49 protein-coding genes (2 of these 49 only partly in view) are annotated in these 57,403 nt (G+C 66.6%); 30 read left to right on the forward strand and 19 right to left on the reverse strand.

Features of this window, described 5'->3' with window-relative positions:
- The 6 genes from AC1RM6_RS27305 to AC1RM6_RS27330 all read left to right on the forward strand — a co-directional run.
- Nucleotides 1–2,291: the 3' portion of an efflux RND transporter permease subunit gene (locus AC1RM6_RS27305; RefSeq protein ID WP_493107226.1), read on the forward strand. 901 nt of this gene lie to the left of the window's left edge; only the last 2,291 of its 3,192 coding nucleotides appear in the window; its start codon lies off the left edge, out of view; it ends in the stop codon at nt 2,289–2,291.
- Complete coding sequence (locus AC1RM6_RS27310; protein WP_493107228.1) at nt 2,284–3,429, forward strand: efflux RND transporter periplasmic adaptor subunit; 1,146 nt, start codon at nt 2,284–2,286, stop codon at nt 3,427–3,429. The genes AC1RM6_RS27305 and AC1RM6_RS27310 overlap by 8 nt, the downstream gene beginning before the upstream one ends.
- A 5-nt stretch (nt 3,430–3,434) precedes the next feature.
- Entirely contained in the window at nt 3,435–4,898 is a 1,464-nt protein-coding gene (locus AC1RM6_RS27315; RefSeq protein ID WP_493107230.1) for an efflux transporter outer membrane subunit, read from the forward strand.
- 113 nt (nt 4,899–5,011) lie between these two features.
- Complete coding sequence (locus AC1RM6_RS27320) at nt 5,012–5,644, forward strand: FHA domain-containing protein (protein ID WP_493107232.1); 633 nt, start codon at nt 5,012–5,014, stop codon at nt 5,642–5,644.
- On the forward strand, nt 5,641–6,543 hold the full coding sequence (locus tag AC1RM6_RS27325) for an ROK family protein (RefSeq protein ID WP_493107235.1): 903 nt from the start codon (nt 5,641–5,643) through the stop codon (nt 6,541–6,543). The genes AC1RM6_RS27320 and AC1RM6_RS27325 overlap by 4 nt, the downstream gene beginning before the upstream one ends.
- 26 nt (nt 6,544–6,569) lie before the next feature.
- Nucleotides 6,570–6,959 carry a nuclear transport factor 2 family protein gene (locus AC1RM6_RS27330; protein ID WP_493107236.1) on the forward strand — a complete coding sequence of 130 codons (390 nt, stop codon included), beginning with the start codon at nt 6,570–6,572 and terminating at the stop codon, nt 6,957–6,959.
- A 107-nt stretch (nt 6,960–7,066) separates the two neighbouring features.
- Here the strand turns inward: AC1RM6_RS27330 and AC1RM6_RS27335 are convergent, their stop codons facing one another.
- Both AC1RM6_RS27335 and AC1RM6_RS27340 read right to left on the reverse strand, forming a co-directional pair.
- On the reverse strand, nt 7,067–7,861 hold the full coding sequence (locus AC1RM6_RS27335) for an SDR family NAD(P)-dependent oxidoreductase (protein WP_493107238.1): 795 nt from the start codon (nt 7,859–7,861) through the stop codon (nt 7,067–7,069).
- A gap of 22 nt (nt 7,862–7,883) precedes the next feature.
- Nucleotides 7,884–8,642 (reverse strand): SDR family oxidoreductase, encoded by a 759-nt coding sequence (locus tag AC1RM6_RS27340; RefSeq protein ID WP_493107240.1) that lies wholly within the window; start codon nt 8,640–8,642, stop codon nt 7,884–7,886.
- 327 nt (nt 8,643–8,969) lie between these two features.
- Between AC1RM6_RS27340 and kdgD the strand changes: the two genes are divergently transcribed.
- From kdgD to AC1RM6_RS27355, 3 genes are read left to right on the forward strand one after another with little or no spacing between them, the layout of a single operon-like run.
- Nucleotides 8,970–9,908, forward strand: a complete 939-nt coding sequence (gene kdgD, locus AC1RM6_RS27345) for a 5-dehydro-4-deoxyglucarate dehydratase (protein ID WP_493107241.1) — start codon at nt 8,970–8,972, stop codon at nt 9,906–9,908.
- 28 nt (nt 9,909–9,936) lie between these two features.
- Nucleotides 9,937–10,827 carry a LysR family transcriptional regulator gene (locus AC1RM6_RS27350; protein WP_493107243.1) on the forward strand — a complete coding sequence of 297 codons (891 nt, stop codon included), beginning with the start codon at nt 9,937–9,939 and terminating at the stop codon, nt 10,825–10,827.
- Entirely contained in the window at nt 10,827–12,386 is a 1,560-nt protein-coding gene (locus AC1RM6_RS27355; RefSeq protein WP_493107245.1) for a carboxylesterase/lipase family protein, read from the forward strand. Before AC1RM6_RS27350 ends, AC1RM6_RS27355 begins: the two co-directional genes overlap by 1 nt.
- A 217-nt stretch (nt 12,387–12,603) precedes the next feature.
- Here AC1RM6_RS27355 and AC1RM6_RS27360 read toward each other — a convergent pair whose 3' ends face one another.
- Nucleotides 12,604–12,906 carry a hypothetical protein gene (locus AC1RM6_RS27360; protein WP_493107247.1) on the reverse strand — a complete coding sequence of 101 codons (303 nt, stop codon included), beginning with the start codon at nt 12,904–12,906 and terminating at the stop codon, nt 12,604–12,606.
- A gap of 247 nt (nt 12,907–13,153) precedes the next feature.
- Here AC1RM6_RS27360 and AC1RM6_RS27365 point away from each other — a divergent pair, with 247 nt between their 5' ends.
- From AC1RM6_RS27365 to AC1RM6_RS27390, 6 genes are all read left to right on the forward strand, one after another.
- Nucleotides 13,154–13,780: a hypothetical protein gene (locus AC1RM6_RS27365; RefSeq protein ID WP_493107249.1), complete on the forward strand. Its 627-nt coding sequence runs from the start codon at nt 13,154–13,156 to the stop codon at nt 13,778–13,780.
- Complete coding sequence (locus tag AC1RM6_RS27370; protein WP_493107251.1) at nt 13,777–14,625, forward strand: hypothetical protein; 849 nt, start codon at nt 13,777–13,779, stop codon at nt 14,623–14,625. The genes AC1RM6_RS27365 and AC1RM6_RS27370 overlap by 4 nt, the downstream gene beginning before the upstream one ends.
- A gap of 7 nt (nt 14,626–14,632) precedes the next feature.
- Entirely contained in the window at nt 14,633–15,607 is a 975-nt protein-coding gene (locus AC1RM6_RS27375; RefSeq protein WP_493107253.1) for a GIY-YIG nuclease family protein, read from the forward strand.
- A 345-nt stretch (nt 15,608–15,952) separates the two neighbouring features.
- Entirely contained in the window at nt 15,953–16,762 is an 810-nt protein-coding gene (locus tag AC1RM6_RS27380; RefSeq protein ID WP_493107255.1) for a hypothetical protein, read from the forward strand.
- A 67-nt stretch (nt 16,763–16,829) separates the two neighbouring features.
- Nucleotides 16,830–17,801, forward strand: coding sequence for a DUF4238 domain-containing protein (locus AC1RM6_RS27385; RefSeq protein ID WP_493107257.1), 972 nt, complete (start codon nt 16,830–16,832; stop codon nt 17,799–17,801).
- A 10-nt stretch (nt 17,802–17,811) separates the two neighbouring features.
- A complete protein-coding gene (locus AC1RM6_RS27390) occupies nt 17,812–18,621 on the forward strand; it encodes a hypothetical protein (RefSeq protein ID WP_493107259.1) in 810 nt (269 codons plus the stop codon).
- Nucleotides 18,622–19,195: 574 nt separating this feature from the next.
- Here AC1RM6_RS27390 and AC1RM6_RS27395 read toward each other — a convergent pair.
- The 3 genes from AC1RM6_RS27395 to AC1RM6_RS27405 all read right to left on the reverse strand — a co-directional run bounded on the left by AC1RM6_RS27395 (nt 19,196) and on the right by AC1RM6_RS27405 (nt 22,669).
- Nucleotides 19,196–21,025: a DUF8034 domain-containing protein gene (locus tag AC1RM6_RS27395; protein WP_493107261.1), complete on the reverse strand. Its 1,830-nt coding sequence runs from the start codon at nt 21,023–21,025 to the stop codon at nt 19,196–19,198.
- Nucleotides 21,025–22,356 carry an MFS transporter gene (locus AC1RM6_RS27400; protein WP_493107263.1) on the reverse strand — a complete coding sequence of 444 codons (1,332 nt, stop codon included), beginning with the start codon at nt 22,354–22,356 and terminating at the stop codon, nt 21,025–21,027. Before AC1RM6_RS27400 ends, AC1RM6_RS27395 begins: the two co-directional genes overlap by 1 nt.
- A gap of 64 nt (nt 22,357–22,420) precedes the next feature.
- Nucleotides 22,421–22,669 (reverse strand): hypothetical protein, encoded by a 249-nt coding sequence (locus AC1RM6_RS27405; protein ID WP_493107265.1) that lies wholly within the window; start codon nt 22,667–22,669, stop codon nt 22,421–22,423.
- Between AC1RM6_RS27405 and AC1RM6_RS27410 the strand changes: the two genes are divergently transcribed.
- Nucleotides 22,659–25,511, forward strand: coding sequence for a TonB-dependent receptor (locus AC1RM6_RS27410; protein WP_493107267.1), 2,853 nt, complete (start codon nt 22,659–22,661; stop codon nt 25,509–25,511). The two genes, AC1RM6_RS27405 and AC1RM6_RS27410, sit on opposite strands and share 11 nt — an antisense overlap.
- 59 nt (nt 25,512–25,570) lie before the next feature.
- On the opposite strand, the gene AC1RM6_RS27415 is transcribed toward AC1RM6_RS27410, so the two are convergent.
- On the reverse strand, nt 25,571–27,889 hold the full coding sequence (locus AC1RM6_RS27415) for an arylsulfatase (protein WP_493107269.1): 2,319 nt from the start codon (nt 27,887–27,889) through the stop codon (nt 25,571–25,573).
- Nucleotides 27,890–28,030: 141 nt separating this feature from the next.
- Between AC1RM6_RS27415 and AC1RM6_RS27420 the strand changes: the two genes are divergently transcribed.
- Nucleotides 28,031–28,594, forward strand: coding sequence for a TetR/AcrR family transcriptional regulator (locus tag AC1RM6_RS27420; protein ID WP_493107271.1), 564 nt, complete (start codon nt 28,031–28,033; stop codon nt 28,592–28,594).
- 5 nt (nt 28,595–28,599) lie between these two features.
- On the opposite strand, the gene AC1RM6_RS27425 is transcribed toward AC1RM6_RS27420, so the two are convergent.
- From AC1RM6_RS27425 to AC1RM6_RS27435, 3 genes are all read right to left on the reverse strand, one after another.
- Nucleotides 28,600–29,127 (reverse strand): nuclear transport factor 2 family protein, encoded by a 528-nt coding sequence (locus AC1RM6_RS27425; RefSeq protein ID WP_493107273.1) that lies wholly within the window; start codon nt 29,125–29,127, stop codon nt 28,600–28,602.
- Between the two features lie 159 nt (nt 29,128–29,286).
- Nucleotides 29,287–29,745 (reverse strand): SRPBCC domain-containing protein, encoded by a 459-nt coding sequence (locus tag AC1RM6_RS27430; protein ID WP_493107275.1) that lies wholly within the window; start codon nt 29,743–29,745, stop codon nt 29,287–29,289.
- 20 nt (nt 29,746–29,765) lie between these two features.
- Nucleotides 29,766–31,406, reverse strand: a complete 1,641-nt coding sequence (locus tag AC1RM6_RS27435; protein WP_493107322.1) for a M28 family metallopeptidase — start codon at nt 31,404–31,406, stop codon at nt 29,766–29,768.
- A 155-nt stretch (nt 31,407–31,561) separates the two neighbouring features.
- Here AC1RM6_RS27435 and AC1RM6_RS27440 point away from each other — a divergent pair, with 155 nt between their 5' ends.
- The 4 genes from AC1RM6_RS27440 (at nt 31,562) to AC1RM6_RS27455 (ending at nt 36,636) form a co-directional block, all read left to right on the forward strand.
- Nucleotides 31,562–32,257 (forward strand): TFIIB-type zinc ribbon-containing protein, encoded by a 696-nt coding sequence (locus AC1RM6_RS27440; RefSeq protein WP_493107277.1) that lies wholly within the window; start codon nt 31,562–31,564, stop codon nt 32,255–32,257.
- Between the two features lie 108 nt (nt 32,258–32,365).
- Nucleotides 32,366–33,325, forward strand: coding sequence for a serine O-acetyltransferase EpsC (gene epsC / locus AC1RM6_RS27445; RefSeq protein ID WP_493107279.1), 960 nt, complete (start codon nt 32,366–32,368; stop codon nt 33,323–33,325).
- Nucleotides 33,326–33,518: 193 nt separating this feature from the next.
- Nucleotides 33,519–35,813, forward strand: a complete 2,295-nt coding sequence (locus AC1RM6_RS27450) for a TonB-dependent receptor (protein ID WP_493107281.1) — start codon at nt 33,519–33,521, stop codon at nt 35,811–35,813.
- Nucleotides 35,814–35,835: 22 nt separating this feature from the next.
- Complete coding sequence (locus tag AC1RM6_RS27455) at nt 35,836–36,636, forward strand: SDR family NAD(P)-dependent oxidoreductase (protein WP_493107283.1); 801 nt, start codon at nt 35,836–35,838, stop codon at nt 36,634–36,636.
- Nucleotides 36,637–36,696: 60 nt separating this feature from the next.
- Here the strand turns inward: AC1RM6_RS27455 and AC1RM6_RS27460 are convergent, their stop codons facing one another.
- From AC1RM6_RS27460 to AC1RM6_RS27490, 7 genes are all read right to left on the reverse strand, one after another.
- Nucleotides 36,697–37,554 carry a diacylglycerol/lipid kinase family protein gene (locus tag AC1RM6_RS27460; protein WP_493107284.1) on the reverse strand — a complete coding sequence of 286 codons (858 nt, stop codon included), beginning with the start codon at nt 37,552–37,554 and terminating at the stop codon, nt 36,697–36,699.
- Nucleotides 37,551–38,561, reverse strand: coding sequence for a phosphatase PAP2 family protein (locus tag AC1RM6_RS27465; protein WP_493107286.1), 1,011 nt, complete (start codon nt 38,559–38,561; stop codon nt 37,551–37,553). Before AC1RM6_RS27465 ends, AC1RM6_RS27460 begins: the two co-directional genes overlap by 4 nt.
- A 127-nt stretch (nt 38,562–38,688) precedes the next feature.
- Complete coding sequence (locus tag AC1RM6_RS27470) at nt 38,689–40,032, reverse strand: LLM class flavin-dependent oxidoreductase (RefSeq protein ID WP_493107324.1); 1,344 nt, start codon at nt 40,030–40,032, stop codon at nt 38,689–38,691.
- A 22-nt stretch (nt 40,033–40,054) separates the two neighbouring features.
- Nucleotides 40,055–40,837 carry a class II aldolase/adducin family protein gene (locus AC1RM6_RS27475; RefSeq protein ID WP_493107288.1) on the reverse strand — a complete coding sequence of 261 codons (783 nt, stop codon included), beginning with the start codon at nt 40,835–40,837 and terminating at the stop codon, nt 40,055–40,057.
- Between the two features lie 22 nt (nt 40,838–40,859).
- The gene (locus tag AC1RM6_RS27480; protein ID WP_493107290.1) at nt 40,860–41,807 is read right to left on the reverse strand and encodes an NAD(P)-dependent oxidoreductase; all 948 of its coding nucleotides are present in this window, start codon (nt 41,805–41,807) and stop codon (nt 40,860–40,862) included.
- 4 nt (nt 41,808–41,811) lie between these two features.
- Nucleotides 41,812–42,993 carry an acyl-CoA dehydrogenase family protein gene (locus tag AC1RM6_RS27485; RefSeq protein WP_493107292.1) on the reverse strand — a complete coding sequence of 394 codons (1,182 nt, stop codon included), beginning with the start codon at nt 42,991–42,993 and terminating at the stop codon, nt 41,812–41,814.
- Between the two features lie 5 nt (nt 42,994–42,998).
- Nucleotides 42,999–44,000, reverse strand: a complete 1,002-nt coding sequence (locus AC1RM6_RS27490) for an ABC transporter substrate-binding protein (protein WP_493107294.1) — start codon at nt 43,998–44,000, stop codon at nt 42,999–43,001.
- Between the two features lie 441 nt (nt 44,001–44,441).
- Between AC1RM6_RS27490 and AC1RM6_RS27495 the strand changes: the two genes are divergently transcribed.
- On the forward strand, nt 44,442–44,735 hold the full coding sequence (locus tag AC1RM6_RS27495; RefSeq protein ID WP_493107295.1) for a hypothetical protein: 294 nt from the start codon (nt 44,442–44,444) through the stop codon (nt 44,733–44,735).
- The gene (locus AC1RM6_RS27500) at nt 44,732–47,233 is read left to right on the forward strand and encodes a glycoside hydrolase family 2 TIM barrel-domain containing protein (RefSeq protein ID WP_493107298.1); all 2,502 of its coding nucleotides are present in this window, start codon (nt 44,732–44,734) and stop codon (nt 47,231–47,233) included. Before AC1RM6_RS27495 ends, AC1RM6_RS27500 begins: the two co-directional genes overlap by 4 nt.
- Before the next feature lie 77 nt (nt 47,234–47,310).
- Here the strand turns inward: AC1RM6_RS27500 and AC1RM6_RS27505 are convergent, their stop codons facing one another.
- Entirely contained in the window at nt 47,311–48,642 is a 1,332-nt protein-coding gene (locus AC1RM6_RS27505; RefSeq protein WP_493107299.1) for an MFS transporter, read from the reverse strand.
- A gap of 169 nt (nt 48,643–48,811) precedes the next feature.
- On the opposite strand from AC1RM6_RS27505, the gene cyoA reads away from it, so the two are divergent.
- From cyoA to AC1RM6_RS27540, 7 genes are read left to right on the forward strand one after another with little or no spacing between them, the layout of a single operon-like run.
- Nucleotides 48,812–49,963 carry a ubiquinol oxidase subunit II gene (gene cyoA / locus AC1RM6_RS27510; RefSeq protein WP_493107301.1) on the forward strand — a complete coding sequence of 384 codons (1,152 nt, stop codon included), beginning with the start codon at nt 48,812–48,814 and terminating at the stop codon, nt 49,961–49,963.
- A gap of 4 nt (nt 49,964–49,967) precedes the next feature.
- Nucleotides 49,968–51,971 (forward strand): cytochrome o ubiquinol oxidase subunit I, encoded by a 2,004-nt coding sequence (gene cyoB / locus AC1RM6_RS27515; RefSeq protein WP_493107303.1) that lies wholly within the window; start codon nt 49,968–49,970, stop codon nt 51,969–51,971.
- Between the two features lie 23 nt (nt 51,972–51,994).
- Nucleotides 51,995–52,606, forward strand: a complete 612-nt coding sequence (gene cyoC, locus AC1RM6_RS27520) for a cytochrome o ubiquinol oxidase subunit III (RefSeq protein ID WP_493107326.1) — start codon at nt 51,995–51,997, stop codon at nt 52,604–52,606.
- The gene (gene cyoD, locus AC1RM6_RS27525) at nt 52,603–53,007 is read left to right on the forward strand and encodes a cytochrome o ubiquinol oxidase subunit IV (protein WP_493107305.1); all 405 of its coding nucleotides are present in this window, start codon (nt 52,603–52,605) and stop codon (nt 53,005–53,007) included. Before cyoC ends, cyoD begins: the two co-directional genes overlap by 4 nt.
- Entirely contained in the window at nt 53,004–53,753 is a 750-nt protein-coding gene (locus AC1RM6_RS27530; RefSeq protein WP_493107307.1) for an SURF1 family protein, read from the forward strand. Before cyoD ends, AC1RM6_RS27530 begins: the two co-directional genes overlap by 4 nt.
- Nucleotide 53,754: 1 nt before the next feature.
- On the forward strand, nt 53,755–55,086 hold the full coding sequence (locus AC1RM6_RS27535; protein WP_493107309.1) for an ATP-binding protein: 1,332 nt from the start codon (nt 53,755–53,757) through the stop codon (nt 55,084–55,086).
- Nucleotides 55,076–55,609 carry a response regulator transcription factor gene (locus AC1RM6_RS27540; RefSeq protein ID WP_493107312.1) on the forward strand — a complete coding sequence of 178 codons (534 nt, stop codon included), beginning with the start codon at nt 55,076–55,078 and terminating at the stop codon, nt 55,607–55,609. The genes AC1RM6_RS27535 and AC1RM6_RS27540 overlap by 11 nt, the downstream gene beginning before the upstream one ends.
- A 3-nt stretch (nt 55,610–55,612) precedes the next feature.
- On the opposite strand, the gene AC1RM6_RS27545 is transcribed toward AC1RM6_RS27540, so the two are convergent.
- Nucleotides 55,613–57,403: the 3' portion of a TonB-dependent receptor gene (locus tag AC1RM6_RS27545; protein WP_493107314.1), read on the reverse strand. It continues 378 nt past the right edge of the window; the window shows 1,791 of its 2,169 coding nt (coding positions 379–2,169); the start codon falls outside the window, past its right edge — the gene reads right to left on this strand; it ends in the stop codon at nt 55,613–55,615.

Consider the following 57,403-nt stretch of genomic DNA (forward strand, 5'->3'; position numbering starts at 1 on the left):
TCAAGGACCGGTTGCCCAAAATCCAGGAGGCGCTGCCCGACACGCTGAAGATCGTGCCGCTCGGCGACCAGTCGGTCTTCGTCAAGGCCGCGGTCGAAGGCGTGGTCAAGGAAGGCGCGATCGCGGCGATGCTGACCTCGCTGATGATCCTGCTGTTCCTCGGGTCGTGGCGGTCGACGGTGATCATCGCGATCTCGATCCCGCTGGCGGTGCTGGCGGCGGTCGGGGCGCTCGCCGCCTTCGGCCAGACGCTCAACGTGATGACGCTGGGCGGGCTCGCGCTCGCGGTCGGCATCCTCGTCGACGACGCGACGGTGACGATCGAGAATATCAACTGGCACCTCGAACAGGGCAAGGGCGTGACCCAGTCGATCCTCGACGGCGCCGCGCAGATCGTCACCCCGGCCTTCGTGTCGCTGCTGTGCATCTGTATCGTGTTCGTGCCGATGTTCTTCCTCCCCGGCGTCGCCGGCTTCCTGTTCGTGCCGATGGCGCTGTCGGTGGTGTTCGCGATGATCGCGTCGTTCATCCTGTCGCGCACGCTGGTGCCGACGATGGCGATGTATCTGCTGAAGCCGCATGCCGCAGGCCATGGTCATGAGGCCGGTACGCCGGAGTCGACCAATCCGCTGGTCCGGTTCCAGCGTGGTTTCGAGCATCGCTTCGAACGGATCCGCGCAGGCTATGGCGAGTTGCTCAGCCGGGCGCTCGGCGCGCGCAAGCCTTTCCTGTTCGGCTTCATCGCGATCGTGCTGCTGTCGTTCCTGCTGGCGCCGTTCCTCGGGCGCAATTTCTTCCCGTCGGTCGATGCCGGGCAGATCGCGATCCATGTTCGGGCGCCGATCGGGTCGCGGATCGAGAACAGCTCGATCGAATTCCAGCGGATCGCGACGAAGATCCACGAATTGCTGCCCGCGGGCGAGATCGACTCGCTGGCCGACAATATCGGCCTGCCGGTGTCGGGCATCAACACGATCTACAACAATTCGGGCACGGTCGGCCCGCAGGACGGCGACATATTGATCAAGCTGCGCGAGGGGCACGCCCCAACCGAAGGCCATGTCGCACTGCTGCGCCGCGAGCTGCCGCGCGCCTTCCCGCAGGCGACCTTCGCGTTCCTGCCCGCCGACATCACCAGCCAGATCCTGAACTTCGGCGCCCCCGCCCCGATCGACGTCCAGATCACCGGCCGCAAGGACAGCGACAACCGGGCGATGGCGAACAAGCTGCTGCGCGAGATCCGGACGATCCCCGGGGTCGCCGATGCGCGCATTCAGCAGTCCAAGGCCTATCCGCAGATCAATGTCGACGTCGACCGGTCGCGGATCGGCCAATATGGGCTGACCGAACGCGACGTCACCAACAGCCTGGCGACGACGCTGGCGGGCACCGTGCAGACCGCGCCGGTCTTCTTCCTGAATCCCGAAAACAACGTGTCCTACAATATCGTCGGCCAGACCCCCGAATATAAGATCGGGTCGTTCGACGAGCTCGCCAACGTCCCGGTATCGAACGGCGCCAACGCCCCGACCCAGATATTGGGCGGGATCAGCACGATCGGGCGATCGACCACCACTTCGGTGGTCAGCCATTACAACATCACCCCGTCGATCGATATTTTCGCGACCCCGCAGGGCCGCGACCTCGGTGCGGTGTCGGCCGATATCGCCAGGGTCATCGCCAAATATGAAAAGGATGCGCCGAAGGGCGTGAGCGTCACCCAGCGCGGCCAGTTCCAGACGATGAACGCCGCTTTCTCGGGGCTCGGTTTCGGCCTGCTCGCGGCGATCGTGCTGATCTATCTGCTGATCGTCGTGAACTTCCAGAGCTGGATCGACCCGTTCGTGATCATCACCGCACTGCCCGCGGCATTGGCCGGGATCGTCTGGATGCTGTTCGCGACCGGCACCACATTGTCGGTGCCGGCGCTGACCGGCGCGATCATGTGCATGGGCGTCGCCACCGCCAACTCGATCCTGGTGGTCAGCTTCGCGCGCGAGCGGCTCGCCGAACTCGGCGATCCGGTGAAGGCTGCGATGGAAGCCGGCTTCGTCCGCTTCCGCCCGGTGCTGATGACCGCGCTGGCGATGATCATCGGCATGCTGCCGATGGCGCTGGGCCTCGGCGAAGGCGGCGAGCAGAATGCGCCGCTGGGCCGTGCGGTGATCGGCGGCTTGATCTTCGCGACGATCGCGACCCTGATGTTCGTTCCCGTGGTATTCGCGCTTGCCCATCGCAAGGGCAGCGATCACGCCACCCCGTCCGCTGAGCTGGAACCCGCCTATGTCTGAAGACTCGATCCGTCCCGAAACCCTGAAGCGGGTCGGCATCGGCGCCGGCATCGCCGCGCTGGCGATCGTCGCGATCGGGATCGGCGCGCGGGTCAGCGCCGACCGCAAGCTCGACGATGTCGCCGCCGACAATGGCGTGCCCTCGGTCGCGGTGATCAAGCTCGCATCGGGCGGCGCGGGCAGCGACCTGACCCTGCCCGGCAATGTCCAGGCGTTCAACAGCGCCGCGCTCTATGCCCGCACCAACGGCTATGTCCGTCGCTGGCTGGTCGATATCGGCGACGATGTCCGCAGCGGCCAGACGCTGGCGGTGATCGATGCCCCCGAGGTCGACCAGCAGCTTGCCCAGGCCCAGGCCGATTATCAGACCGCCGCCGCCAACCAGAATCTGGCGCGCACCACCTCGGTCCGCTGGGACGCGATGCTGCAGAAGGATGCGGTGTCGAAACAGGAAGCCGACGAGAAGCGCGGCCTCTACGCTGCCAACAGCGCGCTCGCCAACGCCCAGGCGGCGAACGTCAAGCGCCTGCGCGCCTTGCTGGGCTTCACCCGGATCGAGGCGCCGTTCAGCGGCGTCGTCACCGCGCGGACCACCCAGATCGGCGCCTTGGTCAGCGTCGGCGGCGGCCAGCCGCTGTTCACGATCTCCGACGTCCACCGGATGCGCACCTATGTGCGCGTGCCCCAGGGCTATTCGGGCCAGATCCATCCCGGCATGCACGCCAAGCTGACCGTCCCCGAATATCCGGGCCGCAGCTTCGACGCGGTGCTGACCCGCACCGCGGGCGCGGTCGATCCGGGTTCGGGCACGGTGCTGATGGAATTGCAGACCGACAATCCCGATCGCGCACTCAAGCCCGGCGGCTATGCCCAGGTGGCCTTCCCGCTCAAGGCGACCGGCGCCTATACGATACCGGCCAGCGCGCTGATCGTGCGCGAGACCGGCACCAGCGTCGCCGCGGTCGATGCCGGCAACCGCATCCGCATCCGCCCGGTCACGATCGCCCGCGACGACGGATCGACGATCGAGATCGGCACCGGCCTGACCGGCCATGAGCGGATCGTCGATGCCCCGCCCGAGGCGATCGCCGAGGGCGATCTGGTCCGGATCAGCAGCGTGGCGGCCGTCAAGCAGTGACCCGGATGACCAAAGCGCGATCGCGGACATTGACGCTGACGGCATCGGCCGCGCTGTCGGTCCTGGCCGGCTGTTCGATGGCGCCGGCCTATCATCCCCCGGCGATGGCACCGGCCGCCACCTATAAGGAGAGCGGTGCCGTCGCGGGATGGGCCGCGGCCGCGCCCGCCGATGCCGCCCCGCGCGGCGCCTGGTGGAAGGATTTCGGCGACCCGGTGCTCGACGATCTCGAAGCGCGCGGCGACGCCGCGAGCCCGACCGTCGCGGCTGCGCTGGCGCGCTACGACCAGGCCGCCGCGGTGGCGCGCCGGGCCGGGGCCGAACGTCTGCCGGTGGTCACCGCCGGCGGCGACATCTCGCGCGAGCGGCTGTCCGCCGGCCGGCCGCTCGCGAGCAGCAGCGCCAAATATAGCGACAAGAGCGTCGGCGGCGCGCTCGACTGGGAGATCGACCTGTGGGGCCGGCTGCGCGACGCGGCCCGCGCCGGCCGCGCCGACGCACAGGCGAGCGGCGCCGATCTCGCCAATGCCCGCCTCAGCCTGCACGCGACGATCGCCGACAGCTATTTCACGCTGCGCGGCCTCGACGCGACGATCGCGCTGCTGCGCGAGACGATCACCGCCTATGCCCGCGCCGAGTCCCTGACCGACACCCGCCATGAAGGCGGCATCGCCTCGGGCCTCGACATCGGCCGTGCCCGCTCGCAACTGTCGAGCGCCAAGGCCGACCTGTCCGAAGCGCTGCTCGATCGCGCCGCCGCCGAACATGCGCTGGCGGTGCTGGTCGGCGAGAATCCGTCGAGCTTCGCGGTCGCCGCGGCCATGCCGAAGCTGACGCCGATCGCGGTGCCGGCCGGCGCTCCGGCGACCCTGCTCGAACGCCGCCCCGACATCGCCGCCGCCGAGCGGCGGATGGCCGCCGCCAATGCCCGTATCGGCGTCGCCAAGGCAGCCTGGTTCCCGACGCTGACGCTGGGCCTGACCGGCGGCTATCAAAGCACCGCCGGCAACCTGCTGAGCGCCTCGAACAGCTTCTGGGCGCTGGGGCCCCTGTCCGCGGTTGCGACGATCTTCGACGGCGGCCGGCGCAGCGCCGACATCGCCCGCTCGCGCGCCGAATATGACGAGACCGCCGCCGATTATCGCGACACGGTGCTGTCGGCGTTCCGCGAGGTCGAGGACAATCTCGCGGCGGCGCGGCTGCTCGACGCCGCCGAGCGCGACCAGCGCGCGGCGGCCTCGGCGGCGGCGCGGATCGGCGATCTGGCGCTGACCCGCTATCATGACGGCGCCTCGGACTATCTCGAGGTCGTGGTCGCGCAGACCGCCGCGCTCGAAGCGCAGCGCGCCGCGATCGGCGTCCAGACCCGGCGGCTCCAGGCATCGGTGCGGCTGGTCCGCGCGCTGGGCGGCGGTTTCGACCGCGCGGCGGCCCCGCTCGACCGGGCGCAGCTCCACGCGACCGACTGATTCAAAATTTTCTAGGGCCCGTGCCACTTTAGGGCATAATATGAGTTGAGGGCTTGTTGCCGCACCGAAACGGAAAGGGCCGTTTCGGCGATCGGCGGAAGGGACCCGCAACGATGTTCGTGCTCGTCGACGACCGTCAAGGCCGCCACCAGCTGACCGGCAACGGGCCCTGGCTCGTCGGCCGCCACAGCAGCGCGCATATCCAGTGCGCCGACGATCCCTATTGCTCGCGCCGTCAGCTCGAACTCCATCGCGAGGGCGCGGGCCTGTTGCTGGTGCCGCTGTCGGCGAGTTCGCACGCCTTCATCGACGGCACCGTCGTCACCGGCCCGACCCGGATCACCGCCGGCAGTGTCATCAAGTTCGGCCGCTCGGCGTTCCGGCTCGAGGGCTTTCGCGAGACCACGGTGCGCGACGACCATCAGATCGGCGGCGGCTGGGAGACGGTGATCGGCCGCGATCCCGGCCCGCGCGGGATCCGCGTCGATCAGCCGACCGTCTCGCGTCGCCATGCGGCGTTCGTGTCGCGCGCCGGCGGCGGCGAGATACGCGACCTGCGGAGCACCAACGGCACCTATGTCAACGGTGAGCGGATCAGCGGCACGGTGCGGCTGGGCGAAGGCGACCAGGTGCGGATCGGCCGCACCCATTTCGTCTGCCACAATGCCCGGCTGATGCAGGTGCGCGACATGAGGCCGCGTCCGACCCTGTTGCGCACGGTGGAGCGGCAGATCACCGCCCGATGACGATCGGCGGGGGGCGCGACGGCAGGCTGGTCGCGGGGGTCGAGCTGGGCGGAACAAAATGCGTCTGCACGCTCGCCGACGGCCCCGATGCCATCGTCGAGCAGGTGCGGATCGAGACGCAGGACCCGGCAACGACGCTCGGCGCGATCCGGGCGGTGCTCGCAGGCTGGCAGGGGATCGCGGCGGTCGGGCTGGCGAGCTTCGGCCCGGTCGATCTCGATCCGGCCTCCCCGCTCTATGGCCATATCGTCAACACCCCGAAGCCGGGATGGAGCGGCGCCGGCGTGATCGGCGTCGCCACCGGTCTGGGCGTCCCGGTGGCGATCGACACCGACGTCAACGCCGCGGCGATCGCCGAAGGCCGCTGGGGCGCAGCGCAGGGGCTGCACAGCTTCGCCTATGTGACCGTCGGCACCGGGGTCGGGGTCGGTCCGATCGTGCGCGGCCGGGCGGTGCGCGGGCTCGGCCATGCCGAGGCCGGCCATCTGCGGATCGCGCGTGCGCCGGGCGATAGCTGGCCGGGCATCTGTCCCTATCATGGCGACTGCGTCGAGGGCCTCGCCGCCGGCCCGGCGATCGAGGCACGGGCGGGCCAGCGCGGCGAGTTGCTCGCCGACGACGATCCCGCGCTGCTGCTCGCCGCGCACGCGCTCGGCGGGCTGTGCCACAATCTGGTGTTCAGCCTCGCGCCCGAACGGATATTGATCGGCGGCGGGGTGTTCGTGCAGCGCCCGCAACTGCTGGCGCGGGTCCGCACCGCGCTGGTCGCCAGCCTGAACGGCTATGGGGTGGCGCCGGCGATCGCCGCGGGGATCGAGACCTTCCTGTCGGCGCCGGCGCTGGGCGGCCAGGCGGGGCCGCTGGGATCGATCGCAATCGCCCAGGATGCTATCGCCTGACCATCCTTCCCGCCGAAAGCCCTGCCATGTCCGACCAGCCCGATCTCGCCATCCGCCTGCGCCGCGCCGCCTTCAACCGCGCGCTGGCCGAGGCCGACCTCGCCGCGATCGGCCCGCTGCTCGCGCCGAACGCGATCCTCGTCACCGGCACCGACAGCGCGATCCTGTCGGGCCGCAAGGCGCAGTTGCTGGCCTGGAAGCGCGAATTCGCCGCGCCGGCGCGGACGACCTATGTCCGCACCCCCGAGACGATCATCGCCTCGCCGGTCGAACCGATCGCCCTCGAACATGGCCATTGGCAGGGCATCGTCGCCGCGACCGGCGTACCGGTGGCAGCGGGCAGCTACACCGCCAAATGGCGAAGGACCGGAGCGGATTGGACGATCGAGGCCGAGATCTACCTCACCCTCGCCTGACTCTTATACGCGATCTCGAAGATGCTGACGCATCCTCGATCGAAATGCTCAAGCGCCGCACGGGCTGATACCGGACCGCGATGAGTCAAGCTCATCGGGATCCGGTATCAGGCCTTGCTGCCCGGCTTGCCCGAATTCTCGGCGCCCATCCCCGAAAAGCCGATGCAATAGCCGCCGTCGACCGGCAGGATATGGCCGGTGACATAGGAGGCTTCGTCGCTCGCCAGGAACAGCGCCGCCGACGCGATCTCGCGGGCGAGGCCCCAGCGATCGAGCGGGATGCCGGGGAGGCGGAAGCCGTCGGCCTCGGGCTCGGGCTGGGTCTTCGAACGCTCGACGAGCCCGGTCCAGATCGTGCCGGGCGCGACCGCGTTGATGCGGATATTGTCGTCGGCATAGTCGAGCGCGGCGGTCTTGGTGAGCTGGTTCACCCCCGCCTTGGCGGCGCCATAGATGCTGTGCCCCTTCCAGCCGACCACGCCCGACGCCGAGGTGGTGTTCACGATCGCGCCACCGCCGGTCTTGAGCATCGAGATGATGCCATATTTCATCCCGAAGAAGACGCCGCGGATATTGACCGAATGAACCCGGTCCCAGGATTCGGTGGTCTGCTCGTGGAGCGGCGCCATGCCGCCGCCAAAACCGGCATTGTTGCACAGGATGTCGATCCGGCCGAACTTCGCCTCGGCGGCGGCGATCAGCGCCTGGACGTCCGCTTCCTTTGCGACGTCGCAATGGACCGCGATCGCGGTATCGCCGATCGCCGCGGCGACCGCATCCTGGTTGCCGCTGATATCGGCGAGCACCAGCTTCGCCCCCTCGGCGGCGAACAGTTCGGCCATCGCCTTGCCCATGCCCGAACCGGCGCCGGTGATGACGGCGATCTTGTCCTTCAGACGCATCCTATCTCTCCTGCTGTGTTTCTTATGGCATCGGCGCGACGTCGGTCGTCGGCTGTATGAGGATTCTCGTAACGTTGGCGCGGCGCGGCAGCGACACGATCAGCATGATCGCATCGACGATGTCCGACGATTCCATCGCATCCTCCTTATGGGTGTGATGGTGGATCGCCTCGCGCCATTTCGGATCGCTGATGCTGTCGGCGATCTCGGTCGCGGTCGCCCCGGGCTCGACGATCGCGACACGGATGCCGACCTTGCCGCCTTCCTGGCGCAGCGCTTCGGTGAAGCCGGTGACCCCGAACTTGCTGGTCGCATAGGAGGCGAACTGCCAGCCCGAGCGCCGGCCCGCGGTCGACGAGATGTTGATGACATCGCCGGCACCCTGCCCCTTCATATGCGGGAAGGCCGCGCGCGAGGTGTAGATCGTCCCCATCAGGTTGATGTCGATCACCCGGCGCCATTGTTCGAGCGGCAGGCTCTCGATGCCGCCGGCCTCGTTGACCCCGGCCGAGTTGATCAGGATGTCGATCCGGCCGAACGCGGCGACGGTGTCCTCGACCGCCTTGGTCGCGTCGCCCTCGATCGAGACGTCGCCGGGCAGCGCCAGCGCCTTGCCGCCGGCCGCCTCGATCTTCGCGACCAGCGCGTCGAGACGCTCCCTGCGGCGGCCCGAGACCGCGACCAGGACGCCCGCTTCGGCCAGCGCGATCGCCGATGCCTCGCCGATCCCCGACGAGGCGCCGGTCACGAGCGCGACCTTCCCCGAAAGCTGCTGCGCCATGTCGTCATCCCTCCCAAGCGATTGTCCGTCCCCATGGCGATGGGTCATCGGCACGCACACTGTCAACACATGCTAAGACAGCGTTCAGCAAATCGCGGCGGCGATGAAAGCCTTCGCCTTCGACAGCGGCGCGGCCATGCGGATCGTGCATCGATCAATGCCATTCTTCCGGCCATCCGATAAGCACGGCCATCAGATCAGGATCGAGCCAAGTCCTGCATCGATCATGCGTACCTTTGGCTTGGACCGGTTCAGGCCCAGCCTCTATCCCGGCGATCGAACATGCCGCCCGGCGAAGGCGCGGCATCGCTAGCGAGAGGTCCCGAGATGACGAACTACAGCCCGGTCGATATGGCACGCCATCTGGGCGAGGGGCTGCTGTCGTTCCCGGTGACCCATTTCGACGCCGACGGCGCCTTCCTCGAGGCGCCCTATCGCGACCATTGCGCCTGGATGCTCGACCATGAACTGACCGGCCTGTTCGCCGCCGGCGGCACCGGCGAATTCTTCTCGCTGTCCCCCGCCGAAGTCGCGACGGTGGTCGCCGCCGCGGTCGCCGAAGCCAAGGGCCGGCTGCCGGTGATCTCGGGCTGCGGCTATGGCACCGCGATCGCGACCGGCATCGCCCGCGACGCCGAGAAGGCCGGCGCCGACGGCCTGCTGCTGCTGCCGCCCTATCTGATCCAGGGCAAGGCCGAGGGGCTCGCCGCGCATATCGAGGCGGTGTGCCGCGCGACCGGCCTCGGCGTGATCGTCTATAATCGCGACAATTCGATCGTCGACGACGAGACCCTGGCCCGGCTGTGCGAGCGCAACCCCAATCTGGTCGGCTTCAAGGACGGGGTCGGCGATATCGAGCTGATGACCCGCATCCATGCGCGGATGGGCGACCGGCTGACCTATATCGGTGGTCTGCCGACCGCCGAGACCTTCGCCACCCCCTATCTGACGATGGGGGTCACCACCTACAGCTCGGCGATCTTCAACTTCATGCCCGAATGGGCGCTGGCCTTCTACAAGGCGGTGCGCGCGGGCGACCAGGCGCATGTCCTCAAGGCCCTGCAGGGCTTCGTGCTGCCCTACATCACCCTGCGCAACAAGGGCCGCGGCTATGCGGTGTCGATCGTCAAGTCGGGTATGCGGATCATCGGTCGCGACGCCGGACCGGTGCGATCGCCGCTGACCGATCTGTCGGCGGCCGAGGAAGCCGAGCTGCGCGCGCTGATCGAGCGGGCCTCGCCGCAATCGCTGTCGGCGGCCGCGTGACTTGATCCGGGCCGGCGGATAGTCTGGCATGATGTTCGAACTCAGCCAGCTCCGCTGCTTCGTCGCCGCCGCCGAAGAACTGCATTTCGGCCGCGCCGCCCAACGCCTCAACATGACCCAGTCGCCGCTCAGCCGGCAGATCCAGCTGCTCGAACGCATCCTCGACGTGATGTTGCTCGAACGGACCAGCCGCCAGGTCAGCCTGACCCCGGCGGGGCGGGTGTTCCTGATCGAGGCGCGGCGGATCGTCCGGCTCGCGGACAGCGCCGCGCTCTCCGCGCGCCGGGTGGCCAAGGGCGATGCCGGCCGGGTCGCGATCGGCTTCACCGCGGTGTCGGGCTATGCGGTGGTCCCGCGGATCGTCGCCCAGGCGCGCGCGTCGCTGCCCAATATCGACCTCGAGCTGCGCGAGATGGTGTCGGGCGACCAGGTCGACGCGCTGCTCACCGGGCTGATCGACATCGGCTTCGTCCGCCCGCCGATCGACCGCCACGAGTTCGAGACCAGCTGCGTGCTGACCGAGCCTCTGTTCGTCGCCTTGCCGCCCGGCGACCCGCGCCAGTCGAAGGCCGCGCTCGAACCGGCCGACTTCGACGGCCAGCCGCTGATCATGTATTCGCGCCAGGGCGCCGGCTATTTCCACCAGATGCTGGTGCGGCTGTTCGACGAGGCCGGGGTCGCGCCGCTCTACGTCCAGCACGTCACGCAGATCCATTCGATGCTCGGCCTCGTCCATGCCGGCCTCGCCGCGGCGATCGTGCCCGAATCGGCGACCGGGCTGCACATGATGGACGTCCAGTTCCGCCGGCTGGTGACCCCGCAGGAACGGCCGGTCGAATTGCACATGGCTTGGCGGCGCGACAATGCCAATCCGGCGCTGCCGGCGATGCGACAGCTCTGCGCGGAAACCACCGGATGATGTCCGACGGCCCGGATCGCCGCACGGTGATGGCGGGCCTCGCCGCGACATCGATCGCCGCGCCGGCGCTGGGCGCCCCGAAGGTCAGCCCGGTCGCGACCACCCACCATGGCCGGGTGCGCGGCACGGTCGAACGCGACATCCTCGTCTTTCGCGGCATCCGCTATGGCGCCGACACCGCGCTCCGCCGCTTCCGCCGCGCGGTGCCGCCGACGCCGTGGAGCGGGATCGCCGACGCGACCCGCTATGGCGCCGCCGCACCGCAGACCAGAGCCGAGGAGCCCACCGCCGAGGACTGTCTGTTCCTCAACGTCTGGACGCCCGCGCTCGACGCCGCAAAGCGCCCGGTGATGGTCTATCTGCACGGCGGCGCGCACGCACATGGATCGGGCAGCGACCCGCTCTACGACGGGACCAATCTCGCGAAGCGCGGCGATGTCGTGGTGGTGACGCTCAACCACCGCCTCTCCGGGCTCGGCTATGCCTATCTGGCGCAGCTCGGCGGGCCGGCCGAATCGGGCAATGTCGGCAATCTCGACATCGTGCTGGCGCTGATATGGGTGCGCGACAATATCGCCGGCTTCGGCGGCGATCCCGGCCGGGTGATGCTGTTCGGCCAGTCGGGCGGCGGCGCCAAGGTGGTGACCTTGATGGCGATGGCCGAGGCGCGGCCGCTGTTCCACACCGCCGCGACGATGAGCGGCCAGCACGTCACCGCCGCCGGCCCGATGCACGCGACCCAGCGCGCCCAGGCATGGATGGCGAAGGCCGGCGCCGCCGACGCCGAGGCGCTCGCGCGGTTACCGGTCGAGCGGCTGGTCGAGGCGATGGCGATGACCGATCCGCTCGAGGGCAAAGGCGAGATCAGCTTCGTCTCGACCCTCGATCATGGCGTGCTCGACCGCCACCCCTTCTTCCCCGACGCGCCGCGCGAGGCGGCGCATATTCCGCTGATCGTCGGCAACACCCATGACGAAACCGGGCTGTGGATCGAGAAGCTGCTGCGCGCCGGCGACACGAACTGGGACAATCTCCCTGCCCGGCTGGCGCGCGAGACCACCAAGGACCTCGCCCCCGATCATGTGATCCGCCGCTATCGCGAACTCTATCCCGATCGCACGCCCGGCCAGATCCTGCTCGCCGCCACCACCGCCGGCCGCTCCTGGCCCGGCCATCTGATCCAGGCCGAGGAACGCGCGAAGATCGGCGCGCCGACCTGGATGTACCAGCTAGACTTCCCCTGCCCCGAGGCCGGCGGAATCCTCGGCGCCTTCCACACCCTCGACATCCCTCTGGTGTTCGACAATGTCGACGCGCCGGGATCGCGCACCGGCGGCAGCGTCGAGGCGCGGCGGCTCGCGGGCCGGATGGCCGATGCGTTCATCGCATTGGCCCGGACCGGCGATCCGAATTGCGCATCGATCCCGGCCTGGCCGCATTTCGATCTGGCCGCGCGCCCGACGATGATCTTCGACGGCGAAACGCGGATCGAGAACGACCCGCGGCGCGAGGAGCGACTGCTGTTCGCGGTAGCGCCCTACATCAAGCCGGGCGGCTGATGGCGAGGCGCCGGCAATAGATCCGGACTGGGCTATATGCCCATAAACGAGCGCTCTCCACTGACGGCGCAACGTCCGAGATGGGTGCAATCTTGCTGCATTTACGGCGCCGCCGAAGGCGGGGTGTGGCGACTATGGGGACTTAGCTGCCATTCCCAGTCTGGCCCAGGTACGACCGCAACCAGCATAATCGGTCATTCTAGCAATCGCTAGGCGCTTACTCGGGCGAAGCGCTAAATCGCTGCGGCGAGGGGCGGCCAGCCGGCACGCGCGCAATGGCGAAAGGAGACCTCGGCACCTTAAAAATCGACTTCCACGGCTCTTTGGCAGGCGGGGGACTGCGGATGGTGGTCGACGACTCGCGCGCGGTTTGCCCGATGTCGACGTGGACGCGAACGCTTGCGACGGCGTCCGGCATGATCTCCTCGACTGTGCCCTGGTGCCGATGGCCGAGCAGCGCTCGGTGGTGGCGAGAATGCCGGCGCTCGGTCCAGGCGATGCGGATGACGACTGTCGCCATGGGGAATTCTCCGCGACGGGCGCCGAGAGCCTCTCTCTCGACCCTGACCCGGCACGGCCGCCCTCTTCCTCTCTTCGTCGGGGGCGTTGCGGGGTGGCCGCCCCCGCAGAAGGGGTAGGGCCAGACCCGCTGGGGCTGGCCGTCAGGGGAAGGCCTTTCCCTCCCAGCTTTCGCCCAAAGCGGATAGTATCCCACCTTGTCGGTGATACCACTCTGATGCCAGACGTGGCGCCCGGGGAGGGACACTGTGCTGATCAATTGGTGCTACAAGGGGATCGCGGAGTCCGCGGACTTCGACGATGCCATGGCCGAGCGCGTCGTCATGGAAACCGGCCTGATGAGCAAATGGGTCACAGCGCATAGCGGCCGGTCGCTCGCGTCCGTGCAGGGCCCGCAACAATCTGCCTTGTCGGCTTTCGCGCTCGATGACCACGTCAACGATTACGACGCGGTGAAAGACATCACTCCCTATATCTCGCTCGGCGCGGGGTGCATGGAATATCAGGGCCCGGGCGTTCCGCCGGTGCCGTTCCCAGCGCTCGCGACCGCGACGGAGTTCGCCACGGCCTGGGGCACGACGTCGGGCTACGTTTTCAGCCTCTGGGTGGTGACATCGCCACAGGATGCCTCCGATCTTCCCGGTCTGGCCGAGGAAGTGCGCAACCTCCGGCTGTTCTCGCACTTTCACTATTACCATAACGAGGGCGAGATCGCTGCAAAGCTGTATGTGCCGCGTCGTCAGGTCGAATGCGTGTTTAAGGTGGACGCGCTCGGCAATCCGATCGCCGCCAGCTGGTCCGGCGGCGGGTCAGTGCTCGACAACCCCGAGTTTGTCGGACCCAATGCCATCTCGAACGTGATCGCAGCGCTATGAGGCTCGCCGGCACCGAAGAATGGAGTGAGGATCGTGTCGACGCAGCGCTGGCGTTCAGCGCCAATCTTGCATCGTCTGGTGCTGCGATCCGTAGGCTGCTTGCCGAGCGGCCGCGTCGTGCTCGTCGGGATGTCGAGGGGCCGCCAGACCCGACGGACATACCCTATAAGCGCGGCGACGCGGCAGCGCTCGCCTTCGCGACGGGCCGCATTTCTTCCGGACTGGCAATCGCCGGCGCACTGTTCGAGCCTCAGGCGAGGCAGACAATGATGCAGCGCATCTTCACGGCCACATTGGGTGCGATCGCTGGCACCGTTGCCGTCCAGCTGAGCGGCGACGGACTGGTCATTGCCGCCTATGAAGGTCAGGGGCACCTGCTCTTGTCGCTTGGCCAGCACACCTTGGTCGAGCGACGTCGGCTGGCCGATCTCGCGATCCCGGCCGCTTATGCCTCGCTCGAACTCCGCACGAAGATCGGGCGGCTTCCAGAGGACGGGTTCGCGCAGGCCTTCCGCTTCGGCGTTCGCGACCCCTTCACTCGCTATTCGCTGTTCGCTCAGGCGGCCCAGGGGGCGGAGCAGACCCCAAATCTGGTTCCGATCGTGCTGATCGGCCGGTTTCTCGAATATGAGACCTATATCGGCATGCTGCAGTCCAATCAGAACAGCTGGGCGAGGCTGGAGTTCCGGGGGCCGCTGATCGACTGGCCGCTTCTGGCGATGCTCGTCGGGGTTCACCGCGTGCAGAAGATGCCGGAGGATAGTGATTTTGCGCTCGGACCCGGAACCCAGTTCCTCCAGAGCCTCGCCCGGGCGATCGCCGGCGCGGCGCGCGCCGAGGTATGAGGGGCAGATGAGCGAACTGTTCCAGGCGGTGGAGTTGCCACCCCTCAAGGTGATCGGCGAGCGTCGCACGCCGAAGCGATGCTATGTCTATGCGCATCTCGGGCCCGGGCGGGTGCCCTTCTACATCGGCAAGGGGACGGGCACGCGTGCCTGGTCGACCGACCGTGATGCGCAATGGCACCGGTTCGTGCGCACGCGCTGCGACAGTGCCTATGAGATCGTGATCCTGGCCGAGGATCTGCATGAGGAGGACGCGCTCGACCTGGAAGAGGCGCTGATCGCCAGGCACGGCAAGACCCTCACCAACTGGATCAATCCTGGCCGCCAGTTCGACTACGCGGCGCTCGATCGCTTTCATAAGCTGCGCGACGCGAACACCAGCTTCATTTCCGCCACGCGCCCGCTCGAGACGAGCGACCCCGAAGCCGCGGTCGCGCGCTACCGTCAGGCAATCGAGCAGATGCACGAATATTGCGCGATCACCTATGAAACCGGGCTGGTCGCGGAGCTGCGTAGCGAGATCGGCCATCCGGCGCATGGCGACATCGCCGCGCTTGACCGGCTGACGCTGGTGCTCCGAAAGCTCGGGAGGTACTCCGAGATCGCTGAAGCGGTCGACGCCTATTTCGAGCGTTATCCCTCCTGGGTATCCGCTAATCATACCTTCGTGAAACGCCGGGCCGAGGCGGGCGCGATCCTCGCCGGCGAGCGCAAGACCCCGCGTCTTTCCGTGCCCAAGACGCGCACCCGCAAGACCGGGACGGTGCCCGAGGAGGAACTCGCGCCGATCCTGGCGAAGGCGCGCCGCGACCGTGCGCCGTGGGACTGGATGGTCGCGGTCAAGCTCTGCCGTGCTCACCATGATCATGATCGCGAGATCGCCTTGCTCGAAGAGTTCCTTAGCGGCCCGCGCGTCCCGGGGCGCTCCTGGCTGGATGTGGAGGAGCGGCTGTTCAAGCTCAGGGCGATGCTGCCCGCCTGATCGACCGCGGCGCGGTAGCGCCGCGACACAGGAAGCGCACTTTGCCGGCGACGGCCGGGTGGGCGGCGCGCGCGCGGGCCATGGGGGCCAGCCGTCGCCCGCCCCCCCCCCCCGTTGCCGGTAAGTGCGCCCATGCGGACAAGCCTCCGTCTATGGCTGAACGAAGGCACGCGTAGGCGGGGGGCGAACGGCTTCAGGGGGTTGCGGTCAGCCCTTCGGTTGTCCGCGACGAGCGCGGACATTTGCGCCAAGTACCTGAGCGCAGTCGAAGTAAATGCGTTTCAGGTTCCGACAGAACGTTCCTGTCGGCTGTAGGGTGCGTCATCAACCACCATAGGACAAAAGATGCCGACACTTCCGATGCCCAACCCGATCCAAGTTTGTGAGGATGCCCTGCGCGCCGACAAGGCGTACAATGTAGAGAATGCAATCCTGCCCAGCGAAAACAGGATCATCGACCGCTTGCTTGCCCGGCGTGCCGAGCTGGTTTCGGCCTATGCCGAGATCTACGAGAAGCTGCACGACCGGGCGTATGGGATCGCGACTATCCTGGGCGTCGTCACTAACGTGGCGGCGTTCTGGAATCCGCAGAAGGTTGCGGATGCGCGTGACGCGCGCGTCAGGCTCCAGGAGGTCAATCGCGAGATTGCGGAGCTGGCAATGGACCTTGCCGGTCTGCTTGAGGAGCGCTCGGAGATCGGCAACAGCTCGGGCTTTTCCAGCGACACCCATTATCACATCGCGGAAGTGATCGATGCGGCTTCGAGCGACAACGGCTTCTACCGTTTCCACCTGCGGGACGAGTTGAAGCCATTGAAGTCGCAATATGATCTCAAATATTGGCCGAGCCTTGCTGAAGTCGTTCGGGTGATAGGCCTGGACGCGGGTGACGCGGACACGAAGGCGACGGACACGCTGACCCGGGCAGCAACGACAGGGTCGCGCGGTTCGCGCGCCGACTTTTTCAAGGCGTTGTTCCAGCTGATCCGGGAGAATGGAGACGCCAATCCCGGTCATCTTCCGAGGAATTTCCGGCTCAGCGATGAGACCCTTGCCTCGCTGGCGAATTGCGCGCTCGATCTTGAGCCTGATGATCTGGTCGATGGAGCCTATGTGAAACGGCTGCGCCAACGGGCACGCGAGCGCCGCCGGTGATGTGAACTGAGGCAGATGCAAAGGCAGGGGCCCTTGTCAACGGGGTGTCCGAGCTTACCTCTTCATCATGACCACCTTGTCGAAGCGACATCATTGGCTGCCGATGTGCCATTCCGAATTATGGGTGGACGGCGATGGGTGCGTCACGACCATCACCGGCAAGGGGGAAGTCCGGCGGACCCAGCCGATCAACACGGCTGTGATTGGCCATTATAATTCGATCCGTCTGCCCGATGGCACGAAGGACCCGTCGCTCGAGCGCTTCTTCGCCAATGAAATCGAAGGACCGGTCGCCCCTGTCCTGGCGCGGGTGGGGGGCGAGAAGCGGCGAGACCTGATCCTGGAAAGCCGGTTCAATCAGACGCTCCTGGTCCGGGACAAGCGCCTGATCGAGCGTGACGGCTTCTTCGCCGATCGAAAGGCGTATTCTGTCGCCTTTTCGGCGGCGGATCGACGGGCGCTCACCCGCTATATGGCGTCACTGATCGTGCGCGTGCCCAGCTATAAGGATGAGCTCAATTCGAGCCGGATGCTGGAGAATGTGGCAGCGGTGCTGGGGCTCGCGCCGGAGGCGGCCCGCTTCCAGACCGACTTGCTGCATGTCGATATCATTCACCGGCATCTGGGAGACTATGCCGAGCGGCTCGAGCATTGCGGGTTCGCGTTCTTCGATGCACCTGAGGGGACCGAATTCATCATCGGCGATACACCTGTGATCCCGGCGGCGCTTGGCTTTGGCGAGGCTGAGGTGATGTGCCCGATCACGCCCGAACGGGCGTTGATCATCGTGAGCAACTATCGGGCGCCCTTCGACGATCGCATCGGCGTCTTTCGCGCGCGCCCCCCCTCGGTCCGGGCATTCAACAAGACCATGATCCAGAATGCCGAGCGCGAGATCTTCTGCCGGTCGCCATTCCCGATCGACGTGGTGACCAAGCATCTCGGTTCGCGCCAGATCCGGCTCGCCCCCAATATCGAGACCGCGGCGGGTGAGCATTCCGCCAGGGGACCGATGCTCGGTCGCCCCGCCGCCGCCTGAGAGGTCGACCATGGCTCAACTGATTGATGTCTGGGACGTCTCGACCTTCGACGATGCGCTTCTTTCGATGCTTGAGGACCATGCGCAGCTGATCCGGAACTACCGGGCGGAGTCGGTTCGGTTGGACAGGGAGCGCGAGGCGCAATCGCCTCGTGGCCCGCACAAGGAGAACCGCTTCGGGCCGGCGCTGTCGGCCTTCCGCGAGGCGATAACCGAATTGATGGCCGAGCGGACCATCCGCGCGTGGCATTTCACCCGCCTGACCGCGGGCGAGAGAGCAATCATTCGGGACGCCGGGATGCAGCCAATGACGCTTGCGCTGATCGCGCGGCGGCTCGATGCTGCGGTTGCCGCTGGCGATCTCGACCGCGATCTCGCCGATCATCTCTATGCCGAGAGTCCGTTTCATCACCAGATCGAGGGAAATCGCGAGAACAAGATCTGGCTGACCGCGCAACCCTATCCGCTCGATGATAGCGGCGTTGAGGAATTCCTCGATCGCTGGGGCGGCGAATCGATCAGCTTTGTTCACCGCGACGGAGCAGTGCTCGATCGACTGCAGCAGGTGGGCAGCGGGTGCGTGCTCGAAATTGCCCTGCCGCTGCGCGTTACCACGCGCGTGGGTGAGGCGGCGCAGAACGTCATCGACGCGTTTGCTGCGTCAATCGGTGTCGACGGCGGTTGGGGTGGCGGGGCCGACATGGTCGCGGTTCGGCCCATCGAGCCTGAATGGATAATCGCAATCCACCGCAAGGGAGACCCCACGTTCGACGCGATCGGCCGCGGGTATCCGACCAGCTTCGTCGCAGATCCGGGCTAATCCGAGCCGGGCTGCACGCCTGGTCAGTGAAAATCGTGGCTGCGGACCTTGATCAGGTCTTCGGGATCGGTGCGGGTCGCAATGGGCGGTGAATAGAGATCGCGTGGACCCGGGCGCTATCCGGCGTCGCCGCGATCAAGGCGGCTGGGATGGGTCGCGCCATCGCCGCGTCCAAAGGTCAGCGGCATATCCATCCGGCCGACCGAGCACAGAATGTCGTCGCACGGGGCGACACGGTCGACGATGACGGGATGACTTGATGTTCTTCGCCGTGGCTTGGACCTCACCCGAGAGCTGGTCATAGGCCTTCTGTGCCTCGCCGTCCGACATCGGGCCTGCAGCCGGCCGACCGGGATGCGTGATCTGAACGGCTGGTTAGGCAAAAGCTGACGCTTGCATCAACGATGCTGAACGTCTTGAGCTGGTCGGAGTCGGCCGATCGCTCCGATCTGGCGGAAACGGCCGATCGGGGACGATTCTCGTCATTCAAGGTCGTGGTCGAATGGCGACAATGGGCTGGAGTCGGTCGGAGGGTCCGACCTGGCCGAACGGCCGGCCGCCAGCCGGTCTCGCATCACCCGCGATTCCACGGAAAATCGAGCGTCGGCCGGTTGGCATAGCGGGTCATCGCCAGCACCAGCCGCGCACCGCAACCGGGGTCGAGCCGGATCGTGACATCGCTTTTCCCGACCGCGACGCTGCGGCCGTCGATCGTCACGCTGTCGATGCGATGTTCGGCAAAGGCGCCGCCCTGGACGGTGACGCTACGCGCCTCGCCGGGGTGGAGGTTGACCAGGGTCACCTCGGTCGAACGGTCGCCCAGGCTATGGACCAGCGCGCCGACGTCGGCAGGCACCCCCGCGCGCTTCGCCACCGGATCGAAATAGCGCAGCCGGCTGTGCAGGGGAACGCCGCCCTGCGCGGGCGACGTCTTCGACCAGGGCGGGCGGGCGATGTGGAGGCCACCGGTCATCGTCTGGACGAGGCTGGTCACGCTCGCCGGATTGATGTCGATCGGCCAGTCGGCGAGCCGCGTCTCGGGCGTGGTCGGATCCTTGTCGCGCGCGGCGATCCGGGTCGCGATATTCTGCAGGTCGGCGGCGATGACATCGACCGGATAGTCGGGATCATGGCCTTCGAGGAAGCGCAGCCAGGGATGATCGCCGGCGGCCGCACGATCGTCGGCGCGCTGCGACATATACCAGATCTCGAAGCCGTTGGCGCGGTAGGGGCCCGGCTTCCAGCCATACCAGCCCTGCGCGCCATGCATCGTCGGCGACGACAGCACGCCGTCGATCGTCTTGGCCTGCGCATCGATCTTCGCGGTCTGGCGCCGCCACAGATCGATATAGGCAAGATCGCCGGTCAGCAGCGTCGCGCCCATGAAGGCGGTGATCGACCGCGGCACCCGGTTGCGATCCTCGCGCCGGCCGGTCTGCGGGACGACCGGCGAGAAACCCCAGCCATAGACGCCCTTCCACCAGTCGTCGCCGACGCTGCCGTCGGGGCGGACATGGCTGGGCAAGATGTCGCCGTTGCGCGCGGCGCGATCGGCCCAGGCATCGAGATAGTCGAGCGCCCAGCGCCGATAGGACTCGCCACCACCCAGCGCATAGGCGTTGAGCCCCAGGGTCGTCGCCTGCAGGTTGAGCGGATTGTCGCCGACCACATCGCCATATTCGAGATAATGGTCGAGCGTCTGGCGGTAGGTCGTCTCGCCATGCTCCATATGGAAGCGCGCGCCCGCCGCGAACGGATCGCCGGCCCAGTCGAGCGGGGTCGCCTGACGCAGCATCGGCCCGCGGCTGCCGTTCAGCAGGCTGCGCATCATCCGCAGCTTCGGATCATAGTTGCGCACCGTCGGATCACGGCCGGTGTAGAAATCGGCGTAGCGGCGGGTGCGCTCAAGCAGCTTGGCGTCGCGCGGGGTCGACAGCCCCATCAGGTTGAAGCTGGTGAGCCCCTCGGCATTGTGCTGCCAGTCCATCTGGACCGGAAATTCCCGGTAATACATGCCCTTGCGCGCGATCGGCACATCGACGGTGCGTGCGGCGGTATATTGCTTCAGATGGCCTTCCCAGAAGCGCCGCGCGAGATCGAGGATGCGGTCGCTGCCGCCGAGCGCGTGGATCAGCAGCCAGTCGTTGGTCGCCTCGGCGGCGTCGTCGGGCCCGTCATTGGCGCCCCAGCGCTCGAACACCCGCAGCCGGTCCCGGCCGTCGACATATTTGGCGTAGAAGGCTTCGCACGCCTCTTCATTGGCGCGCAACAACTCGCGCTGCATCACCGCCCAGCGCGGCGCCGGCATCGGCGTGGCGACCGCCAGCGCGGGGGACGCGCGCAGCTGCGCAGGCAGGGTCAGCGCCGCGGTGGCGCCGAGGAAGGTCCGGCGATCGATCCGCATCAGTTCAGCTCCAGCCGCCGGATCGGCCCCACCACGACGAGGAAGGCGAAGATCGTCAGCAGGCAATGCGCACCGACGAACACCAGCGCCAGATCGAACGACCCGGTGGCGCCGACGATATAGCCGACCACGATCGGGGTGACGATGCCGGCCATGTTGCCGAACATGTTGAACACCCCGCCCGACAGGCCGGCGAGCTGCTTGGGCGCGACATCGGCCATCACCGCCCAGCCGAGCGAGGCGACGCCCTTGCCGAAAAAGGCGAGCGACATCACCGTCACCACCAGCCATTCGGCATCGATCCACACGCAGGCGATGATCATCGTCGCGAGCAGCATGCCGGCGACCAGCGGCCCCTTGCGCGCAAGGTCGATCGACCCGGTCGTCTTGAGGATGCGGTCGGAGGCGAAACCGCCGACCAGCCCGCCCGCGAAACCGAACAGCGCTGGCGCCGCGGCTGCGAAACCGGCTTCCATGATGTTCAGCCCGCGCTCCTTGACGAGGTAGATCGGGAACCAGGTCACGAAGAAATAGGTGAGCACATTGATGCAATATTGGCCGAGATAGATGCCGATCATCATCCGGTTGGCGAGGAGCTGGCGGATGTTCGGCCAGGTGAAGGTCGATGCCTTGGCGGGACCGACACCGTCGTCCTCCATATGGATCAGCCCGCCGCCGGCCTCGATATGCGCCAGCTCGGCGGCGTTGACCCCGGGGTGGCGGGCCGGGCTGCGGATGAAGCGCACGAAGACCGCGGTCGCGACGAGGCCGAGCGCGCCCATCACCCAGAAGATCGCGCGCCAGCCGAAACTGTGCACCAGCCAGCCCATCAGCGGCGCGAACGCGACCAGCGAGAAATATTGGGCGCTGTTGAAGATCGCCGACGCGGTGCCGCGTTCGGCGCCCGGAAACCAGGCGGCGACCAGGCGGGCATTGCCGGGAAAGGACGGCGCCTCGGCGAGGCCGACGAGGAAGCGCAGCGCGAACAGCATCGCCACCGCCGACACCCCGGCGATCAGGCCGACCAGCCCCTGGGTCGCGGTGAAGATCGACCAGATCGCGATCGCGCCCGCATAGATGCGCTTGGTGCCGAACCGGTCGAGCAGCGCTCCGCCCGGAATCTGCCCGATCACATAGGCCCAGGCGAAGGCCGAGAGGATGAATCCGGTTTGGACCGGCGACAGGCCGAGTTCGCCGGCGGCGGACTCGCCGGCGATCGAGAAGGTCGCACGGTCGGCATAGTTGATCGTCGTGATCAGGAAGATCAGCGCGATGATCCCGTAACGTGCGCGGCTGGGCCGGTCTGCGGGAAGGTGGGCCGCCTGGGTCACTGATGGGCTCTCCTGCTGGCCGCCGCCCGTCTGTGGGGGGTGCGACGATCGATAGCCCCCGACGCTAGTCGCCGCATCGGCCGGGGTCCAAGTCGAAAACGGCCATGATCAAGCCAGTTCTTGACATGATCGGGCGCGCAAACGGCATGCGGGTGCCGATCGGTGCATGACCTGCATCGATCCATGCGGGATTGAGGTTGGCGTCGCGGCGCGGTCCGGGGCTAACCAGCATGTCACCGATCCGGCAGCCAATGCCGGACATGAGCGGCGCCAGGCGCCCGGCATCAGGGGAGTGAAAGGCCATGATCGGCATCCATCAGTTCAAGACCATGTTGAGCCTGTCGACCGCGATGGTCGGGCTCGGTCTCGCCGTACCCGCCTTCGCCCAGCCGGCCCAGCCCGAAGCGGCGACGCCCGAAACCACGGCCCCCGACAGCGCCCCCGAAAGCACCGACGCCGGCCAGTCCGCCGGCGTGACCGGCGCCGTCGCCGAGGAGATCGTCGTCACCGGCTTCCGCGCCAGCCTGAGCAGCGCGCTCAACCTCAAGCGCCGCGAGACCGCGACGATCGACGCGATCAAGGCCGAGGACATCGCCGAATTCCCCGACCTCAACCTCGCGGAATCGCTCCAGCGCATCCCCGGCGTCGCGATCAGCCGGGTGAACGGCGAAGGCCGCAACATCTCGGTCCGCGGCCTCGGCCCCGAATATACCCGCGTCCGCATCAACGGCATGGAGGCGATCGGCACCACCGGCGGCACCGACAATTCGGGCGGCGTCAACCGCGGCCGCGGCTTCGACTTCAACATCTTCTCGTCGGACCTGTTCAACAATCTGTCGGTGCGCAAGACCGCCACCGCCGATGTCGAGGAAGGCTCGCTCGGCGGCACCGTCGACCTGCAGACCTCGCGGCCGTTCGACTATCGCAAGCCCACCGCGGTGCTGTCGGCGGCGGCGAGCTATAACGACCTCAAGAAGAAGACCACGCCGCGCCTGTCGGGCCTGCTCACCACCACCACCTCGGACGGTCGCTTCGGCGTGCTGCTGTCGATGGCCTATGAGGAGCGCAAGCTGAAGGAGGAAGGCGCCAACATTACCCGCTGGACCTATGGCGGCTTCAACGGCGGTTTCAACGCGGCCTCGACGCTGCCCGGCTACACGATCGCCCAGATCAACAATGCCGACCCCGCCACCGCGCTCTACCATCCGCGCATCCCCGGGCTGGTCAGCTACGACATCGCCCAGAAGCGCCTCGGCGCGGCCGGATCGGTCCAGTTCAAGCCGACCGACCGGACGCTGCTGTCGATCGACGGCCTCTATTCGCGGCTCGACGGCACCCGCACCGAGCGCCAGCTCCAGGCGATCAGCTTCAGCCGGTCGGGCACCGGCAAGCCGCAGACGATCATTCGCAACGGCACCGTCGACAGCGACAACAACATCATCAGCGGCACCTTCGACAATGTCGACCTGCGCTCGCAGTCGCGCTTCGACGAGCTGAAGACCGATTTCTACCAGGTGACGGCGTCGCTCGACCACCAGTTCAGCGACCGGCTGAAGATCGGCGGCATGGGCGGCTATTCGAGTTCGGAGTTCACCAACCCCGTGCAGACCACGGTGACGATCGACGCGATCAACACCGGCAATTTCAAATATGACTTCTCGACCCGCTTCCCGACGATCGCGCCGGGCGTCGATGTCTCCAATCCGGCCACCTTCGGCTTCATCAACGGCACCTCGGAAGTGCGCGTGCGCCCGCAGACGGTGAGCAACAGCTTCACCACCGCCAAGGGCTTCGTCGAGTGGGAAGCCAGTCCGGCGGTGACGCTCAAGGCCGGCGCCGACTGGCGCAAGTTCGAATATGGCTCGACCGAGCAGCGCCGCCTCGCCGGTGAATCGGTGGTGGTGCCGCTGACCGCCGCGCAGCTCGCGGGCGCCACCACCCTGTTCTCTGGCTTCGGCAAGGGGCTGAACATCCCCGCCGGCACCCCGACCGCCTGGGTGGTCCCCAATCTCGATGTGTTCATCAAGCAATATGGCATCTACACCAACCCGGCCTATGCGACCGGCGGGGTCGAGAATGCCAGCGCGCGCGGATCGTTCATCACCGTGCGCGAGAAGGATCTGGGCGCCTGGGGCATGGCGCAGTTCAACCTCGAGGACGATCTCGGCGTGCCGATCCGCGGCGACATCGGCGTGCGCTATGTCGACACCAAGCAGCTCTCGACCGGCTATGCGAGCCAGGGCGCCGCGATCAACCTGGTCAGCGCCAACCGCAGCTATCATCGCTGGCTGCCGTCGCTGAACCTGGTCGGCAACGTCACCGAGAAACTGCAGCTGCGCTTCGCCGCCGCCAAGACGCTGGCGCGCGCCGGCATCTCGGCGATCGCGCCGGGCGGCAATCTGAGCATCTCGGGCGGCAACCGCACCTTCACCACCGGCAATCCCGATCTCCAGCCGACATCGTCGAAGAATCTCGATGTCTCGATCGAATGGTATCCGTCGCGCGGCGCGATCTACGCGCTGTCGGGTTTCCGCAAGGATATCGGCACCTTCGTCCAGACGCTGAGCGTCGGCGTGCCGTTCAGCAGCCTCGGCCTGCCCGACTCGCTGCTCGCCGGCACCTCGGCCTCGGCCAGCGACATCTTCATCGTCAGCCAGCCGGTCAATTCGAGCGGCGGCATCCTGAAGGGTTTCGAGGTCAACGTGCAGCAGCCCTTCAGCTTCCTGCCCGGCTTCCTCGAGCATTTCGGCGTGCTCGCCAACTACACCTATGTGAAGTCGGACATCGAATATCTGACCGCCGCCAACGGCAGCAGCTCGACGATCGCGCCGCTGGTCGGCCTGTCGAAGCATGCCGCCAATGCGACGCTCTATTACGAAACCGAGAAATTCTCGATCCGCGGCTCGGTCGCCTATCGCTCGCGCTATCTGACCGCGGTGCCGGGCACCGAGGGCAATGCCTATAACGGGACCAACAGCACCACCAGCGTCGATGCCCAGGTCTCGTACAACATCACCGAGAAGCTCAAGGTCAGCCTCGAGATGATCAACCTGACCGACACCAAGAACGACCAGTTCGTCGACGAGACCAACCGCCTGAACGTGCTCACCCATAGCGGCCGGCAGTTCAACCTGGGTGCCCGTTACGCCTTCTGACATCCCTCGAAGCGCGTAAGCTGCGCCGGTCGCCTGCCCAGGCGACCGGCGTTTTTTTGTCAGAAGCTGATCACGACATGCGGCACATCGCCCTCGATCTCGCCATGCGCGGTGCGATAATCGGTCACCGTCACCCCGGTGTCGCGACCGACATCGAGCATTTCGCCGACCCCGGCGGGCAGCACGAAGGTGCGGGCGATAGCGCCGCTCGCGAGGATATCGTCGCCGCTGCCGATCACGACCTTCGCGCCCTTGCGGACGCCATCGGCGGTGAAGGCGAGGTGCAGGCTGGTGGCGCCCTTCGGCAGCCGCGCCTTCGCGGCGATGGTGACGATGTCGTCGGGGCGGGTCGAGCGCGCATAGGTGAAGACCGGGCGCCCCCGGTCGAGATAGAGGCTCCAGCCGGCGAAGCGGCTGCCGACCGCGAGCACCACCCCCGAGGCATCGGGCCGGTCGAGCTTCAGCTTGGCGTCGACGGTGAAGGAGCGCCCGACGAACATCGGCCCGCGCATCGCCGGGACGCTGACATCCTTGCCCCAATAATCATAGCGCGTGCGCTGCGGCGGCAGATGGCCGCCGCGTGCCGGACCGAAACGATGATCGAGCGGCAGGACATGGTTCTTCGCGGCGACATCCTGCCAGAGCGCGACCATCGCCTTCATCCTATCCGGATATTGTGCCGAGACATCCTCGGCCTGCGAAAAATCGCGATCGAGGTCGTAGAGCGTCCATGTTCCCGGCGCACGCGGGCCGCCCGGCGGCGCCGGCTCCCAAGGCTTGCGGCCATCGTCCAGGCTGGCGAACCAGCCATCATGATAAAGCCCGGCCTTGCCGCCGATCTCGAAATATTGGGTACGGGGCCTGTCCGCCCGGCAGGCGGTGAGGCTCGGAATCAGGCTTTGCCCGTCGAACGCTTTCTGCTTCACGCCATAGACGGTCTCGGGCGCAGGGATGCCGGCAGCCTCGAGCAGGGTCGGTGCCATGTCGACGAGATGGCCGAACTCGGCGCAGACGCTGTCGGGATGCGCGACATGGCCCTGCCATGACAGGATCATGCCGTTGCGGATCGCGCCGAGCATCGAGGCATATTGCTTGGTCCAGCGCAGCGGCGTGTTCATCGCCAGCGCCCAGCCCGCCGGATAGGTCGGATAGGTCTGACGCCCGCCGAGCCTGTCGATATTGGCGGCGAGCCAGGCATCGTCCTCGTCGAGACCGTTGATATTGCCGAGCTCGTTGATCGTCCCGCGCGGGCCGACCTCGGTCGCCGCGCCATTGTCGCCCTGGACGATCGCGAACAGGGTGTTCTCATAGTCCCCCATCCGCCGCAGTTCGTCGATCACCCGGCCGAGCTGCGCGTCCTGATAGGCGAGCATCGCCGCGGCGACCTCCATCGTCCGCGCCGCGAACGCCTTTTGCTGCGCGGTGAGCGAGGACCAGGCGGGAATGCCGTCGGGGCGCGCGGTCAGCCTGGTGCCCGGCGGGATGATCCCCTGCGCGAGCTGCCGGCGCCAGGTCTCCTCTCGCTGGACATCCCAGCCCTGATCGAAGCGCCCCTTGAACCGCGCGATATAATCGGCCGGCGCCTGGTGCGGGGCGTGGGTCGAACCCGGCGCGAAATAGACGAAGAAGGGCTTGTCGGGCGCCGCCGCCTTCTGGTTGTGGACCCAGGAGATCATGTCGTCGGCCAGGCGATGGTCGAGCAGCACCGCCGGTTCGGGCTGGTCGGGCAACCGGCTGATCCCGCGGTAGAGATTGGGGTTCCACTGATCGGTGTCACCCTGCACGAAGCCGTAGAAATAATCGAAGCCGAGCCCGGTCGGCCATTGATCGAACGGGCCGGCGGCGGTCTCCTCGCCGCCCGGGACGTTATGATGCTTGCCGAACATCGCGGTGCTGTAGCCGTTGAGCCGCAGCGTCTGGGCGATCGTCGCGGTCGAGGACGGGATATGCGCGTCATAGCCGGGGAAGCCGGTCGGCAGGTCGCTCAGATAGCCGACTCCGACATTGTGATGGTTGCGGCCGGTGAGCAGGGCGGCGCGCGACGGCGAGCAGATGCCGGTGGTGTGGAAGCGGTTGTAGCGCTGCCCCGCGGCCGCCAACCGGTCCATGTTCGGAGTCGGCACCGGCCCACCGAACGCGCTCGACATCGCGAAGCCGACATCGTCGCTCATGAACAGCAGGATGTTGGGCGCACCTTGCGGCGCACGAACCGGCACGAGCGGGGTCGGGGTCGAATCGAGAACATTGTCCCGGATCACGCCCGCAAACGGCGCGAGTACGATCGGCAGGGCCATGCGTTCGCTACGCTGCTGCGCCGGGGCCTGCGCCCCGGCAAGCAGCGCGATCGCCGCCACGCCGATGCCCGGCATCCTCTTCATCGCGCGTCTCCTCCCGACATTCTTTGCGCCTGCCTAACGCGCTGAGGGATCAGGTCAAATAATTTAATCCCTATACCTTAAATTATTCCGATGATGGGTAGAAAACTGGTAGATATGCGACCTCCTTGTTAAGGCTCGCCCATGAACGCTCCCTTCACCAAACCCGCGCTGGCGATCATCGAAGCCGCCGAACGGCTGATCGCAGAACGTGGCCTCGGCGTGCCGCTGACCTTGATCGGCCAGGAAGCGGGTGCGGCGAACAAGGTCGCCGTCCAATATCATTTCGGCGATCGCGAGCGGTTGATCGACGCGGTGTTCCGCTATCGGCTACCGCTGCTCGAAGGACGGCGGGCAGCGCTGCTCGCCGAAGCCGACGAGCAGGATCCGAACGCGCTGCTGGCGGCGTTGCTGCGGCCGATCGCCGAGGTTGTCGACACCGCCGGCCGGCGCAGCTTCGCGGGCTTCCTCTACCAGATCACCGCCAATGCGCGTGCGACCCGCGCCGGCTTCGACGCGCTTGCGCCATTCGCATCCTATTTGGTCGGGCGGCTGCGGCAGTCGCTGCCACATATGTCGCAGAACCAGTTCCACCGCCGGCTGGGATCGGCGTCGTTGGTCTATCTCGACTGGCTGGTGCAGGCCGATGCGGATGACGCCGTCGACGAAGCGCTGAGGCTCGCCGGTACCGTACTCACCGCCGCCTGATCCGGTCAGGCACGGGGACCCGCCGCGAACAGCCGGCTGGTCAGATGGGCATAGCTCTCGTCCTCGCCCGCCGGCGGCGCCAGCCGCGCCGGGGTCGGGATCGGGCGTTTCGACACCGCGTCGAAGATCACGTTGCGCTCGGCGAACTTCCAGCGGCCGTCTTCCCTGCGGTAATGGTCGAGATAGCGGACGGTCTGCAGGTCCTCGACATGCCCGCCCTTGCCGTCGCCATAGATATGATAAGCGAGCGCATAGACCTCGCCATGGCCCTCGTCGCCGTCGACCGCGATCAGATGGTTGCAGATATGGTGGCCGCTATAGTCGAGATAGGGCATCGATGCCTCGAGGAAGCCGACATAATCCTCGGCGGTCCCGCGAAACTTGTCGCCATGATAATCCATGCCATCGGCGGTGTAGAGGGTGCGCAGCAGCGCCGGATCCTTGCGGTCGACCCCGCGCGAATAGAGCAGCGCGAGTTCGCGAATCTCGTCCTTCGCGACCAGCGTCGCGAGCGCGTCGGTATCCAAGCCCATCACCATCCTCCTCCAGCCGTAGCCGCCTTGCCCGTCGAACCGGCGGCATATTCGGCACGAAGCGATATGCCGATTGAGGATGGGAGCGCCATATCGCCATGCGCCCCGCCGAATTTGAACGCCCGCGCGATGCGCCGGGCGGGCAAGGCCGACAGTCCCCTAACCTATCTCGACCCTCGCCTTCAGCGCGACATTCATGCCTTGCAATGCAGCCTCGACCCTGGCGCCCACCGCGCGGGCCAGCAGCGGGCCGACGAGCCCGCCCATCACCTCGCCATTGGTGACGGCACAACCGCCCGCGGTGGTCGCGATGTCGATATAACGGGTCCCGCGCGCCAGACCGCCCATCGCCATCGTCTGGTAGACGAGCCGCCGGTCGGGCAGCATTTCGAGGACGGTGGCCCGCGCCTTTTGCGGCTTCATGCCGGGCAGCACGACCGCGAGGTCGATCGCATCGCCGATGCCGATCGACCCGCACGCCTCGGCATAAAGCGGGTTCCAGTCGCTCCAGCCGCCGACATCGTCGAGCAACGCCCAGACCGCCGCGGCCGGCGCGGCGATCTCGACTTTCCGTTCGATGCGGGTGCCGCGATAGCCTGCGGCCTGCTGCTGCCCCATGCTCATCCCCTCGCCTACATTCATTTGCGCTGTGCGGCGGTCTCGTCGCGCTTGGCCTTGAACTCGGCATCGGCGCTCCAGTCGGGCCAGGCACGACTGTCGGCGAGCGCGCGGCCGGTGTCGTAGAGCAGGGTCAGGTCGGGAACGATGCTCGACAGGTCCCAATCGGCGCTCCATTCGTCGGCGGGCTGGTGATATTTGTCCTTGGTGTAGGCGTCGCCGAGCGCACGACCGCGCTCGACCCCGCCGTTGAACAGGTCGAGGCCCGGCTTGAACGAGACCGCCGGCACGCCCTGCTTCGCCATCGAGAAATGATCCGAACGGTAGAAGCCGCCGGTCTCGGTGCGCGGATCGGGGATATAGGTGCGGCCGAGCTTCTTGCCCTGGGCCACCAGCATGTCGAGCAGGCCGAGCTTGGCCACGCCCGAGATGGTGAAATCCTTCGCCGCGCCCTGGCCGAACATATTGTCCATGTTGAACATGCCCGCGGTGGTCGCCAGCGGATAGACCGGGTTGGCGCCATAATATTCGGAACCGAGCAGCCCCTTCTCCTCGGCGGTGACCGCGAGGAAGACGATCGAACGGTCGGTGCGCGGCGCCTTGGCGAAGGCACGGCCGAGTTCGAGCAGGGTGGCGATGCCCGAGGCGTTGTCGCGCGCGCCATTGTAGATCCTGTCGCCCCGGGCGTCGGCCAGGCCGATGCCGAGATGATCCCAATGCGCCGAATAGATCACGGTCTCGTCGGGATGGCCCTTGCCGGGCAGGCGGCCGAGGACATTGTGCGAGACGATCGTCTCGGCCTTGACCGCATAGGAGGCGTCGAGCGTCGCCTTGAGGTCGACCGGCTTGAAATCCTTCTTCTGCGCGGCCTTCTTCATCGCGTCGAAGTCGAGCCCGGCGGCCTTGAACAGGTCGACCGCGAGATCGCGCTGGATCCAGCCCTCCATCGGCACATGTTCAGCCGCCGGGTTCGCGCGGACGATGTCGAACATCGTGTTGGTGTTCGAATTCTTGACCGTGGCCCAGCCATAGGAGGCCGGCGCATATTCGTGGATGACGAGCACGCCGGCCGCGCCCTGGCGGGCGCCTTCCTCATATTTATAGGTCCAGCGGCCATAATATGTCATGGTCTTGCCGCCGAAATCGCCCTCGCCGCCCTCGAAATCGGGATCGTTGACGAGCACGACCATGATCTTGCCCTTGAGGTCGACGCCCTTGAAATCGTCCCAATGGCGCTCGGGCGCCTTGACGCCATAACCGACGAAGACCAGCGGCGCGGCGGCGATGTCGACCTGGGTCTGACCATTGAGCGCGGCGCGAACCGCGATCTCCTCGCCCTGACTCAATGCGCGGGCGGCACCGCCGAGGGTCAGCGACAATTTCGGGCTGCCGACGATGTCCGACTTGAGCAGCGGCACGTCCTGGGTCCATTTGCCGCCGGGCCCGCCAGGCTGCAGCCCGGCGGCCTTCATCTGGCCGCTGATGAAGTCGATCGTCTTCGTCTCGGCCGGGGTCGCCGGACCGCGCCCTTCATAGGCGTCGCTCGACAGCGTCTTCACGTCCTGGCTGACCCGCGCAGGATCGAAAGCCGGCGCGGCGGCGAGCGCCAGCGCGGGTGCAAGCAGGGCGGTGGCGGCGAGAAGGGCGGCAAGTCTGCGCATCATGTCATCCATCTGGGGCGGCAGGACGCCGCGGATGCCCTTGATTAGCAGCAGCGCCGCCATGCGCCATAGTGTCTGTTCCGGACGCCAAAGCGGTTGAAAAATAGCGCCCGCAAGGCCACGGTCCCCGCGCTGGGTCGTATATGGGGTCATGCGTGGCGGAGAGTGCGAAATGTCGGCGGTGCGGTGCCGAGATCGAGGTCGAGACTCTGGTCTGCCCCTATTGCGGCCACCGTGTGAACGACGAGTGGAAGGCCGAGGTTCGCGAACGCCGCAAGAAGCGCCGCACCAAGCGCAACATGATCGTCGCCGGCGGCGCGGTGGCGATCGCCCTGCTGATCTTCCTCGCCTGGCCGCGCGACCCGGGCAAGATCAACGACGGCTCGATCTCGGCGAGCAACAGCTATATCGCCCAGATCGGCCATGGCGATGACAATGTCCGCGTGCGCATCAACCTGCCCCGCTCCGAAAAGCCCGCCGACCAGATCGTCCTGCTGTCCGAAGTGATGCAGGATGTCGGCCGCGCGGTGGCGGGGGGCGCCAGCGATACGGCCGGGGCGACCACGCTGGTGGTCGAGACCGCGCTTCCCACGGTCGACCGCAAGGGCGACGAGTCGCGCTACACGACCTTCCGCCTGAAATATGCCGTCGCGAAGCTGGCGGCCGCCAATTACAAGAGCCCGCCGGTGACGATCCTCAACCTCGCCGACAAGGTCCAGCGCGAACGCCCGCGCGCCGACGCCGCGCTCAAGGCCTATTGCAGCGCCAATGCGGTGCCGGCGCGCGATTTCTGCGCGACCGCGAACCGCAACGAGGACGATCCGGCCTTCGCACCGCCGGCGGCGGGCTGATCGCGACCGCGAAGAGGCGACGAAAGCCTTTCTTTGCAGTCGCCAAGCAAAGCGCGATCGAACTAATCTACTCGATTGGTAGAGATGATCCATCTTCAAGGATCGTCCATGACCATCGACCATAGCCCGACCGTGAAACCCTGGGATGCCGCCGCGATCGGCGCGGGCCTGAAGAGCGCGCGGCTGCGATGGCGCGAGGCGCATCGGCGCAATGCCGAGATCGGCGCGGAAGGCTTTCCGTCGCGGCACAGGATCGACCAGATCATCGCCGACCTGTGCAGCGCGCTGTTTCCGCAGCGGCTCGGCGACATCCGCGCCGAACATGACGACGAGGATGCCTATGTCGCCGAGACGCTCGACCGCGCGCTGGGCGCGCTGCTCGAGCAGGTCCGGCTCGAACTGCGCTATTGGGGCAATGAGAGCGCGGTCGCCTTTGCCGACGATGATGCCGACACCATCCTGCGCCATTTCGCCGCAGCATTGCCGCGGGTCCGCACGCTGATCGACACCGATGTCGAGGCCGCCTTTCTGGGCGACCCCGCGGCGCGCAGCGTCGACGAGATCCTGATCTGCTATCCTTGCGCGGCGGCGATCATCCACCATCGGCTGGCCCACCAGTTGCACAGCCTGGGGGCGCCGCTGGTCGCGCGCATCATTTCGGAGATCGCCAATTCGCGCACCGGCATCGACATCCATCCGGGCGCAACGATCGGCGAGAGCTTCTTCATCGACCATGGCACCGGGGTGGTGATCGGCGAAACCGCGATCATCGGCGCGCGGGTGCGACTCTATCAGGCGGTGACGCTGGGCGCGCGCAGGCTGCCGGTCGATGGCGAGAATGCCGCCCGCTTCCGGCTGGCGCGCCATCCGATCGTCGAGGACGATGTGATCATCTATGCCGGCGCGACGATCCTGGGCCGGGTGACGATCGGACAGGGATCGATCATCGGCGGCAATGTCTGGCTGGTGCAGGACGTGCCAGCCGGCAGCATCGTCACCCAGGCCGACAATCAGCACCGTGTCGCCGCACGACGACACGCGGTGCTCGACGAAGCTTTCGAGCGATGATCATATTATCACTGATCAACCAGTAAATCATATTTCAATAACTTATATAAATATCATCCATATCTATAGATTGATTAAATCAAATATCTCGATAAATTTATATAAAGCTGATTATCTAATTAAAGAAATACTATCTTTTTAACTCGAAAATCGACTGCGATGTCCCTTTGCATCAATCCAAAGGGACTCATCGATGACCGCCAAGCCGCCCAGACCGAACCATCTGAAAACCCGCCGGACGAGGTTCCACCTGCTGGCCGGTGCGATCGCGATCGCGACCCCGGTGGTCGGCCAGGCCGCCGAACTCGCCGCCGATGCCGGGGCGGGTGCGGCAGCCGAAGCCAATGCCGATTCCGACCTGATCGTCACCGGCCGGCGCGATCCGCATATCGACCAGGTCCAGTCGACCCCCGCCTCGATCACCTCGCTGAGCGGCGACAAGCTGGCGCAGCAGGGGATCACCAACGTCCGCGAACTGGGGGTGATCGTCCCAAATCTGTTCCAGACCCGCACCGCCGTATCCTATCTCAACACCAACATCTTCATCCGCGGCGTCGGCGAACCCGATGCCCAGGGCGAGCCGTCGGTCGGCATCTATGTCGACGGGGTCTATGTGCCGAAGAATCTCGGCGCCCAGCAGGAACTGCTCGATATCGACCAGGTCGACGTCTATCGCGGGCCCCAGGGCCAGGCTTTCGGCCATTCGGCTGCAGCCGGCGCGCTGGTGATCAGCACGATCGTCCCCGACGACACCCCACGGCTCAAGATCCAGGCCGGCTACGGCAACTACAACGATGCCCGGGGCGGCATCGCCGCGAGCGGGCCGATCGGCGGCGATTTCTTCGCCGGGGTCGCGGCCTCCTACCATCGCCGCGACGGACTCAACCACAATGTCACGCTCGATCGCGACACCAACAATATCGACTATCTCGCCGGACGGACCAAGCTGCGCTACGCGCCCGACGACGGGTTCGACATCACCCTGGCGCTCAGCGGGGTACGCGACCGCAGCACCGCCCGCGGGGTGCAGAATCTGCTGTTCGGCGACCGCGACGCCCACAACCAGATCTTTCCCTATAACCGCTATGATCAGCTCGCCGCGACGCTGACCGCCAATGCCGCCTTGGGCGACCGGCTCAAGCTCCAGTCGATCACCGCCGCCTACGGCTTCAACCAGACCGCCTTCTTCGACAATACCGGCGATCTCTACGGGCGCGGTAGCCAATGGGTCCATTATGAGGACCGCACCTATCAGCAGGAATTGCGGCTGCTGGGCGATTATGACCGGATCGATTTCGTCGCCGGCTTCTATGCCTATCGCGAGGAGTGGTTCACCAACCGGCGCGCCAACACCGCCGCCAACGCGACCTCGGTGGTCGCCAATATCCGCTATCGCCCGGTCTATTCGCTGATCCAGCAGGATACCGACAATCTCGCGGCCTATGGCGAGGTCCATTTCAAGGCGACCGACCGGCTCAGGCTGACCGCTGGCCTGCGCTATAATTGGGAAAAGCATTTCAACGACAATCAGCTGTTCAATCTGGTCGCCGCCGCGCCGTTCCAGTCGAACACGACCAATTTCCTGGCGGTGCTGTTCGCCGCGCCGCAGGCGCTGGTCTGGTCGGCCGACGTCAAGCAGTCATGGGACACATGGGCGCCCAAGGCCTCGATCGACTTCAAATGGACGCCGAACATCCTGCAATATGCGACGATATCGCGCGGCACCAAATCGGCCGGCTTCGATTATCGTGCGCAGACACCGACCGCGAGCGGGCTGCTCCAGGCGCAGCTTCCCTATAATCCGGAAAAGGTCACCAACTATGAGGGCGGCTTCAAGACCGAATGGCTGAACGGCCGGCTGCGCGCGAACCTGTCGGCCTTCTATATCGACTTCAAGGATATCCAGCTGACGACGACCGACCCGGCGACGACGATCAGCCGGCGCTTCAACGCCGGCAAGGGATCGACCAAGGGCATCGAGTTCGAAGGCACCGCGATCCCGGTCGACGGCCTGCAGTTCGACGCCAACGCGTCGTGGCTGAGGGCGAAGCTCGACAAATTCTACGGCAATGCGACCGCGACCACCTATCCCAACGGGCTGGTATTGCGAACCAGCCCGTTCGCCGGCGCCACCCTGCCCTATTCGCCCAAATTCCAGGGCCGGTTCGCCGCGATCTGGAAGCTGCCGGTGGCTCTGCCCGGGGCGCTGACGGTGCAGGGCGCGCTTTCCTATCAGAGCGTGAGCTATACCGACACGACCAACAATCCGAACGTGCGGCTGCCGCGCCAGACCTATGTCGACGGCCAGATCGGCTATGCGACCGCCGACGATCGCTGGTCGATCGCGCTGTCGGCGAAGAATCTGCTCAACAAACATTATGCGCTGCCGCCCGGCTATACGCCGCAGGCCGACGGATCGGCGATCTACCGGTCGACCAATTACAACGACCCGCGCACCGTGCTGCTGACCCTCACCTACAAGCGCTGAACCGACACCAAGGAGAAAGATGATGGATCTGGGACTGACCGGCAAGCGCGCGCTGGTGACCGGCGGCAGCCGCGGCATCGGCCGCGCGATCGCGAAGGGACTGCTGGCGGAAGGGGTGCGAGTCGTCATCGCCGCACGCGATGCCGATGCGGTGCGCGCGGCCGCCGCCGATCTGGCGGCGGAGAGCCGCGGCGAGGTTCACGGCTTCGCCGCCGATACCCGCGACGATGCCGCGGTCGATGCGCTGGTCGCACAAGCGGTGCAGGCGCTCGGCGGGCTCGACATCGTCGTCAATTCGGCTGCCCGGCCGGGCAGCCCACCCGAGGTGCCCGGTATCGCCGGGGTCGAATCGGCCTATATCCTCGAGGAGCTCAACACCAAGCTGGTCGGCTATCTGCGGGTCGCACGCGCCGCGGCGCCGCATCTGGTCGCCAATGGCTGGGGCCGGATCATCAACATCAGCGGGCTCGCCGCGCGCCAGACCGGGACGATCCCGGGATCGGTCCGCAATATCGGCGTCGCCGCGCTGACCAAGGGCCTCGCCGACGAACTCAGCCCCAAGGGCATCAACGTCACCGTCGTCCATCCCGGCGCAACCCGGACCGAGCGTACCGCCGACAGCGTGCGCCGGCGCGCGGCCGCCGACGGCACCTCCGAGGCCGAGGCCGAAAAGGCGCTCTATGGCGGATCGCTGATCGGCCGGATCGTCGAGGCCGAGGAAGTCGCCGACATCGTCCTTTTCCTCGCCTCGCCGCGCAGCGTCGCGATCACCGGCGATGCGATCGCCGCCGGCGGCGGCACTGCCCGCGCGATCCATTATTGAGCATATTGCCGGCGCACAGGGAGCGGGCATCCGATGGTACGGAGGTCCGCTCTCCATAATCTATGCGAAATGGATCGCCTGCGCCTCCACCCTGATCGAGAGCGGCAGGTGGGCGACGATGTCGCCATCGGCCTGAACCGGCGCCGCGACATCGCTGTCCAGGGTCAATTCGGTGCACGCGAAGCAGTCGACGTCCGCCAGTTTCTCGACGGGCTGTCCGCGCAGGAGCGCCCAGACGAACCGGAGGAAATGCCGCCGCGACGCTTTTCGCAGGGCGGTGACGTGCAGCAGCGGAACCCCGACACTGGCTTCGGGGGCGAAACTCCAGCGGCCGGCGAAAAAGCGGCCCTTGGCGATATAGACGGCCTCGCACCGGGTTTGCCGGCCGTCATGCGTCAGCGCGATCGTCGCGCGCGGCCAGCGGAAGAGCAATGCGCAGAAGGCGACAAGATAGGCGGCGCGACCGATCAGTCGCTTCAGGCGCGGCGACAGGCCGGCGACGGCATAGCTGTCGGGCCCGACGCTCGCGCAGACCAGCAACGGTATCTGCCCGATCGATGCGGCATAATGCGGTGGCTGCGTTCCGGCCCCCACCAGGCGCTGCGCGAAGACGACGGGGTCGCGCGAATAGGCATATTCCATCGCCAGCAGATTGACCGTGCCGGCGGGATAGGCGCTGATCGCGATCGGCCGCCCCGCACGGCGGACCGCCTCGACGACATGCCGCAGCGTCCCGTCGCCACCGACCGCGCAGACATGGTCGGCGCGCTCGTCGACCACCAGCCGGTCCGACAGGCTTTCGGTGAGGACAAGCCGCGCACCGAGCGCCTCGAGCGCCGAACATAGCGCCCTGGTCCGTGCGCGCGACCGGGACCCCGCCTCGGGGTTGATGAACAGCTGGACCGTCGGCGACGTCATTCCGCCGCGACGGTTATCGTCGCCTGACGTCCCTCGCCCCGCATCGCCGGTTCGGACCTCGTCAACCGGATCAGCGTCGGCGTCAGGCCGAGTGCGACCAGTGCGACGAGCATGCCGCACAGCAGATCCGCCAGATAATGCGTGCCCTCGACCGGCGTCGCGAGCAGCATCGCCACGTTCAGCCCGGTGACGGGCCAGCGCAGCGCCGGAATTCGCCACGCGGTGGCGATGTAAAGCACTGCGCTGGCGGCGTGGAAACTCGGCGCGCAGACCAGGCCGCGCAGCGCCCCCAGATCGACGTCCTGGATCGCCCGGCTTCGCAGGCCGACGATGACCTCGTCCTGGTAGAGCGCGCTGAGCGGCATATAGGGCATCTCGCCATGCCACAGCGTCGCGAACGGGCCCGCCGCCGGCAGCAGCGGGAACAGCGCCAGGGTGATCAGCGCGGCGACCCAGAAGGTCGCGATGAACAGCCGGCTCTCCGCGCGCTGCTCGGTCCAGGCGAAATAACCGAACAGCAGCGCCGGCGTGACGAAGATGCTCAGATAGGCCATCCGCTCGATCGGCTGGATCCAGGCATTATTGGCAACGACCTCATACCAGCTGATCCAGTGGAAATGCAGGCTGAGGTCGATCCGCTGCAGCGTCGGATCGACGAAGCCATGCGCGCCGGTTGCGAGCGGATAGCTGGCGACCGCACCCAGCAGGCTGATCAGCGCGAACACCGACACGCCTTCGGTCAGGTCGCGCACGACACGCTTGGCGCGCGTGGCCGGCGCGCGAAAGGCATAGCAGATCGCCGCGGCCGCGACGCCCCACAGCGCAATACCGATGCTCGCCCACGAGATGTCGATGCTCAGGCGGGCCGATGTGAGAAGCAGGATGTCGATGACCGCAGCCGCCACGATGCCAGCCGCGACCCACCGCCCCGAGAGGAACGGGATCGCGTTGCTGGAGAGGAAAGACGGACGCCGCAGGTCGAAGCGGGAAGATCGCACAACGCTCATCCGCGGCGCCTAGCATGACGTATATGAACGGCACCACTGCCGGAATGCCATTACCGCACGCGATCGCGCGGCCGTGACCATTTTGTGACAGTCACGGCCATCGCGGGGTTGCGCGTGGAGGTGCCTCCTATTCGGCGGCGATCGCCTCCGCGTCGCGGGCGGCGCCGTGACGGTTGACCGGGAATGGCAGCCCCAGATGCCCGCGCAGCGTCTCATGCGCATAGTCGCGCCGGAACAGCCCGCGCTCCTGAAGGATCGGCACCACCCGGTCGAGGAAGAGACGGAAGTCCTGCGGGTTGGTGACACGGAAGTTGAAGCCGTCGCACGCACCGCCGGTGAACCAGCGCTCGATCTCGTCGGCGACGGTCTGCGCCGAGCCGACGAACGGATTGGCGCGTGCGGCGAAGCGCCAGGCGGTCTCGCGCAGGGTCAGCCCCTTGTCGCGCGCGGCGCGGACGATCTTCTCGGCGCTGCCCTTGTAGCTGTTGAGCGTCAGATGGCTGACGTCGGGGAACGGCGCGTCGAGATCATAGACGCTGAAGTCGTGATAGTTGAACGGGCGACCGAGCTGGACGAGTGCCTTGGCCAGGTCGAGCTTGCCGTTCTGCGCCTCCTCGATCGCGCGCGCTTCCTCGTCGGTATCGGCGATGATCGGGATCAGCCCCGGCAGGATCACGACATGGTCGGGATCGCGGCCCGCCGCCCGGGTGCGCTGCTTGACGTCCTGATAATAATCGCGCGCCTGGTCGAAGCTTTCGGCATTGCTGTAGATGCCCTCGGCGATCTGCGCGGCGAGGTTGCGGCCCTGGTCGGACTCGCCGGCCTGGAAGATCACCGGCTGGCCCTGGCGCGAGCGCTGGATGTTGAGCGGGCCCGCGACCGAATAATGTTCGCCGACATGGTTCAGCGCGTGGAGGCGCGACTTGTCGAGAAAGTGCCCGCTCGCCTTGTCGCGCGGGAAGGCATCGTCCTCATAGCTGTCCCAGAGTCCCTGGACGACGTCGACGAACTCGGCGGCGCGGGCATAGCGCAGGCCATGGTCGAAATGGGCATCGCGGCCATAGTTGCGCGCGGCGCCCTCGAGTCCGGTGGTCACCACATTCCAGGCGGCGCGGCCGCGGCTGATCAGATCGAGCGAGGCGAACTGGCGCGCGACGTTGAACGGCTCCCAATAGGAGGTGGTCAGCGTACCGGCGAGGCCGATCCGCGAGGTCGCGACCGCGACCGCCGACAGCAAGGTCAGCGGCTCGAGCCGGTTGAGGAAATGCGGCGCGGTGTCGGGGGTGATGAACGGCGAATCGACGATGAAGACGAGATCGAACTTCGCCGCCTCGGCAGCCTTCGCATTCTCGATATACCAGTCGATGTCGACGCTGGCGTCGCCCGGCAGGTCGGGATGCAGCCAGCCATTCTGGGTGGTGCCGACGCCGCTCAGGATCGCGCCGAGATGAAGTTCGCGCTTGCTCATAATCTGTTGCCCCGTGTCGCTATGTTCAGTCGAGGAAGCCCGGCTGCTCGCGCAGCACCCGCTCCCAGAGCGGACGGAAGCCGTGCGCGCCCGGATCGTTGCCGCGCATCTGGCCGGCGGTGTGGCGCGCGACCTCGGGGCTGATCGGCTTGACCGTCCCGGCCGCCTCGGCGAGCAGTTGGGTCTCGCAGGCATTTTCGAGCGAGATATAGCTCGCGACCGCGCTCTCGACGCTCTTGCCGACGGTGAGGATGCCGTGGTTCTGCAGGATCACCGCGCGCTTGTCGCCGAGCGCCTGGGCGATGCGCTCGCCCTCCGAACTGTCGAGGACGATGCCGCTGAAGGTCTCGAACAGCGCGTGATTCTCGTAGAAGAAGCAGCTGTCCTGGCTGATCGGATCGAGCAGCCGGCCGAGCGTCGACCAGGCCTTGCCGTAGATCGAATGCGAATGCGCCGCCGCGATCACGTCGGGCCGCGCCTTGTGCAGTTCCGAATGGATCGCGAAGCCGGCCTGGTTGATCGGCCCCTCACCCTCGAGGATATTGCCGTCATGGTCGACCAGCACCAGGTCCGACACGCGGATATGGCCGAACCAGGGGCCGATCGGCGCAACCCAAAACCGGTCATGATGTTCGGGGTCGCGCGCGGTGATGTGGCCGGCGAGCCCGAGGTCGTAATTCTTCTGCGCGAAGATGCGGTAGGAGGCGGCGAGCCGCTGCTTGCGGTGGAGCCGCTCCTCCTCGATCGAGCGCGGCGCCTCGACCGGCTGGCCGAGCGAGAAGGTCTTGGATCGGACGATCTGGTTCATCGACGGGTTCCTTTCGAAGGGGTCAATAGCCGGCGGCGCGGTCGACGATGTCGCTGGGCGCCTCGCCGCGCACGAAGCGGTCGAGATTGGCAGCGACCTTGTCGAACAGCGCATCGCGGACGAGCGTGTGGTTGGACGAAACATGCGGGGTCAGCCGGACCTTGGGGTGGGTCCACAGCGCATGGCCCGCGGGCAGCGGCTCGGGCTCGGTGACGTCGAGGGTCGCGAAGCCCAGCCGCCCGGCATCGAGCGCCGCGACCAGCGCGTCCTGGTCGAGCACCGATCCGCGCGCGATGTTGATCAGATGCGCGGTCGGCTTGGCGCGGGCGAGCAGGTCGGCGCCGATCAGAGCGCGGGTGGCATCGGTCGCGGGCAGCGCCAGCACCAGATGATCGGCCGAGGCGATCACCGCACCGGGATCGTCGAGCAGGTCGACCCCGTCGACCGGGCTGGCGAGCGCCCGGCGCCGCACCGCGGTCACCCGCGCGCCGAGCGCCAGTGCGCGCCGCGCGACCGCGGAGCCGATCGCGCCGAGGCCGATGATGCCGACGGTGCTGCCGGCGACCCGACCGAGCGGTACGTTGCGCCACTGTTCGGGCGCGCGCGCTCGAATGCTCTCGAGATCCTTGGTCTGGAGATAGATCGCCGCGATCACATAATCGGCGATCTCGTCCGAAGCGACCCCGCGACCGCAGGTGACGATCGGCGCATCGAGCAGCCAGGGCGGATACAAATCGATCCCCGCCGAGGCGCTGTAGACCCATTTGATCCGACCCGGCCACGCCGCCGGCCGTTCGAGACCATGGCTGCCGCGCCAGACCGGGGTCGGCCGGATCAGCAGCATGTCGGCATCGTTGGCGGCCTCCCAGGGCCGGTCCTCGGGCACGCCGATCACGATCGGGCCGATCGCATGCGCGCGAAGGCCGGCGTTGAAGCCCTCTTCCATCTGGCTGGCGATGATCAGGCTCATGGCATCAGATCCCGAAAGCGGCCTTGCCGGCGGCGACGAGAATGGTGTCGTCCTGCGGGCTGTGGATCCGGCTGCACAGCACGTCCCGATAATGGCGTTCGAGCGGGTTCTTGCGGCTGAGCCCCGGATTGCCGGTGAGCTCGAGTCCGATCTGGACCGCGCGGATCGCGTTGCCGGTCGCGACGAACTTGATGTTGTTCGCCTCGACCGCCGAAGGCGCGTCGCCGGCATCGGCGCGAACCGCAGCGGTCTCGATCAGGGTGCGGTTGACCTGAAGCAGCGCCTCGATCTCGCCGAACTTCTCCTGGACACGTGGCAGCGAGCTGAGCGGTGCGCCGAGATTGGAGGGCACCCGCGCCTTGAGATAATCGCGCAGCCAGTCGCGCGCGGCACGGGCGACCCCGTCATAGATGGTCGAGATCGCCAGCGCGTTCCACAGCGACTGCGAGGTCTCGCCGGGCTTCGGCGCCCAGTCGGCGGGCGCGCGGATATCGACGGCATGGTCGAGCGGGGTCGGGGTATCGCTGAACACCACCTCATGGCTGACCGTCGCCCGCATGCCCAGATGATCCCAGGCGGGTTCGATGACGATACCCGGCGCGTCGGCGGCGACCAGGAAATTGCCGACGCGCGGTTCGGGCTCGTCGGTCTTCGCCCAGACCGAAAACCAGCTCAGCCCGGTCGAACCGGTCGAATAGATCTTGCTGCCGCTGATCGCCCAGCCGTCGGCGGTGCGCCGTGCGACCGTCTTGGGCAGGCCGCCACGCACCGGCGTCCCCAGTTCGGGTTCGACCCGAAGGCCGCCGATCAGGCCGCCGCCCGCGACCGCCTCGGCCGCGAGCCGTTCGTAGATGTGCGCCGGCCAGCTTTGGGCGCGGGTCGGCTGGGCATGATAGCCATAGGTCATGAACAGGATCAGCGCGGTCGACGGCTCGCCCTTCGCGACCGCACCGAGCACGCGTAGCGATTCGGCGAGCCCGGCGCCGCGTCCACCGAGATGCGGCGATACGGTAAGCCCGATCAGCCCTTCCGCAGCGAGGATGTCGAAATTGGCGCGGGGAAATTCGGCGCCGCGGTCATAGGCCTCGGCGGTGGCGGCCAGCCGCCGACTGATCTCGTCGAGCAAAGACTGCTGTACCGGGCGAACCGCTTCCGCGGGGCGAGCGATGGCAAGGGTCGCGGACATGATGCTCAGACCTTTTCCTGGATGATGGCGTTGAAGCGGTCGTCCCAGAGCGGGCGCACATCGACCGCGTGCGGGATCAGCTTCTGCTCGGCGAACAGGTTGGCGACCGCCTGCTGCGACGCGATCGCCGCATCGTCGACCGGGCGCAGCGTGTAGACCGCGCTCTTGCGGCGGAACTGGTCCTGCACATATTCGAGCGGGACGCCGATATCCCTGGCGATGATCGCCGCCCATTCGGGCTGATGCGCCGCCGCCCAGGCATAGCCGCGCTTGATGACCCGCAGATAGTCGCCGATCAGCTTCACCTTGGCCGGATCGGCGAGCGCATCGACATGCGCCGAGACCAGATAATTGCCCGACAGGAAGCCCAGGGCGGTCTTGAGGATGCGCGCGCCTTCGGTCGCGATCGCGCGCTGGATCGGGAAGCCGTAGATCGCCCAGGCATCGAGCGCACCGCTGGAGAAAGCGGCGGCGCCATCGGACACCCCTATCGCCACCGGTATGATGTCGTGCCAGCCCAACCCGACCGACTGGAGCATGCGGATCAGAAAATATTGCGAGGTGGTGGCGCGGACATAGCCGACCCGCTTGCCCTTGAGCCCTTCGAGCCCCTCGATCTTCGAACCCTTGGGGACGAGGACGACCTGGTTGTTGACGTCGCCATGCGCGACCGCGATCTGGCGGAAACTCTGGACGGTCGACGCCGCCGCGAACACCGGTGGGATCTCGCTCATCCCGCCATAATCGAGCGAGCCGCCGTTGAGCGCCTCTATCACCAGATGGCCCGACTGGAAGTCGCTGTAATCGACGACGAACCCCTGTGGGGCGATCCCCGCGGACTTGAGCAGCAACCGCGTATCGCCCTCGCCCTTGCCGGTCACCGAAGCGCGCAGATGCGGCTCACCGCCCTCCGGCGCCGCCGGCTGTTTGCCGCACGCCGCAAGCAGTGTGGTCAGCGCAAGCGCGCCGCCCGCCTGCAACAGGGTTCGCCGGGAAAGGTTCGTCATCGCTGCCACACAGGCCCCAATCATTCGCGCAAAGGCTATTTCTAGCGCTATGATAGACAATGATCGGCCGACGCTTATTCAGAACTTCTCATAAGCCGATGATCGGCGCTCATCGCACCGGAAAAAGCTCCGAAGTTCAGAGACTATTCGTTTATTATCAATAAGTTGCTATGATCGACCATCACCGATCAACAAAGTCTAGCCCCGGGCGAGCTTTTTGTTTCGGCGGCCGCCATCGCCCATGCGCTGGTGCAGCCTCTGCAAAACAGCAAATTGATTCAAAATTTGTATGAGTATATCCTCGACATGACGATCGCGCCAAATGGCTGATTATCCTGATTTTCCGCCGGCCGGAGAAAGGAAAGCAGGCGCAATTGTCGGACAGAAGCGGGTGCCGGAAAGCGCGGCAGCCTCGCCGCAACGAAGGAGAGATGACTCGATATGGACGCGCCGCTCTATCCCCCCGCAACCGCGTTCGAGCGGCCGGCCATCGTCGCGACGACGATGAGCACCACCACCAGTTCGATCAACGCGCTGCTCGCCTCGCCCCGGGCCAAGGCAATCCTGCTGCGCGAAATTCCGGGCTTCGAGGCGCGGATCGGCAACGACATGATCAAGCCGCATCTCGACAATTTCTCGCCGCGCTCGCTGGTCCAGTTCGGCCTGTTCACGCCCGAGGCACTCGACCGGGTCGACCAACAGCTCCGTGCGCTCGGGCCGGAGGCCGGGCGATGAGCGATCGGCCGATGTCCTTCGAAACCGATCGCCGCCAGGCGCTGAAACTCGCCGCCGGCGCGGCGGCGCTGCCGTTCGCGCTGGAGGGCGCCGCGCATGCCCTGGCTCCGTCGGACGCGCCGATCGGCCTCGGCCGCGCGCAACCCTTCGATCTCGGCTGGCGCTTCCGCAAGGGCGAAGGCGAGCATCAGGGGACCGGCGTCGACGACGGTGCCTGGCGCAAGGTCGACCTTCCCCACGACTGGAGCATCGAGGATTTGCCCGCCCCGTCGCCGCCCAAGCGGGTCGGCCCGTTCGACAGCAAGGCGATCGGCCGGACCGCGACCGGCTTCACCGAAGGCGGCGAAGGCTGGTACCGCAAGCATTTCCGGCTCGCCGTACTGCCCGCCGACGCACGGGTCGAGATCCTGTTCGACGGCGTGTCGGTGATCAGCGACATCTGGCTCAACGGCCAGGCGCTCGGCAGCCATGTCCATGGCTATACGCCGTTTGGTTTCGACCTGACCCCGTTCCTCGTCCGCGACGGCGACAATGTCCTGGCTGTCCGGGTCCGCAACCTCGGCAAGAACAGCCGCTGGTATGCCGGATCGGGCCTCTATCGCCAGGTGACGATCGACGTGCTGCCGACGCGGGCGCGGATCGCCCGCTGGGGCGTCGGCGGCTGGACCCGGCGGATCGTCGGGCGGCAGGCCGATATCGATATCACCACCCGCATCGAGGATGCCGAGCCCGGGCTCACGCTCGTCACCCGGTTGCGCTCCGCCCGGGGCAGGATCGTCGCCGAAGCGAGCGCCGCCGCCGGTCCCGAGGTCGCCCAGTCACTGCAGGTGAAAGACGCCGATCTCTGGTCGCCCGATACGCCGCACCTCTACACGCTCGAGACCGAGCTTCGCCGTGGCAAGACGATCATCGACCGGACCGGCCAGCCCTTCGGCATCCGTGTCGTCACCATGGACGCCGCCAGCGGCCTGCGGATCAACGGCGCGCAGGTCCGGCTGCGCGGCGGCTGCATCCATCACGACAATGGCCTGCTCGGCGCGGCGGCCTTCGCCGACGCCGACGACCGCCGCGTCCGGCTGCTCAAGGCGCGCGGCTACAACGCGATCCGCAGTTCGCACAATCCGGCCTCGTCGAGCTTGCGCGGCGCCTGCGACCGGCTGGGCATGCTGCTGATCGATGAAGCCTTCGACATGTGGCATTCGCCCAAGCTGAAGGACGATTATTCGAACCATATCGCCGCCGATTGGAAGAATGCGCTCGCGGCGATGGTGCTCAGCGCGCGCAACAGCCCGAGCGTGATCATGTGGAGCATCGGCAACGAGATTCCCTATCGCTCGACGCCCGAAGGGGTCGAATGGTGCTGGAAGCTGAGCAACGAAGTGCGGCGGCTCGATCCGACCCGGCCGGTCACCGCCGCGATCAACGGCGTGCTGGGGCCGCTGCTCGTCCCCTCGGCGCAGACCGCGCGGGCCGGCCGCGCCGGCCAGCCCGACGAGGCCTCGACCGTGTTCCTCGACGTCGCCGGCTATAATTACCGGCTCGAGGATATCGAGGCCGATCACAAGGCGCATCCCGAACGGGTGATCTATGCGTCGGAAACCTTCCCACGCGATGCCTATGACTATCAGGCGCTGGTCGAGCGTGCGCCCTATATGCTGGGCGAGTTCGTCTGGACCGCGATGGACTATATCGGCGAGGCCGGGATCGGCGCTTCCAAACGGATCGCGAACAAGGGCATGCCCTTCTACATCGCCCAATATCCCTGGGTGAACGCCTGGTGCGGCGATATCGACCTGATCGGCGGGCAGAAGCCGCCGTCCTTCGCGCGCGACGTAATCTGGGGGCTGAGCCCGATCGAGATGATGGTGCAGCGGCCGATCCCCGAAGGGCAGGTCGAGTTCGTCGCGCAATGGGGCTGGTCGGATGAGCTGCCGAGCTGGACCTGGCCCGATGCCGCCGGACAATCGATGGCGGTGCGCCTCTACAGCTCGGGCGACCGGGTCGAGCTGCGCGTCAACGGCAAGCCCGCGGGCGAGAAGGCGCTGACCGCCGCCGACAAGATGCGGGTCGAGTTGAAAGTGCCTTATGCGCCCGGGACAATCGAAGCGATCGCCTATAAGGGCGGGCGCGAGATCGGCCGCAAGCGGATCGAGACGGTGTCGGCCCCGGTGCAGCTCCGCATCAGGCCCGAGACCGCGGCGATGCGCAGCGACCGGCAGGCGCTCGGCTATGTCGGGATCGATATCGTCGATGCCGCCGGCCGGATCATCCCCGAGGCCGAACGCATGATCGCGCTGACGATCGACGGACCGGCCGAACTCGCCGGTTTCGGCAGCGCCAATCCGCTGGCGGTCGGCTCGTTCCAGGCGCGCGACGCGCAGAGCTTTCGCGGGCGGGCGCTGGCGATCCTGCGCGCGACCGGCCGCAAGGGCGTCGTGCGCATCGAAGCCCGGTCGGAGGGGCTTCAGCCGGCGCGGGTCACGCTGAAGCTGATCTGACGAAAAACCCCGGGCCGATCATCCGACGCATCGGATGATCGGCCTGGGGTCCTGATATCCCGGACGGGCGCGATCGTTCAGGTGCGCGCCTGGGCCAGTTCCTTGTTGATATAGAGCGCGGCCAGCGTGCAGATCGCGCCCGACAGCAGATAAAGCCCCGACGAGAACAGGCCGAACTGGCTCGACAGCAGCAGCGCGCCCAGCGGTGCAAAGCCCGCGCCGAACATCCAGGCGAGATCCGAGGTGATCGCCGATGCGGTGTAGCGGGTGCCGCCCGAGAAGTTGGATGCCACCACCCCCGACGACTGGCCGAACGACAGGCCGAGCAGGATGAAGCCGACCACCATGAAGGCGACCTCGCCCAGATCGCCGCCATCGAGCAGCAGCGGCGCGGCGATGCTGAACACCGCGATCGCGCCGGCCGAGGCGCCGAGCAGGGTGCGGCGCCCCATCTGGTCGGCGATGAAGCCCGACGCGACGATCGCGAGGATGCCGACGAAGCTGCCGATCATCTCGATGATCAGGAAATGCGCGACCGATTCCTGGGTGAACAGCGCGATCCACGAGATCGGGAAGACGGTGACCATGTGGAACAGCGCGAAGCTGGCGAGCGGCGCGAAGGCGCCGAGGATGATGCTGCGGCCATCGGTGCGCAGCGTCGGGATCACCGGCGACGGCTGGAGGTCCTTGCTTTCGAACAGCCGCTCATATTCGTGGGTGACAACGATCCGCAGCCGCGCGAACAGCGCGACGACGTTGATCGCGAAGGCGACGAAGAACGGAAAGCGCCAGCCCCAGTCGATGAAATCGGCCTCGCTCAGCATCGTCGCGGAATAAGCGAACAGCGCGCTGGCGATCAGCAGCGCGATCGGCGCGCCGAGCTGCGGCATCATCGCATACCAGCCACGCTTCGATTGCGGCGCGTTGAGCGACAGCAGCGACGCGAGGCCGTCCCAGGCGCCGCCGAGCGCGACGCCCTGCCCGGTGCGGAACAGCGCGAGCAGCAGCGCCGAGGCATGGCCGATCGTCTCGTAACCCGGCAGGAAGGCGATCGCCGCGGTCGAGCCGCCGAGCAGGAACAGCGCGATCGTCAGCTTGACCCCGCGGCCATATTTGCGGTCGATCGCCATGAAAAGGAAGGTGCCGATCGGACGCGCGACGAACGCCAGCGCGAAGATCGCGAAGGAATAGAGCGTGCCGGTCAGCCGGTCGACATAGGGGAAGACCAGCGCCGGGAAGACCAGCACCGACGCGATCGCATAGACGAAGAAGTCGAAGAATTCCGACGTCCGGCCGATGATCACGCCGATCGCGATCTCGCCGGGCACGATCTGCTTGTGCCGCGCGGTGATTCGCCGTGCGTCGCGCTCGGCACCGGTCGACGTCGGAATGGCTGCCTGACCGCTCATCGTGCCGCTCCCGTGGATGGGAACGGCAATGGCGGCAAAGCCGCGGGCGACATGGCGCAAGGGGACTCGATCATCATCATGCTGGCCTCCATGCTCTTTTGCCATGGTTGCAGGGATTGGACAAAGTGTCCAATGTCGGCTGGTAGCTGCACAGCCTAGGGGCCGTCGCATGATAGCGCGTCAGTCACCCTTTATCCGCACGAAGTTGCCCCGCCTGGCGGCAGCGATCGCCTGCCTCTCGCCCTTGTCCGCCTGTAACTGGGTGGTCATGAGCCCGGCCGGCGACGTTGCCGTCCAGCAGCGCGACCTGATCCTGATCTCGACCGGGCTCATGCTGCTCATCATCATACCGGTGATGGCGCTGACGGTGCTGTTCGCGTGGAAATATCGCAAGTCGGATCGCAACCCCGATGCGCCCTACGACCCCGACTGGGATCATTCGACCAGCCTCGAGCTGGTGATCTGGTCGGCGCCGCTGCTGATCATCATCTGCCTCGGCGCGATCACCTGGGTCAGCACCCATCTGCTCGACCCCTATCGCCCGATCGCGCGCATCGCCCCGCATCACAAGATCGCCCCGACCACCGAGCCGATCGAGGTCGAAGTGGTCGCGATGGACTGGAAGTGGCTGTTCATCTACCCGAAGCTCGGCATCGCGACCGTCAACGAACTCGCGACCCCGATCAACGTGCCGATCCGTTTCCGGCTGACCTCGTCGACCGTGATGAACAGCTTCTACGTCCCCGCGCTCGCCGGGCAGATCTACGCGATGCCGGGCATGCAGACGACGCTGCACGCGGTCGCCAACAAGCCGGGCGTCTATGAGGGCTTCTCCGCCAATTACAGCGGCGCCGGCTTCTCCAACATGCGCTTCCGCTACCATGCGCTCGACGCGGCGGGCTTCGACCGCTGGGTCAAGGACGTCAAGGCCGGCGGCGGCAATCTCGATCGCCCGACCTATATCGCGCTCGACCGCCCGAGCGAGAAGGAGCCGGTCCACCGCTTCGCCACCGTCGACCATGACCTCTACGACGCGGTGCTCAACCTGTGCGTCCGCCCCGGCCAGCGTTGCATGACCGAATTGATGCGGATCGACGCCGCCGGCGGCGCCGGCAAGGAATCGGCGCGCGACACCGCCGGTCTGCGCCATGACGGCGCGGTCGATCGCGGCGCGCTCGAAAAATCGCCCGAGGAGCAGAAGGTTTCGCCCCGCCTGCCCGACCCTCGCATGCCGTCGGACCAGATGCCGGCCGGCCACCAGCACGAGAATCACAACATGACCATGAGCGCCCCCATCGCCTCCGGTTCGACGAGGTCCTGATCCGATGGAAGATAAATCCGCCCTGCTGAAGTTCGTCTTCGGCCGCCTCGGCCTCGAATCGCTGCCGATCCACGAGCCGATCATCCTCGTCACCTTCTGCGGGGTCGCCGTCGGCGGCATCGCGCTGGTGGCGGCGCTGACCTATTTCAAACTCTGGGCCTATCTGTGGAAGGAGTGGTTCACCAGCGTCGACCATAAGCGCATCGGCGTGATGTACATGGTGCTCGGCCTGGTCATGCTGCTGCGCGGTTTTTCCGACGCGATCATGATGCGGCTCCAGCAGGCGATGGCGTTCGGCGGGTCCGAAGGCTATCTGACCGCGCACCATTACGACCAGGTGTTCACCGCCCATGGCGTGATCATGATCTTCTTCGTCGCGATGCCGATGGTCACCGGGCTGATGAACTATGTCGTGCCGCTGCAGATCGGCGCGCGCGACGTGTCCTTCCCCTTCCTCAACAATTTCAGCTTCTGGATGACCGCCGGCGGTGCCGTGATCATCATGATGTCGCTGTTCGTCGGCGAGTTCGCGCGCACCGGCTGGCTGGCCTACCCGCCGCTGTCGGGGATCGCCTACAGCCCCGATGTCGGCGTCGATTATTATATATGGGGCCTGCAGGTAGCCGGCGTCGGGACATTGCTGTCTGGGGTCAACCTGATCGCGACGATCGTCAAGATGCGCGCGCCCGGCATGACGATGATGAAGATGCCGGTGTTCACCTGGACCTCGCTGTGCACCAACATCCTGATCGTCGCCGCCTTCCCGGTGCTGACCGCGGTGCTCGTGCTGCTCTCGCTCGACCGCTATGTCGGCACCGCGTTCTTCACGAACGACTTCGGCGGCAACGCGATGATGTACGTCAACCTGATCTGGATCTGGGGTCATCCCGAGGTCTACATCCTGATCCTGCCGGCGTTCGGCATCTTCTCCGAGGTCACCTCGACCTTCTCGGGCAAGCGCCTCTTCGGCTACACCTCGATGGTCTACGCCACGGTCGTGATCACGATCCTGTCCTATCTGGTGTGGCTGCACCATTTCTTCACGATGGGATCGGGCGCGAGCGTCAACAGCTTCTTCGGCATCACCACGATGGTGATTTCGATCCCGACCGGCGCCAAGATCTTCAACTGGCTGTTCACCATGTATCATGGCCGCATCCGCTTCGAGCTGCCGATGATGTGGACGATCGCGTTCATGCTGACCTTCACGATCGGCGGCATGACCGGGGTGCTGCTCGCGGTGCCGCCCGCCGACTTCGTGCTCCACAACTCGCTGTTCCTGATCGCCCATTTCCACAACGTGATCATCGGCGGCGTGCTGTTCGGGCTGTTCGCGGGGATCAACTATTGGTGGCCCAAGGCGTTCGGCTTCAAGCTCGACACCGTCTGGGGCAAGCGCTCCTTCTGGCTGTGGGTGGTCGGCTTCTGGTTCGCGTTCATGCCGCTCTACATCCTCGGACTGATGGGCGTGACCCGGCGGATGCGGGTTTTCGACGACCCCAGCCTGCAGATCTGGTTCATCATCGCCGCGCTGGGCGCCGCGATGATCGCCGCGGGCATCGCCTGCATGCTGATCCAGTTCTATGTCAGCATCCGCGACCGCGAGAAGCTGCGCGACACCACCGGCGATCCCTGGGATGGGCGGACCCTCGAATGGGCGACCTCGTCGCCGCCGCCCGCCTATAATTTCGCCTTCACGCCCGTCATCCACGATGGCGACGCCTGGTCCGACATGAAGAAGCGTGGCTATCAGCGGCCGATCGACGGCTTCAAGCCCATCCATATGCCCAGCAACACCGGTGCCGGCCTGATCCTCGCCGGGCTGAGCGTCACGCTGGCGGTGGGCATGATCTGGTATATGTGGTGGCTCGCCGCCGCCAGCTTCGTCGGCATCGTCGCGGTCGCGATCGGCCACACCTTCAACTACAAGCGCGATTTCCACATCCCGGTCGAGGATGTGGTGCGGGCCGAGGACGAGCGCACCAAGCTGCTCGCGGCGCAGGGATAAGGCCGATGGCACAGCAAGGCACCATGACGGGCGGCAAGCCCCCCATCTTCCACGTCGTCGACGAGCATGATCATCCCGAAGGCAGCAGCACCATGCTGGGCTTCTGGATCTACATCATGAGCGACTGCCTGATCTTCGCGGTCCTGTTCGCGACCTACGCGGTGCTCGGCGGCCATTATGCCGGCGGGCCCGGGCCGCGCGATCTGTTCGAGCTGCCGCTGGTCGCGGTCAACACCGCGATGCTGCTCTTCTCGTCGATCACCTATGGCTTCGCGATGCTCGCGGTCGAAAAGAACAAGGTCGCCGCGACCCAGGGCTGGCTCGCGGTCACCGCCCTGTTCGGTCTCGCCTTCCTGTCGATCGAGCTCTACGAGTTCCACAACCTGATCCTCGAAGGTGCGGGTCCGCAGCGCAGCGCGTTCCTGTCGTCCTTCTTCACCTTGGTCGGCACCCACGGGCTTCACGTCACCTTCGGCATCATCTGGCTGGCGACGCTGATGGTCCAGGTCGGCCGCAAGGGCCTCATCCAGGCCAACAAGCGCCGCCTGATGTGCCTCAGCCTGTTCTGGCACTTCCTCGACGTGATCTGGATCGGGGTTTTCACCTTCGTCTATCTGATGGGTATGCTGCGATGAGCGATCACACTCACATGAGCGGTCATGACGACCATGGCGCTCATCATGACCATGGCCATGATGACGGCCACGCCCATGGCACGATGGGCAGCTACATGATCGGCTTCGGCCTGTCGGTGGTCCTCACCGCGATCCCGTTCTGGCTGGTGATGAGCGGCGTGCTCGGCAGCGCCCAGACCACCGCCTTCACGATCATGGCGTTCGCGGTGGTGCAGATCGTCGTCCACATGATCTTCTTCCTGCACATGAACGCCCGCTCCGAGGGCGGCTGGACGATGATGGCGCTGATCTTCACCCTGGTGATCGTCGGCATCACCCTCTCGGGATCGATGTGGGTCATGTATCATCTCGACCACAACATGATGCCGATGTCGGCGCATGACATGAGCCAGATGCCGTGACACCCCCGCCCCTCTCCGTCGGGGAGGGACGGAAAGCGCCGCGATCGGCCCGGATACGGATCCTGGCCGCGGCGGCGCTGCTGCTGACGATCGGTTTCGTCGCGCTCGGCGTCTGGCAGATCCAGCGCCGCGCCTGGAAACATGCCCTGATCGCCCAGGTCGAGGCGCGGATCCATGCCGCGCCGGTCGAAGCTCCCGGCCCCGCCGAATGGCGGTCGCTGGGGGCCGATGGCGGCGCCTATCGCCGGGTGCGGATCGCCGGACATTATGGGATCGGCCGTGACACGCTGGTCCAGGCGGTCACCGAACGCGGCAGCGGCTATTGGGTGATGGCGCCGCTCGCGAGCGCACGCGGTTTCGTGGTGCTGGTCAACCGCGGCTTCGTGCCGGCCGAACCCGGCCGCCCCCCGCGCTATCGGCCATCGGCCGGGACGGCCAGCATTACCGGCCTGATCCGGCCGTCCGAGCCGCGCGGCGGTTTCCTGCGCAGCAACGATCCGGTTGCCGACCGCTGGTATTCGCGCGATGTCGCCGCGATCGCGGCAAGCCGCGTGCCCGGTGCAGTCGTCGCCCCCTATTTCGTCGATGCCGATGCCGACGGCCCGCGCGACGCATGGCCAGCGGGCGGGATGACGATCATCCGCTTTGCCGACAATCACCTCGTCTATGCCCTGACATGGTTCGCGCTGGCGATCCTGAGCGCCGGCGGCTATTGGCGGATGATGCGCGAGCCTTCCATCCGCTAGAATGTCCACCGCACCGCGCGACAGGAGCACGCGCCGGCTGCTGCTGCGCAACTGGTCGATCGACACGATCGGCCGCAAGAACATGCTGTTGCTGATCCAGCTGCGCTGGCTGGCGGTGGCGGGCCAGCTGGTGACGATCCTGATCGTCCATTTCGCGATGGGGGTACGGCTGCCGCTGGCGCCGATGCTGGCGATACCCGCGACCGCGGTGGCGCTCAATCTCGTCAGCCTGGCGGTGATCCGCCGGCGCAAGGGCATCGCCAATGCCGAACTGTTCCTGGCGCTGACCTTCGACGTGATGGCGCTGACCGTCCAGCTCTACCTGAGCGGCGGCGCGACCAACCCGTTCATCTCGCTCTACCTGCTCCATGTCGTGATCGGCGCGATCCTGCTCGACCGTCGCACCGCCTGGACGATCGCGATGATCACCATCTGCTGCGGCGGCTTCCTGGCGATGCGCTATCAGACGCTCGATCTCCCCGACCGGCTCGATGGCCTGTTGTTCGACCTGCACATCGCCGGCGAATGGATCTGTTCGGTGCTGATCGCGGTGCTGCTGGTGTTCTTCGTTGCGCGGATCAACACCAATCTGAAGGAGCGCGACGTCCGGCTGGCCGACCTGCGCCAGCAGGCCGCCGAGGAGGACCATATCGTCCGTATGGGACTGCTCGCCTCGGGCGCCGCGCACGAGCTCGGCACCCCGCTGTCATCGCTGGCGGTGATCCTCGGCGATTGGCGGCGCATGCCCGAGCTGGCGCGCGATCCGCAGCTCAGCGAGGAGATCGACGAGATGCAGGCGGCGGTCCAGCGCTGCAAGACGATCGTCACCGGCATCTTGCTGTCCTCGGGTGAGGCGCGCGGCGAGGCCCCGGCGGTGATGACCGCGGGCGCCTTTCTCGAGGAAATCGTCCAGGAGTGGCGCAACACCCATCCGCAGATCCTGCTGAGCTACCGCATCGAACAGATCGACGCGATGCGGATCGTCGCCGATCCGGTGATCCGGCAGGTCATCACCAATGTGCTCGACAATGCCGGCGAGGCGAGCGGCGACCTGATCGCGCTCACCGCCGACCGCACCGAGGACATGCTGCGGATCGCGGTCGAGGATGACGGCCCCGGCTTCACCCCCGAGATGCTCGCGAATTTCGGCAAGCCCTATCGGTCGAGCAAGGGCCGGCTGGGCAGCGGATTGGGCCTGTTCCTGGTGGTCAATGTGATGCGCAAGCTCGGCGGCGCGGTGATCCCCACCAACGCCCCGCGCGGCGGCGCGACGGTGACGCTCAGCTTCCCGCTGGCGATCCTGGAAGTCGAGGAAGACGCGCATGTCGACTGAGCGCCGGCTGGTCATCGTCGAGGACGACGAAGCCTTTGCGCGCACGCTGAGCCGCTCCTTCACCCGGCGCGGCTATGTCGCATGCCACGCCGCCAGCCATGAACGGCTGCTCGAGCTGCTGCAGACCGAGGATCCGGCCTATGCCGTCGTCGACCTCAAGCTCGGCAACGCCTCCGGACTGCTCTGCGTCCAGACGCTGCACGCGCATGATCCGGCGATGATGATCGTCGTGCTGACCGGTTTCGCGAGCATCGCCACCGCGGTCGAGGCGATCAAGCTCGGCGCTTCGCATTATCTCGCCAAGCCGTCGAACACCGACGACATCGAAGCGGCGTTCGCGCGGCGCACCGGCGATGTCGCCGCCCCGCTGACCGAACGCACGACCTCGATCAAGACGCTCGAATGGGAACGGATTCACGAGGTGCTGGTCGAGACCGACTTCAACATCTCCGAAACCGCGCGGCGGCTCGGCATGCACCGGCGCACCCTCGCCCGCAAGCTGGGCAAGCGCCAGGTGAACTGACCTTCAATATCTGTAACCGGCCCGCACGCCATAAGCGCGCGGCTCGTTGTAGATCGCGTAGCTGCCCTGCCCGTTCGCGGTATCGAGGATCTTGTAGCGGGTGTTGCCGACATTCTCGGCATAGGCCCCGATCGTGATATGGTCGCCCGGCAGCGTATAGTCGGCGCTGACCGAGCCGAGCACATAGGGTTTTTGTTCGAAGCGCGGCGTGCCGGTCGCGGGGTCGCGAACCTCGTTGGTCGGATTATATTTGCTCGAATAGGCGATATTGCCGGCGAGCACGAGTTTGCCGCCGCCGATCGGGATCGTGTAGTCGGCGCCCAGATTGCCGGTCCAGTCGGGCGCGCGCGCGACCCGGCGCCCCGAGAAATCCTGGCTCTGTCCGGCGAGGTTGCGGGTGCCGATCACCTGGCCGCCGACCACGACCGGCACGATCAGCTGGACCGAGGCGGCCGGGAAGCTGCGGTAGCGGGCATGGGTCCAGGCGCCGCCGAAGCGAAGGTTGAAGGCCTCGGTAAGCGCGGCGCTGATCGAGGCTTCGGCGCCATAGATGCGGGCGCTCGCGGCGTTGTTTAGGAAGGTCGTCGGTACCGATCCCACCGTCTGCAGCGAACTGACCTGCAGATTGCGATAATCATAATAATAGGCCGCCGTCTCGGCATGGAGCGCGCCGCGCGCGGTCTTCGCGCCGATCTCATAGGCATCGACTTTCTCGGGCTTCACCGGGGTGGTGATCGACAGCGCGGTCGCGCCGACGGTGTTGAAGGTGCCGCTCTTGAAGCCCTGGCTGTACGACGCATAGATGTTGGTGCGGTCGCCGATCTCGTAGCGGATCGTCGCGCGCGGGGTGACATCGGAGAAGGTCGCCGAGGTCGGCGGCGCGATCACCACCGGGCCGCCGGCGGCGCGGAACAGATATTCCGCGGCGACGATCTTGCGTTCATGGCTGTAGCGCGCACCGGCGTTGAGGAAGAGCTTCTCACCCAGTTGCAGGGTCGCGTCGATGAAGGCGGCATAGGCCTTGGTGTCGAGCCGGGTCGACTGGAGCGTGCTGAGCGTTCCGAGGATGATCGCAGCCCCATTGGGATTCCGCGCGCGGTTATCGAAATAGAGTCCGCCGACCGTCACATCGAGATGGGAGAGCGGCGTGAAGGCGAAGTCGGCCGACTGGGTGAAGGTGTCGCGGCGCGCATTCGAGGTCGAGGTGATATATTTGACCTTGGTCCCGTCGAAGTCGATCGCATTGTCGGCACGCTGCTTCTGGAACGACGTATAGCTGCTGAGCGTGCCGAGACCGCTGGTCCAGCGCAGCTTGAGCGTGCCCTCGTCCTGCCGGATGATGTTGATCGGCCGAGTGTCGAGCGCGGTGGTATCGCGCTGGTCGGTGCGGAGCGGCCCGACCGGCGGGATCGGCAGCCCGCCGAGATAGACCTCGCTGCGCGGCGAATAGGCGATACCGCGCGGGTCGCTGAGATAGCTGTGATTATAGCCGAAGGTCACCCCGAAGTCGGTGGTCGGCTCCATCTTCACCTTGGTGCGGACTTCCCAGCTGCGGAACGGCGCGGCATCGAAACCGGCCACGTCGCGAATATAGCCGTCATTGTCGCGATAATAGCCGCCCACCCCGACCGACAGCCCCTGTACGACCGGGACACCGACATAAGCGCGCAGGCGGACATCGTCGCGATTGCCATAGGTGGCGGTGCTGTCGAGGATCAGATGGTCGTCGGACGGCTCGAACGTATCGATCAGCAACGCGCCGCCGGTCGCATTGCGTCCATAGAGCGTGCCCTG

It is taken from the genome of Rhizorhabdus sp. GW822-FHT03C02 (genome assembly GCF_058801765.1).

Excerpts from the sequence above, each read along its gene's own strand:
- AC1RM6_RS27480 (WP_493107290.1), bottom strand. The coding sequence starts at position 41,807 with ATGAGCCTGATCATCGCCAGCCAGATGGAAGAGGGCTTCAACGCCGGC.
- AC1RM6_RS27340 (WP_493107240.1), bottom strand. The coding sequence starts at position 8,642 with ATGGCGCAGCAGCTTTCGGGGAAGGTCGCGCTCGTGACCGGCGCCTCG.
- AC1RM6_RS27355 (WP_493107245.1), top strand. The coding sequence starts at position 10,827 with ATGTCCGACGGCCCGGATCGCCGCACGGTGATGGCGGGCCTCGCCGCG.
- AC1RM6_RS27315 (WP_493107230.1), top strand. The coding sequence starts at position 3,435 with ATGACCAAAGCGCGATCGCGGACATTGACGCTGACGGCATCGGCCGCG.
- AC1RM6_RS27430 (WP_493107275.1), bottom strand. The coding sequence starts at position 29,745 with ATGGGGCAGCAGCAGGCCGCAGGCTATCGCGGCACCCGCATCGAACGG.
- AC1RM6_RS27450 (WP_493107281.1), top strand. The coding sequence starts at position 33,519 with ATGACCGCCAAGCCGCCCAGACCGAACCATCTGAAAACCCGCCGGACG.
- AC1RM6_RS27360 (WP_493107247.1), bottom strand. The coding sequence starts at position 12,906 with ATGGCGACAGTCGTCATCCGCATCGCCTGGACCGAGCGCCGGCATTCT.
- AC1RM6_RS27490 (WP_493107294.1), bottom strand. The coding sequence starts at position 44,000 with ATGACGAACCTTTCCCGGCGAACCCTGTTGCAGGCGGGCGGCGCGCTT.
- cyoD (WP_493107305.1), top strand. The coding sequence starts at position 52,603 with ATGAGCGATCACACTCACATGAGCGGTCATGACGACCATGGCGCTCAT.
- AC1RM6_RS27335 (WP_493107238.1), bottom strand. The coding sequence starts at position 7,861 with ATGCGTCTGAAGGACAAGATCGCCGTCATCACCGGCGCCGGTTCGGGC.
- cyoC (WP_493107326.1), top strand. The coding sequence starts at position 51,995 with ATGACGGGCGGCAAGCCCCCCATCTTCCACGTCGTCGACGAGCATGAT.
- AC1RM6_RS27485 (WP_493107292.1), bottom strand. The coding sequence starts at position 42,993 with ATGTCCGCGACCCTTGCCATCGCTCGCCCCGCGGAAGCGGTTCGCCCG.
- AC1RM6_RS27415 (WP_493107269.1), bottom strand. The coding sequence starts at position 27,889 with ATGAAGAGGATGCCGGGCATCGGCGTGGCGGCGATCGCGCTGCTTGCC.
- AC1RM6_RS27425 (WP_493107273.1), bottom strand. The coding sequence starts at position 29,127 with ATGGGCTTGGATACCGACGCGCTCGCGACGCTGGTCGCGAAGGACGAG.
- AC1RM6_RS27475 (WP_493107288.1), bottom strand. The coding sequence starts at position 40,837 with ATGAACCAGATCGTCCGATCCAAGACCTTCTCGCTCGGCCAGCCGGTC.
- AC1RM6_RS27465 (WP_493107286.1), bottom strand. The coding sequence starts at position 38,561 with ATGAGCGTTGTGCGATCTTCCCGCTTCGACCTGCGGCGTCCGTCTTTC.
- AC1RM6_RS27390 (WP_493107259.1), top strand. The coding sequence starts at position 17,812 with ATGGCTCAACTGATTGATGTCTGGGACGTCTCGACCTTCGACGATGCG.
- AC1RM6_RS27330 (WP_493107236.1), top strand. The coding sequence starts at position 6,570 with ATGTCCGACCAGCCCGATCTCGCCATCCGCCTGCGCCGCGCCGCCTTC.
- cyoB (WP_493107303.1), top strand. The coding sequence starts at position 49,968 with ATGGAAGATAAATCCGCCCTGCTGAAGTTCGTCTTCGGCCGCCTCGGC.
- AC1RM6_RS27420 (WP_493107271.1), top strand. The coding sequence starts at position 28,031 with ATGAACGCTCCCTTCACCAAACCCGCGCTGGCGATCATCGAAGCCGCC.
- AC1RM6_RS27495 (WP_493107295.1), top strand. The coding sequence starts at position 44,442 with ATGGACGCGCCGCTCTATCCCCCCGCAACCGCGTTCGAGCGGCCGGCC.
- AC1RM6_RS27325 (WP_493107235.1), top strand. The coding sequence starts at position 5,641 with ATGACGATCGGCGGGGGGCGCGACGGCAGGCTGGTCGCGGGGGTCGAG.
- epsC (WP_493107279.1), top strand. The coding sequence starts at position 32,366 with ATGACCATCGACCATAGCCCGACCGTGAAACCCTGGGATGCCGCCGCG.
- AC1RM6_RS27385 (WP_493107257.1), top strand. The coding sequence starts at position 16,830 with ATGACCACCTTGTCGAAGCGACATCATTGGCTGCCGATGTGCCATTCC.
- AC1RM6_RS27500 (WP_493107298.1), top strand. The coding sequence starts at position 44,732 with ATGAGCGATCGGCCGATGTCCTTCGAAACCGATCGCCGCCAGGCGCTG.
- AC1RM6_RS27505 (WP_493107299.1), bottom strand. The coding sequence starts at position 48,642 with ATGAGCGGTCAGGCAGCCATTCCGACGTCGACCGGTGCCGAGCGCGAC.
- AC1RM6_RS27395 (WP_493107261.1), bottom strand. The coding sequence starts at position 21,025 with ATGCGGATCGATCGCCGGACCTTCCTCGGCGCCACCGCGGCGCTGACC.
- AC1RM6_RS27460 (WP_493107284.1), bottom strand. The coding sequence starts at position 37,554 with ATGACGTCGCCGACGGTCCAGCTGTTCATCAACCCCGAGGCGGGGTCC.
- cyoA (WP_493107301.1), top strand. The coding sequence starts at position 48,812 with ATGATAGCGCGTCAGTCACCCTTTATCCGCACGAAGTTGCCCCGCCTG.
- AC1RM6_RS27310 (WP_493107228.1), top strand. The coding sequence starts at position 2,284 with ATGTCTGAAGACTCGATCCGTCCCGAAACCCTGAAGCGGGTCGGCATC.
- AC1RM6_RS27350 (WP_493107243.1), top strand. The coding sequence starts at position 9,937 with ATGATGTTCGAACTCAGCCAGCTCCGCTGCTTCGTCGCCGCCGCCGAA.
- AC1RM6_RS27435 (WP_493107322.1), bottom strand. The coding sequence starts at position 31,406 with ATGCGCAGACTTGCCGCCCTTCTCGCCGCCACCGCCCTGCTTGCACCC.
- AC1RM6_RS27535 (WP_493107309.1), top strand. The coding sequence starts at position 53,755 with ATGTCCACCGCACCGCGCGACAGGAGCACGCGCCGGCTGCTGCTGCGC.
- AC1RM6_RS27380 (WP_493107255.1), top strand. The coding sequence starts at position 15,953 with ATGCCGACACTTCCGATGCCCAACCCGATCCAAGTTTGTGAGGATGCC.
- AC1RM6_RS27320 (WP_493107232.1), top strand. The coding sequence starts at position 5,012 with ATGTTCGTGCTCGTCGACGACCGTCAAGGCCGCCACCAGCTGACCGGC.
- AC1RM6_RS27455 (WP_493107283.1), top strand. The coding sequence starts at position 35,836 with ATGGATCTGGGACTGACCGGCAAGCGCGCGCTGGTGACCGGCGGCAGC.
- AC1RM6_RS27540 (WP_493107312.1), top strand. The coding sequence starts at position 55,076 with ATGTCGACTGAGCGCCGGCTGGTCATCGTCGAGGACGACGAAGCCTTT.
- AC1RM6_RS27410 (WP_493107267.1), top strand. The coding sequence starts at position 22,659 with ATGATCGGCATCCATCAGTTCAAGACCATGTTGAGCCTGTCGACCGCG.
- AC1RM6_RS27375 (WP_493107253.1), top strand. The coding sequence starts at position 14,633 with ATGAGCGAACTGTTCCAGGCGGTGGAGTTGCCACCCCTCAAGGTGATC.
- kdgD (WP_493107241.1), top strand. The coding sequence starts at position 8,970 with ATGACGAACTACAGCCCGGTCGATATGGCACGCCATCTGGGCGAGGGG.
- AC1RM6_RS27370 (WP_493107251.1), top strand. The coding sequence starts at position 13,777 with ATGAGGCTCGCCGGCACCGAAGAATGGAGTGAGGATCGTGTCGACGCA.
- AC1RM6_RS27405 (WP_493107265.1), bottom strand. The coding sequence starts at position 22,669 with ATGCCGATCATGGCCTTTCACTCCCCTGATGCCGGGCGCCTGGCGCCG.